Origin of the sequence: Mesorhizobium sp. M0663 (assembly GCF_040320585.1) — a bacterium.
In the GTDB taxonomy this organism is placed as follows: domain Bacteria; phylum Pseudomonadota; class Alphaproteobacteria; order Rhizobiales; family Rhizobiaceae; genus Mesorhizobium.
On record NZ_JAMYPX010000033.1, the window covers coordinates 1 to 48,475 of the forward strand.

The 48,475-nt window shown below is 61.1% G+C and carries 45 protein-coding genes and 3 pseudogenes; 27 read left to right on the forward strand and 21 right to left on the reverse strand.

All coding sequences use genetic code 11. The features are described from left to right. Positions 1 to 126: 126 nt before the first annotated feature. From NKI54_RS31025 to NKI54_RS31035, 3 genes are all read right to left on the reverse strand, one after another. The gene (locus tag NKI54_RS31025; protein WP_352693436.1) at positions 127 to 1,041 is read right to left on the reverse strand and encodes a sugar ABC transporter substrate-binding protein; all 915 of its coding nucleotides are present in this window, start codon (positions 1,039 to 1,041) and stop codon (positions 127 to 129) included. Between the two features lie 94 nt (positions 1,042 to 1,135). Beyond that, positions 1,136 to 1,921 (reverse strand): ATP-binding cassette domain-containing protein, encoded by a 786-nt coding sequence (locus tag NKI54_RS31030; RefSeq protein ID WP_352693438.1) that lies wholly within the window; start codon positions 1,919 to 1,921, stop codon positions 1,136 to 1,138. Next, positions 1,918 to 2,970, reverse strand: a complete 1,053-nt coding sequence (locus NKI54_RS31035) for an ABC transporter permease (protein ID WP_352693440.1) — start codon at positions 2,968 to 2,970, stop codon at positions 1,918 to 1,920. The genes NKI54_RS31030 and NKI54_RS31035 overlap by 4 nt, the downstream gene beginning before the upstream one ends. Before the next feature lie 167 nt (positions 2,971 to 3,137). Here NKI54_RS31035 and NKI54_RS31040 point away from each other — a divergent pair, with 167 nt between their 5' ends. Further along, the gene (locus tag NKI54_RS31040; protein WP_352693441.1) at positions 3,138 to 4,088 is read left to right on the forward strand and encodes a GntR family transcriptional regulator; all 951 of its coding nucleotides are present in this window, start codon (positions 3,138 to 3,140) and stop codon (positions 4,086 to 4,088) included. A 96-nt stretch (positions 4,089 to 4,184) separates the two neighbouring features. On the opposite strand, the gene NKI54_RS31045 is transcribed toward NKI54_RS31040, so the two are convergent. Continuing rightward, positions 4,185 to 4,778, reverse strand: coding sequence for a DJ-1/PfpI family protein (locus NKI54_RS31045; RefSeq protein ID WP_352493019.1), 594 nt, complete (start codon positions 4,776 to 4,778; stop codon positions 4,185 to 4,187). A gap of 151 nt (positions 4,779 to 4,929) precedes the next feature. Next, positions 4,930 to 5,631 carry a GntR family transcriptional regulator gene (locus NKI54_RS31050; RefSeq protein WP_352569970.1) on the reverse strand — a complete coding sequence of 234 codons (702 nt, stop codon included), beginning with the start codon at positions 5,629 to 5,631 and terminating at the stop codon, positions 4,930 to 4,932. Between the two features lie 323 nt (positions 5,632 to 5,954). On the opposite strand from NKI54_RS31050, the gene NKI54_RS31055 reads away from it, so the two are divergent. From NKI54_RS31055 to NKI54_RS31065, 3 genes are read left to right on the forward strand one after another with little or no spacing between them, the layout of a single operon-like run. After that, on the forward strand, positions 5,955 to 7,181 hold the full coding sequence (locus NKI54_RS31055) for an iron-containing alcohol dehydrogenase (RefSeq protein ID WP_352693443.1): 1,227 nt from the start codon (positions 5,955 to 5,957) through the stop codon (positions 7,179 to 7,181). Positions 7,182 to 7,199: 18 nt separating this feature from the next. Beyond that, on the forward strand, positions 7,200 to 8,687 hold the full coding sequence (locus tag NKI54_RS31060; RefSeq protein WP_352693445.1) for an NAD-dependent succinate-semialdehyde dehydrogenase: 1,488 nt from the start codon (positions 7,200 to 7,202) through the stop codon (positions 8,685 to 8,687). An 8-nt stretch (positions 8,688 to 8,695) separates the two neighbouring features. Continuing rightward, positions 8,696 to 9,517 (forward strand): alpha/beta hydrolase, encoded by an 822-nt coding sequence (locus NKI54_RS31065; protein ID WP_352693447.1) that lies wholly within the window; start codon positions 8,696 to 8,698, stop codon positions 9,515 to 9,517. Here the strand turns inward: NKI54_RS31065 and NKI54_RS31070 are convergent, their stop codons facing one another. The 6 genes from NKI54_RS31070 to NKI54_RS31095 form a co-directional block, all read right to left on the reverse strand. Next, entirely contained in the window at positions 9,518 to 10,267 is a 750-nt protein-coding gene (locus NKI54_RS31070) for a ribonuclease activity regulator RraA (protein WP_352693449.1), read from the reverse strand. 22 nt (positions 10,268 to 10,289) lie between these two features. Continuing rightward, positions 10,290 to 11,453: a mandelate racemase/muconate lactonizing enzyme family protein gene (locus NKI54_RS31075; RefSeq protein WP_352693451.1), complete on the reverse strand. Its 1,164-nt coding sequence runs from the start codon at positions 11,451 to 11,453 to the stop codon at positions 10,290 to 10,292. 33 nt (positions 11,454 to 11,486) lie between these two features. Then, entirely contained in the window at positions 11,487 to 12,584 is a 1,098-nt protein-coding gene (locus tag NKI54_RS31080; protein WP_352595570.1) for an ABC transporter ATP-binding protein, read from the reverse strand. Positions 12,585 to 12,594: 10 nt separating this feature from the next. Next, a complete protein-coding gene (locus NKI54_RS31085; RefSeq protein ID WP_023679256.1) occupies positions 12,595 to 13,485 on the reverse strand; it encodes a carbohydrate ABC transporter permease in 891 nt (296 codons plus the stop codon). Continuing rightward, on the reverse strand, positions 13,482 to 14,441 hold the full coding sequence (locus tag NKI54_RS31090; protein WP_352449170.1) for a carbohydrate ABC transporter permease: 960 nt from the start codon (positions 14,439 to 14,441) through the stop codon (positions 13,482 to 13,484). The genes NKI54_RS31085 and NKI54_RS31090 overlap by 4 nt, the downstream gene beginning before the upstream one ends. Before the next feature lie 75 nt (positions 14,442 to 14,516). After that, positions 14,517 to 15,995 (reverse strand): ABC transporter substrate-binding protein, encoded by a 1,479-nt coding sequence (locus NKI54_RS31095; RefSeq protein ID WP_352693453.1) that lies wholly within the window; start codon positions 15,993 to 15,995, stop codon positions 14,517 to 14,519. Positions 15,996 to 16,203: 208 nt separating this feature from the next. Here NKI54_RS31095 and NKI54_RS31100 point away from each other — a divergent pair, with 208 nt between their 5' ends. From NKI54_RS31100 to NKI54_RS31120, 5 genes and pseudogenes are all read left to right on the forward strand, one after another. Further along, positions 16,204 to 16,914, forward strand: a complete 711-nt coding sequence (locus NKI54_RS31100) for a GntR family transcriptional regulator (RefSeq protein WP_023679253.1) — start codon at positions 16,204 to 16,206, stop codon at positions 16,912 to 16,914. Positions 16,915 to 16,968: 54 nt separating this feature from the next. Next, positions 16,969 to 18,135: a mandelate racemase/muconate lactonizing enzyme family protein gene (locus NKI54_RS31105; RefSeq protein WP_352693455.1), complete on the forward strand. Its 1,167-nt coding sequence runs from the start codon at positions 16,969 to 16,971 to the stop codon at positions 18,133 to 18,135. A 56-nt stretch (positions 18,136 to 18,191) separates the two neighbouring features. Further along, positions 18,192 to 19,553 (forward strand): mandelate racemase/muconate lactonizing enzyme family protein, encoded by a 1,362-nt coding sequence (locus NKI54_RS31110; RefSeq protein ID WP_352693457.1) that lies wholly within the window; start codon positions 18,192 to 18,194, stop codon positions 19,551 to 19,553. Between the two features lie 17 nt (positions 19,554 to 19,570). Further along, positions 19,571 to 20,770 (forward strand): mandelate racemase/muconate lactonizing enzyme family protein, encoded by a 1,200-nt coding sequence (locus NKI54_RS31115; RefSeq protein ID WP_352693459.1) that lies wholly within the window; start codon positions 19,571 to 19,573, stop codon positions 20,768 to 20,770. 563 nt (positions 20,771 to 21,333) lie between these two features. Next, positions 21,334 to 21,459: pseudogene (locus tag NKI54_RS31120) on the forward strand (glutathione S-transferase family protein); the annotation flags it as partial. A 55-nt stretch (positions 21,460 to 21,514) separates the two neighbouring features. Here NKI54_RS31120 and NKI54_RS31125 read toward each other — a convergent pair. After that, on the reverse strand, positions 21,515 to 23,185 hold the full coding sequence (locus NKI54_RS31125; RefSeq protein ID WP_352693461.1) for an FAD-dependent oxidoreductase: 1,671 nt from the start codon (positions 23,183 to 23,185) through the stop codon (positions 21,515 to 21,517). A gap of 161 nt (positions 23,186 to 23,346) precedes the next feature. Here NKI54_RS31125 and NKI54_RS31130 point away from each other — a divergent pair. From NKI54_RS31130 to NKI54_RS31150, 5 genes and pseudogenes are all read left to right on the forward strand, one after another. Further along, positions 23,347 to 23,604: pseudogene (locus tag NKI54_RS31130) on the forward strand (SAM-dependent methyltransferase); the annotation flags it as partial. A 66-nt stretch (positions 23,605 to 23,670) separates the two neighbouring features. Beyond that, positions 23,671 to 23,967 carry a DUF718 domain-containing protein gene (locus NKI54_RS31135; protein WP_352693463.1) on the forward strand — a complete coding sequence of 99 codons (297 nt, stop codon included), beginning with the start codon at positions 23,671 to 23,673 and terminating at the stop codon, positions 23,965 to 23,967. A gap of 815 nt (positions 23,968 to 24,782) precedes the next feature. Next, a complete protein-coding gene (locus tag NKI54_RS31140; RefSeq protein WP_352693465.1) occupies positions 24,783 to 26,138 on the forward strand; it encodes a selenium-binding family protein in 1,356 nt (451 codons plus the stop codon). Further along, positions 26,135 to 26,506 carry a 2Fe-2S iron-sulfur cluster-binding protein gene (locus NKI54_RS31145; RefSeq protein ID WP_352449195.1) on the forward strand — a complete coding sequence of 124 codons (372 nt, stop codon included), beginning with the start codon at positions 26,135 to 26,137 and terminating at the stop codon, positions 26,504 to 26,506. The genes NKI54_RS31140 and NKI54_RS31145 overlap by 4 nt, the downstream gene beginning before the upstream one ends. Before the next feature lie 5 nt (positions 26,507 to 26,511). Beyond that, a complete protein-coding gene (locus tag NKI54_RS31150; RefSeq protein WP_352645845.1) occupies positions 26,512 to 26,961 on the forward strand; it encodes a CoA-binding protein in 450 nt (149 codons plus the stop codon). Positions 26,962 to 27,034: 73 nt separating this feature from the next. Here the strand turns inward: NKI54_RS31150 and NKI54_RS31155 are convergent, their stop codons facing one another. The 3 genes from NKI54_RS31155 to NKI54_RS31165 all read right to left on the reverse strand — a co-directional run bounded on the left by NKI54_RS31155 (position 27,035) and on the right by NKI54_RS31165 (position 30,075). Further along, entirely contained in the window at positions 27,035 to 28,264 is a 1,230-nt protein-coding gene (locus NKI54_RS31155) for an NAD(P)-binding domain-containing protein (RefSeq protein ID WP_352693467.1), read from the reverse strand. Positions 28,265 to 28,323: 59 nt separating this feature from the next. Beyond that, entirely contained in the window at positions 28,324 to 28,881 is a 558-nt protein-coding gene (locus NKI54_RS31160; RefSeq protein WP_023679231.1) for an OsmC family protein, read from the reverse strand. Between the two features lie 561 nt (positions 28,882 to 29,442). After that, the gene (locus NKI54_RS31165; RefSeq protein ID WP_352693492.1) at positions 29,443 to 30,075 is read right to left on the reverse strand and encodes a TetR/AcrR family transcriptional regulator; all 633 of its coding nucleotides are present in this window, start codon (positions 30,073 to 30,075) and stop codon (positions 29,443 to 29,445) included. 90 nt (positions 30,076 to 30,165) lie between these two features. On the opposite strand from NKI54_RS31165, the gene NKI54_RS31170 reads away from it, so the two are divergent. Next, positions 30,166 to 30,993 (forward strand): alpha/beta fold hydrolase, encoded by an 828-nt coding sequence (locus tag NKI54_RS31170; protein ID WP_352693469.1) that lies wholly within the window; start codon positions 30,166 to 30,168, stop codon positions 30,991 to 30,993. A 137-nt stretch (positions 30,994 to 31,130) separates the two neighbouring features. Here the strand turns inward: NKI54_RS31170 and NKI54_RS31175 are convergent, their stop codons facing one another. Next, positions 31,131 to 31,643, reverse strand: a complete 513-nt coding sequence (locus tag NKI54_RS31175; RefSeq protein WP_023679243.1) for an OmpA family protein — start codon at positions 31,641 to 31,643, stop codon at positions 31,131 to 31,133. 10 nt (positions 31,644 to 31,653) lie between these two features. Continuing rightward, positions 31,654 to 32,313, reverse strand: coding sequence for a L,D-transpeptidase (locus tag NKI54_RS31180; RefSeq protein ID WP_352693471.1), 660 nt, complete (start codon positions 32,311 to 32,313; stop codon positions 31,654 to 31,656). 42 nt (positions 32,314 to 32,355) lie between these two features. Here NKI54_RS31180 and NKI54_RS31185 point away from each other — a divergent pair, with 42 nt between their 5' ends. The 9 genes from NKI54_RS31185 (at position 32,356) to NKI54_RS31225 (ending at position 41,595) form a co-directional block, all read left to right on the forward strand. Then, entirely contained in the window at positions 32,356 to 32,991 is a 636-nt protein-coding gene (locus tag NKI54_RS31185; RefSeq protein ID WP_352693473.1) for an NAD-binding protein, read from the forward strand. A gap of 1,434 nt (positions 32,992 to 34,425) precedes the next feature. Continuing rightward, positions 34,426 to 35,037, forward strand: a complete 612-nt coding sequence (locus NKI54_RS31190) for a cupin domain-containing protein (RefSeq protein WP_023679230.1) — start codon at positions 34,426 to 34,428, stop codon at positions 35,035 to 35,037. A gap of 116 nt (positions 35,038 to 35,153) precedes the next feature. Then, the gene (locus NKI54_RS31195) at positions 35,154 to 36,092 is read left to right on the forward strand and encodes an ABC transporter substrate-binding protein (RefSeq protein WP_352449198.1); all 939 of its coding nucleotides are present in this window, start codon (positions 35,154 to 35,156) and stop codon (positions 36,090 to 36,092) included. A gap of 74 nt (positions 36,093 to 36,166) precedes the next feature. Continuing rightward, positions 36,167 to 36,964: an ATP-binding cassette domain-containing protein gene (locus NKI54_RS31200; RefSeq protein WP_352693476.1), complete on the forward strand. Its 798-nt coding sequence runs from the start codon at positions 36,167 to 36,169 to the stop codon at positions 36,962 to 36,964. After that, the gene (locus NKI54_RS31205; protein ID WP_352474303.1) at positions 36,961 to 37,965 is read left to right on the forward strand and encodes an ABC transporter permease; all 1,005 of its coding nucleotides are present in this window, start codon (positions 36,961 to 36,963) and stop codon (positions 37,963 to 37,965) included. The genes NKI54_RS31200 and NKI54_RS31205 overlap by 4 nt, the downstream gene beginning before the upstream one ends. Positions 37,966 to 37,969: 4 nt before the next feature. After that, entirely contained in the window at positions 37,970 to 39,058 is a 1,089-nt protein-coding gene (locus NKI54_RS31210; protein ID WP_352693478.1) for a phosphotriesterase family protein, read from the forward strand. Between the two features lie 27 nt (positions 39,059 to 39,085). Then, entirely contained in the window at positions 39,086 to 39,856 is a 771-nt protein-coding gene (locus NKI54_RS31215; protein WP_352685652.1) for a glutamine amidotransferase, read from the forward strand. Between the two features lie 3 nt (positions 39,857 to 39,859). Continuing rightward, positions 39,860 to 40,768 carry a ribokinase gene (locus NKI54_RS31220; protein WP_352693480.1) on the forward strand — a complete coding sequence of 303 codons (909 nt, stop codon included), beginning with the start codon at positions 39,860 to 39,862 and terminating at the stop codon, positions 40,766 to 40,768. Next, positions 40,765 to 41,595 carry a BtpA/SgcQ family protein gene (locus NKI54_RS31225; protein ID WP_352693482.1) on the forward strand — a complete coding sequence of 277 codons (831 nt, stop codon included), beginning with the start codon at positions 40,765 to 40,767 and terminating at the stop codon, positions 41,593 to 41,595. Before NKI54_RS31220 ends, NKI54_RS31225 begins: the two co-directional genes overlap by 4 nt. Positions 41,596 to 41,632: 37 nt before the next feature. Here the strand turns inward: NKI54_RS31225 and NKI54_RS31230 are convergent, their stop codons facing one another. Further along, positions 41,633 to 42,016 (reverse strand): type II toxin-antitoxin system VapC family toxin, encoded by a 384-nt coding sequence (locus NKI54_RS31230; RefSeq protein WP_352693484.1) that lies wholly within the window; start codon positions 42,014 to 42,016, stop codon positions 41,633 to 41,635. Next, complete coding sequence (locus NKI54_RS31235) at positions 42,013 to 42,258, reverse strand: type II toxin-antitoxin system Phd/YefM family antitoxin (protein ID WP_352621536.1); 246 nt, start codon at positions 42,256 to 42,258, stop codon at positions 42,013 to 42,015. The genes NKI54_RS31230 and NKI54_RS31235 overlap by 4 nt, the downstream gene beginning before the upstream one ends. Positions 42,259 to 42,460: 202 nt before the next feature. Between NKI54_RS31235 and NKI54_RS31240 the strand changes: the two genes are divergently transcribed. From NKI54_RS31240 to NKI54_RS31250, 3 genes are all read left to right on the forward strand, one after another. Continuing rightward, positions 42,461 to 42,685 carry a hypothetical protein gene (locus NKI54_RS31240; RefSeq protein ID WP_352693486.1) on the forward strand — a complete coding sequence of 75 codons (225 nt, stop codon included), beginning with the start codon at positions 42,461 to 42,463 and terminating at the stop codon, positions 42,683 to 42,685. 860 nt (positions 42,686 to 43,545) lie between these two features. Then, positions 43,546 to 44,685, forward strand: a complete 1,140-nt coding sequence (locus NKI54_RS31245) for an FIST N-terminal domain-containing protein (RefSeq protein WP_352693488.1) — start codon at positions 43,546 to 43,548, stop codon at positions 44,683 to 44,685. Between the two features lie 10 nt (positions 44,686 to 44,695). Next, the gene (locus NKI54_RS31250; RefSeq protein WP_352693490.1) at positions 44,696 to 46,036 is read left to right on the forward strand and encodes an ATP-binding response regulator; all 1,341 of its coding nucleotides are present in this window, start codon (positions 44,696 to 44,698) and stop codon (positions 46,034 to 46,036) included. Between the two features lie 713 nt (positions 46,037 to 46,749). Here NKI54_RS31250 and NKI54_RS31255 read toward each other — a convergent pair. After that, a complete protein-coding gene (locus NKI54_RS31255) occupies positions 46,750 to 47,433 on the reverse strand; it encodes a response regulator (RefSeq protein ID WP_023679211.1) in 684 nt (227 codons plus the stop codon). A gap of 728 nt (positions 47,434 to 48,161) precedes the next feature. Next, positions 48,162 to 48,475: pseudogene (locus tag NKI54_RS31260) on the reverse strand (S-(hydroxymethyl)glutathione synthase); the annotation flags it as partial.

Sequence of the window (48,475 nt, forward strand, 5' to 3'; positions counted from 1 at the left end):
CGGCGCGCCGGCCCCCCCACTCCCCAGGTTTTTCCTGGGGGCCCCCACCCCACCACCCCCCCCCTCCACCGGCCGCGCCCCGCCCGCCGGGCGCCCGGCCCCCCCCCCCCCCCCACCGCTGGTGGATCACTCGAAGTCCTTGACGTTCTGCAGCGTCACCAGTCCGGCGCCGGTATCCACATTGGCCTCGACGGGTTCCCCACGGATGGCCTTGACGACAGTGTCGATGCCAAGCTCACCCATTTTCGCTGGAAATTGAGCTACGCTGGCGTCCTCCGCCCCCGACTTGATCGCTTCGATCTCACCACAGCAGGCGTCAAAGCCGACCACTATGAGGTTGTCGTTGGCAATGCCGGAATTGCTGATCGACTTGACGGCTCCAGGGATCGGCGGGCCGCAGGCCGAGTAGATCGCCTTGAGATCGGGATTGGCGGTCAGGATGTCTTCGGTCACTGACGTGCCAAGTTCCAGCGTGCAGTTGGTTGCGCCCTTGCCGACGACATCGACCTTGACGTCGCCCAATCCCTCCATCATGCCCGTGACCCGGTCGTCCAGAGCCGGCACGCCGGGAACGCCTTGCAAGATACCGAACTTGTCACCGCTCTTGAGCACCGTTTTAAGATATTCTCCGGCGATCTTGCCACCGTTGAGGTTGTTGGTCGAGACCAATGCCGTCTGGCCTTTCCAGTTGGGAATGCTGTTGTCGACGAGAACCACCTTGATGCCGGCGGCGTCCGCCTTATCGAGCGCCGGCGCGACCGTCGGGTCGACCGGCGTGATTGCCAGCCCCTTGACGCCCTGCGTGATCATGGACTCGATCAGTGCGATCTGACCTTCGATGTCGGTAGCCGCCTGGCCCTGGCCGGTGACCAGTTCGATCTCCGGATGAGCGGCCGCGTATTTCTTGGCGGCGTCCTCCATGGTCGAGTAGAACGGCACTGGGAATTTCGTAATCAGGCCGACCTTGATCTTGTCCGCGGCCGAAGCCGGCACGGAAAACGCAACGGCGATCGCCAGCCCTGCGAACAATTTTCGGTTCATTGGCATTGTATTCCTCCCTTGGAATTGAAACGCCTCACGGCGGGAGACGCTTCATGCATTTGCGGACCGGAACGGTCCCCAAATTTCGAACGGGTCAGGCTCCAACGATCATGGAAACCAGTTCCTGTTTGTTGCCCTTGGTCGGCACCAGTTCGCCGACCCTGCGGCCCTGGCGAAGCACCACCGCGCGATCGGCGAGCTCGACGACGTGTTCCATGTTGTGAGTGATCAGGATGACGGCATTGCCCTGGTCGCGGAGCGCAGCGACCAGATTGAGCACCTGGCGTGATTCACGCAGGCCGAGTGCGGCGGTCGGCTCATCCAGAATGACAACCTTGCGGGCGAACACGGTCGAGCGGGCCACGGCAATGGCTTGTCTTTGTCCACCCGACATCATGGCGACGACGGCATCCAGCCGCGGCAACGTGACCTTGAGATTCACCAACAGAGCGCGGGTCTCGGCGTCCATCCGGCGCTGCTGCAGAAACCGCAGGCCGCGCGGAAGCCATTGCGGGCCAGCCAGTTCGCGACCGGCAAAGAAGTTCTGTCCCGGCGTCAGATTGTCGAACAGCGCCAAATCCTGATAGACGGTCTCGATGCCGGCGAAGCGCGCATCCGCAGGGGAGCGTATCTGCGTTGGCGCACCGTCCAAAAGGATCGCGCCGGCATCGAGTTGGTGCACCCCGCTGATGCATTTGGTCAGCGTCGACTTACCCGCGCCATTGTCACCGAGCAGGCCGACGATCTCGCCTCGCCGCACCTCGATGCTGACATCGTCCAGGGCCAGAACCGAACCGAAACGCTTGGTAGCACCGCGTACCGCCAGCACGGGATTGTCCGCCGTGACCGCGTGATCGACTTTGGCCGCAACGGCGCTCATGACTGCCTTCCGGCTTGCAGCACACGCACACGCCCTTCGAGGTAATTGCGCAGCACGTCGGACTCGACCGCGATCACGATGACCCCGCCGATGACGATGAGCTGGAAAAAGACATTGACGTTGAGCAGGTTGAGCGCGTTGCGGATAACGCCGATCATGATGGCGCCGATCAAGGCATGGCCGAGGTGGCCGCGACCGCCAAGAAAACTTGCGCCGCCAATGATCACCGCCGCGATCGTATCCAGTTCCAGCAGATTGCCGAACAACGGTGAGCCGGCGTCGGTGCGGCCGGCAAGGATGACGGAACCGATGCCGGCGCACAGCCCTGAGATGACATAGACCGAAACCAGGACCCGGGACACGGGAATACCCATGCGCAATGCGGCGTCGGGCCGGCCGCCGACGGCATAAATCCAGCGCCCCCAGACCATGGTTTTGGCCATGACGGAAAGGACCGCAGCAACGCCTGCAACGACGAAAACCGATCCAGGCAGGCCCCAAACCGCCTCGCGGCCAAGCGCATCGATCGAATCCGGCATGCCAGGGATGGCGCGGCCATCGGCCAGTTGCAGCGCCAATCCCTTGGCGATGCTCAATGTTGCCAGCGTGATGATGAAAGGATGCGGCAGTCGGCCGAAGACGTAGAAGAGCCCGTTGATGGCGCCGACCGTGGCGCCGCAGCCAACCATCACCGCGATCACAACGGTGGCGGGGGCGCCAGCATGAAAGCTCAGCGCGCCGACGACGGAAGCCAGCGCAAGGTTCGAGCCGACGGAGAGATCGATGCCGCGTGTCAGGATGACCAGATGCTGGCCCATCGCGACAACCGAGATGACGGCCGTCTGGGCGAGGATGTTGCTGAGATTGCGTCCCGTCAGGAAATAGGGTGACAGAAAGCTGAGGACGGCGATCAGCAGCACCAGGATGACGGCCGGACCAGCGCTCAGCAGCATCAGGCCAAGCGAAAGGCCGGGGACGGCTTCTGGCTTCCTGGATGCTGGCAACGCGGCCTCGCCGACAGTCGTGCCGGTGTTTCCCGTTTCAGGCAAATTCCCCTCCCCGCCGCGGCTTGTGCGAGCCGCGTCGTCAAAAACTCAATTCGTGTTCAGGTCCTCTTCTTATCGATAAAAAACAACCGACCGAGGCTGGTCAAGTTGTTTTTTATGGATAAAGTTCATGCTAAAAAGGACAAGGTATTATTCCCAAGGAAAATCCGATGAGAACCGACACCGTCTACAAGAAGGCCTTCAATCGAGCTGCAAATATGCTGCGCGACGGGCAACTGGCCGGTGAACTTCCTTCCGAAAATGAGCTTAGACGGCGAATGTGCGTCAGCCGCACAACCGTCAGAAAGGTTTTGCGGGAACTGGTTCACCGCGAACTTGTCACCGAACGCCACGGCCTCAGGTCGACGGGCCGCCCGGTCAGTGACAACGATTACTATCCGGACGCCGAAACTACCCCTCGCGCCAAGCATGTCGAACAGCAATTCATGGAGTGGATGCTACGGGGTGACACCAGGCCCGGCACCAGCATCAATGAACTCGAGCTTGCGCGCCAATTCGGCGTTGCGACCAATGGAATTCGCGAATTCCTGATCCGCTTCAGTCGGTTTGGACTGATCGAGAAAAGGCCGAATACAGGCTGGCTTTTCAAGGGTTTCACCGAAGACTTTGCACTTGAGCTCTTCGAGATCCGGGTGATGTTCGAACTGCGTTCGGCACAACTGTTTTCACTGCAGCCGGACAGTTCTCCGCTATGGTCGAAACTCGCCGCGCTCAAGATGGCGCATGCCGACCTGCTGGAGCGAATTGAAGGCCGTTTTCACGACTTCTCCGGCCTGGACAACCGGTTTCACCGGCTCATAAACGAGGCCTCACCGAACCGCTTCATCGATGATTTCTACGACATCATCACATTCATTTTTCACTATCACTATCAGTGGAACAAGCAGGACGAAAAGCAGCGCAACCTTGCCGCAATCCACGAACACATTGCCTATATCGATGCGCTTGAGAGCCGCAACTCCACACGGATTGAGGTGGCCTGCCGAGCGCATCTGGCTTCAGCGAGGGAAACACTTATGCGTTCGCTTACGGGATTTGATGAAAACGAGCATCAATGCATAACGAAAGACCTCCGCCCATGGGAGGCAAACTCAGCGTGATGCAGGCGTTTTATGATCCGGGCCGAACTGGCGGTGACAAGTTCCCCTTCCAGAAAGGGAACCGACGCACCCCTTTGAGATGCGTCGGAAGAAGGTCTAAGCGTGGCGGATTTCCGTTCCCAGCACCTTCAGGCATTCGCGGATGAACGCAGCAAGCGCCGTCCAGCCTTTTGCCGAAACCATCGTCCCATCCACATATGCCTCCGTTGGAGACAGGTCGATATAGGTGCCGCCCGCAAGCGTCACTTCGGGCTCGCACGCCGCCAGCGCGCCGACCTTCTTGCCACGCACGACCCCGTCTACCGCAATCAGGATCTGCACGCCGTGGCAGATCGTGAAAATCGGCTTCTTGGTTTCGTGGAAGTGGCGCACCATCGCCTGCACGCGCTTGTCGGTGCGGATGTATTCGGGGCCACGACCGCCCGCGCAGTAAACGGCGTGGTATTGCTCCAGCTGCTTCTCAGCGTCGGAGAAGGTCTTGTTGATCAGCGCATAGTGGCCGAGCTTTTCGGTGTAGGTTTGATCGCCCTCGAAATCGTGCAGCGATGTTTTGATCAGGTCTCCGGCGCTTTTGTCTGGGCACACGACGTGGACGGTGTGGCCCACCGCTTCCATCGCCTGCTGGTAGACGAAGATTTCGTATTCCTCGGTGAATTCACCGGTCAGCATCAGGATCTTTTTGCCTGGCATGGTACTTCCTTTCCTGTGACAACGGCCGGGCGAGACCTGTACTCGCCTGGTAGGTTTGAGTTTCTAGAAGGGTGAATCGGGGAAGTAGTCTTCGTTGGCACTGGCCTGCGTGATGACCGTCAACGGCGGGTACGGGGACATCGGGACAGTCTCAGTCGAACGCCAACAACAAACGGTCGCGGGAATGCTCGATATGGCGACGCATCGCCTGCTCGGCAGCGGCAGGGTCGGCCGCAGCGAAAGCGGCCAGGATGGCCTCATGCTCGTCAAGCGCCTCCTCGGTGACGCGCGAATGGAACATCAGGCGGAATATGTGGAAGTGGGTATGCTGGTGCGCCAGTGTCTCGCGCACGAGTTCGTTGTTGGCGAATTCCATGACCTTGTCATGGAAAATGGCATCCTGGCGGGCGAAGTTGGAATACCGCAGGCGCTCGTCCTTGCCCTCACGGCGCGCCATGACGCCGGCCGATGTCTGAAGCTGTGCGAGCTTTACCTCGTCCATGAGCACCGCTGCCTTGGCTGCACCATGAGGCTCGAGCAGCAGGCGAAGCTCGTAGAGTTCATCGAACCGTCGTTTCGTAATCTGCGGCGCAGCGCGGTAACCGATCAGATGCGTCTTCAGCACCAGGCCTTCGCCTTCGAGCCGGCCGAGCGCCTCGCGGATCGGCGTGTGGGATACGTTGAATTCCTTGACCAGGCTGTCGACGGTGATGCGCGAGCCCGGCGCAATCTTCAGGGACATGAGTTGCGCAAAAATCGCTTCGTAGACGTCCTCAACCAGGCTGCTGGAGCGCTGGATACGCCCGCCGGCGAGGTTCGCTTCGTCTAGACTGGGTAAGTTCATGGCCTGCATGTTTTGCCTCTTGACACATTGGGTTGCTAACACGATGCTCTGGCCAATGCAATCCTATATCCTATACGATTTTATAGAGGATACCATTTGGCGCAGCTAGGAGACAAAGCAATCGAATTTGCAGTGGCCCTGCTGGAACAGCGTGCCGCCCTGGCAGCCCGTGCTTCCTCACCTGCTGAACGGACCGCCAGCGTTGCGGGCGATGGTTCGGCACGTCGATACGCAACCGCGTTGCGAGACGCGTTTTACATCGAACCCGGCCTTTGGGCCGAGTTGAACGCCATCTCGCATTCCAATCCACTCATCATCACAGGATGCAGGTCATGAGCCTTTTCGCTGCCCTAAGGCTGCCGCGCGAAATCCTCTTCGGGACGGGCCAACGCCACGTCATTCCGGTTGTCGCGGCGAGGCTCGGGCGTCGCGCACTCGTCTGCACCGATGAACGTTTTGCCGCAACGGGCCCGTTCGCAGAGATTGTCACGGGGCTGCGAGCCGCCTCGATAGACGTACTGGTGCATGATCGTGTGCTGCCCGACGTTCCTCGGGACACCGTTGCCGTCTGCGTCGAGGAAGCACGGAAGTTCGCGCCCGACGTGGTGATCGGCATTGGCGGCGGCAGCTGTCTCGACATGGCGAAATGCGCCGCGTTGCTCATCAGTCACGGCGGTCAGCTCCAGGATTACTACGGCGAGTTCAAGGTGCCCGGCCCGACGCTGCCGCTGATCGCGGTGCCGACGACAGCCGGCACCGGCTCTGAAGTTACCCCGGTTGCCGTGATCTCCGATCCGGATCGCACGCTGAAGGTCGGCATCTCCAGCCCGTATCTGATCGCGGCCGCGGCTATCTGCGACCCTGAGCTGACGATGACATGCCCGCCGGGATTGACGGCAATGGCAGGCGCCGATGCGCTGACGCATGCAATCGAGGCCTTCACCGCCGCCAGGCGTGGGACCGATCCCGGCCTTCCGCAGAACCATGTCTTTATCGGCAAAACCGCTTTGACCGATCATTTCGCCCTGCTGGCGATCAAGCTGCTTGGCCGAAGCCTTGAAATGGCATACCGCCGGCCCTCCGACGAGGACGCCCGGGCCGACGTCATGATGGGTGCACTTGCAGCCGGCTGCGCGTTCGGAACGGCCGGCACGGCGGCAGCGCACGCCGTGCAATATCCGGTTGGCGCGATCACCCACACCCCTCACGGATTGGGTGTCGCCACCATGCTGCCATACGTCATGAAGTACAACAGAACAGCCGCAGCGACCGAGATGGCCGAGATCGCCAGCGCGCTCTGCCTCGATGGAAAAGGCCGGACGCCCGAAGAGTTGGCCGACGCGACCATTGGCGAGGTCACTCGGCTGTTTGGGGCAATCGGGATCATCCCCACGTTGGCCGAGCTGGGGCTGCCTGCCGACAAGCTCGATTGGACGGCGGAACAGGCGATCGGTATCGAGCGCCTCATCAAGAACAATCCGCGGCCATTCGATTTGAGGTCCATGCGACGTCTGGTCCAGGCCGCCTTTGATGGCGACCTCGCCAGCTGCGTCATGTAAACAATCGGGAATATCGAGATGAACACGTTTTCACAGGTTCTGTCGGATGATCAGGGCGTCAGCGACTTCCACACAATTTCGCACCGGCTGTATATTGGCGGCCAATGGCGGCAGTCCGCGGATGGCAGGGTAATTCCGGTCATTGATCCGTCGACGGAAGCCATCATCGCTGCCGTACCCGATGCGACCTTGGAGGACGCGGCCGCCGCCGTTGACGCCGCTGCCAAAGCAGCCCATGGCTGGCGGACAACGTCGCCGCGAAAGCGTTCCGAGATCCTCAGACGCTGCTTTGAGCTGATGACGGAACGATCGGAGGCACTGGCTACTCTCATCGCACTGGAAAACGGCAAGGCCCTGCGGGATGCCCGCGGCGAGATCGCTTATGCCGCGGAATTTTTCCGTTGGAATGCCGAGGAGGCGGTTCGCATTACCGGTGAATTCGGTACTGCGCCTTCCGGCACCAATCGCATTGTGGTCGACTACGAACCGATCGGCATATGCATCCTGATCACGCCCTGGAATTTTCCTGCCGCGATGGCGACGCGCAAGATCGCGCCGGCACTTGCCGCTGGATGCACGGTGATCCTGAAGCCGGCCAGTGAGACCCCGCTTACCGCCTACGCGCTGGCCGCGCTCTACCAGGACGCGGGCGTTCCACCAGGGGTGGTCAACGTCCTGACAACCTCCAGTCCCGGGTCTTTGACAGCCGCCATGCTGGCCGATCCGCGGGTGCGCAAACTCTCCTTCACCGGTTCGACGGGTGTGGGTCGCGCTCTGCTGGCAGAGGCTGCCAGGCATGTGATCTCGTGTTCCATGGAACTCGGCGGCAACGCACCGTTCATTGTATTCGACGACGCCGATCTCGAAGCGGCGCTCGATGGCGCAATGGTGGCCAAGATGCGCAACGCCGGCGAGGCCTGCACGGCCGCAAACCGCCTCTACGTCCAATCTGGCATCTACGAAGCCTTCTCCGAGGGCCTCGAGAAGCGGATGTCTTCGCTCAAGGTCGGCGCCGGCACCGACCCGGACACGGAATGCGGGCCCATGATCACGAAAAAGGCGGTCGAGAAGATAGACCGCCTTGTCGTCGACGCGGTCACACGCGGCGCGCGGGTCTTGTGCGGCGGCTCAGTCCTGTCCGGACGTGGTTTCTTCTACCCTCCGACAGTGCTTCGCGACGTGCCGGGCGACGCAAAGATGGCGCATGAGGAGATATTCGGGCCGGTGGCGCCAATCTCCAGCTTCGAAACGGAGGCCGAGGTCATCGCGCGCGCCAATGACACCGAATATGGGCTTGCTGCCTACATCTACACGCGCGATCTGGCGCGCGGCATGCGGGTGGCCTCCCGGATCGAGGCCGGGATGATTGCTCTCAACCGCGGGCTGATGTCCGATCCGGCAGCCCCCTTCGGCGGCGTCAAGCAGAGCGGGCTCGGCCGCGAGGGAGGGCAGCATCACGGCATTGCGGAATTCATGGAGGCGAAATACCTCGCCATCAGCATGTGAGCAGAAGAATGCAAGGCGATCCCTTTCGCATCCGCGACCACGTCGCGGATTTTGACGAAATCGTGCAGGACTTCATTGATCGCAGCGAGGTCGCCCGCGCCACCATTGCGATGACCGCTGACGTGGCCTACGGACCGGATCCGACCGAGACCATGGACCTGTTCTTTCCCGCGGGCAAAAGAACGGCGCTTCCGGTGCACATCTTTGTCCATGGCGGCTACTGGAGAATGTTCTCCAAGCGCGACTATTCATATATGGCGACGACGATTACCCAGGCCGGAGCCATTGCCGTCATCCTTGATTATGCTCTGATGCCCAAGGTCCGAATGGCGAGGATCGTCGACCAGGTGCGCCGGGCCAAGCAGTGGGTCCTGGCCAACATCGCCGATCATGGCGGAAGCCCGGCGGCCCTGACCGTCAGTGGTCATTCGGCTGGAGCCCATCTTGCAACGTTCCTGTTCGATGGGGCGCACACCCCCTCGAATGTAAGGGCAGCCCTTCTGTTGAGCGGGCTCTACGATTTGAAGCCGCTCCAGGATTCCTTTCTCGCCGACGAGATTGGAATCACCGACGAGGAAATCGCCATGTTTACGCCGCTCGCCTGTCGGCATGATCCTCAAGCCAGGGCGGCGGTTCTGGTCGGAGCCAATGAGACGCCACCCTTCCATCAGCAAGCCGATCGATTCATAGCGGGCTTGCTGCGGCAGGGATCGTTGGTAACATCGCTTGTGCTCACGAACCGCAACCATATGGACAGTGTCAGAGATCTTGGCGTGCCAGGGACGGACGCTGCTGATTGCCTTACAGAACTGATCGCCAAGGCCCGCTGACTAACTCGGGTTCTCCAGGCGATTTGTTTTGCGCCACTCCTCGTACTCCCCGCGGGCATCGTCATGCAGCGGATAGTAACGTTGCAACGGGCCGCCCTCCATGAGCTTCACTCGTGAGAATTCCTCCCAATAATGATGCTTTTGTGATTCTTCGATCACCTTCGGGGCCATCACGACGGGAAGCACCACCACCCCGTCGTCGTCGGCGACAATGATATCGCCGGGGATCACCGTGACACCGCCGCAGGCAATCGGAACGTTGACGGCATTGGGATAGATGCTGGTTTGCACATGATAGTTTGGCGTCCAGCCGCGCAGCCATAGGGGCAGGTCGAGCTTTTCGACATTGGGCCGGTCGCGCATGCACCCGTCGATGACGATACCCGCCCCGCCCCTGCCCTTGAAATACGTCGACATCATATCGCCGAAGACGCCCGAGCTCATATCGCCGCGCGCGTCGACCACGACCACATCGCCCTCCTGCGCGTGATAGAGCACGTGCCGGTGCAGCTGCGTCTCCGGATCGGCATATTCTCCTTCGGTGAAGAGGTCAGGCCGCTGCGGCAGGAACTGCAGCGTCAACGCCGGCCCGACGATCGACTTCCCGTGGTTTTGCGCCACCGGACCAACCATGTGCGGATTGCGGAAGCCCATGTGGCCAAGCGTGCCGGCTACCGTCGCGGCGCCGATCTCCCTTAGCGCGTCGATCAGGTCTTTAGGCGGCCGCATGATGTCGGAAGTATGCGTCATTGTGGACTCCGATTGAATGGAACTACCAGTTCGTAACAGAACCGTCGCGGCGCTTAAGGTGAGGCGCTTCCCAGAAACGCAAACTCTGCGCCTGGACCGCAACTTCGTTGACCTCGACGCCGAGCCCCGGCAGATCGCCAACCGGGTAATCGGTCCCGTCGAGCCGTGGTTGCACGGGGAAGAAGTCGGAATTGTCGAAGCCCAGCTTTGTTTCGGGTGCCCTGGTCTCGAGCCACGCGAAGTTGGGTACCGCGGCAGCGAGATGCACGGTCGCGGCCGTGCACACTGGACCAAGGGGATTGTGCGGCATCAGGTCCACATAATGCGCCTCGCTCCAGCCAGCGATTTTCATCGCCTCGGTGAGCCCGCCGACATTGCAAACATCGATCCGGTTGAACTGATGGATGCCGCGCTCGATGTAGGGCAGGAACTGCCACTTGCTGGCAAATTCCTCGCCTATGGCAAAGGGGATTTCGGTCATCGTGCGCAGCGATTCATAGGCCTCCGGCGTTTCGGCCCGTATCGGCTCCTCGAGGAAATCAAGCACGCCGCGACCGAGCTTGTTGCAGAAGCTCGCGGCCTCTGCCACCGACAGCCGATGATGATAGTCGAGGCCGAGGACCACGTCGTCGCCCAGCGCCTCGCGCGCCTTGTTCAGCATACTCGCGGTAGCGCCGATGGACTCGCGCGGCTCGAAGATGTCCTTGCTGTTTTGCCCGAAGGGGAAGAAGCGGATCGCCTGCCACCCCTGCGCGCGAAGTTCGCGGGCCCGTTCGATGGCAACGTCGCCCTCGGCCTCGTCGCCGGTCGAGGCAAAGGTGGGAATGCGGTCGCGCTGCTTGCCGCCCAGCAGCTCGTAGACCGGCACGCCCAGCGCCTTGCCCTTGATGTCGTGAAGGGCGATGTCGATGGCGGAAATCGCCGCCTGAAGGACTCGCCCGCCTTCGAAGTACTGGCTGCGGTAAATCTCCTGCCAGATCCGCCCGATCTGCATCGGGTGGCGGCCGATGAGAAACTCGCGATAGTGCTCGACCGCGCCGGCCACGGCCCTCTCGCGACCGCTCAAGCCGCTCTCGCCCCAGCCGAAGATGCCCTGGTCGGTCTCGAGCTTGACGAGCATCTGGTTGCGCGTTCCTACCCACACCGGATAGGGCTTGATCGCGGTGATCTTAAGCTTCTCAGTCATCCACGCCCACGTTTCACGCGCATTCGCCCTATCTCAGTTGGCCTTGAGGGCCATTTCAGTTTCGCCATCGAACAGATGCATCCGCTCCTGGTCGAACTCGAGCCAGATCTGCTCGTCGGGCGCGACGGCAATGTTCGGCGGCACGCTGACGTTGACGATGGCGCCGGACAAGAACGCCTGAACGAAGGTGACGTCGCCGGTCGGCTCCACCGTATAGGCCTTGGCCGGGACGCTGCCTGGCACCGCACTCTTGTGGAGCTTGATCGTCGAGTGACGTGCGCCGAGCACGACTTTCCTGGTCGTCGCTTTCGCCACCTTCTGGGCATTGCGCGGTGAGAGCTCAAGGCGCCAGCCCTCGGCGCCGGTCAACACCGTGTTGCCGTTTGCCGTCGAGGCCTCTAACGGAATAAGGCTCATCGCCGGGCTGCCGATGAAGCTGGCCACGAACATGTTCACCGGATGGGCAAAGACCTGCGCCGGTGAATCGTATTGCTGCAGGTAGCCGCCATTCATCACCGCCATCTTGTCAGCCATGGTCACGGCTTCGAGCTGGTCGTGCGTCACATAGATGATCGTCGCCTTGAGGTCCTGGTGGAAACGCTTGATCTCCGACCGCATCTGCACGCGCAGTTTGGCATCGAGGTTGGACAGTGGCTCGTCCATGAGGAACACGGCGGGGTCGCGAACGAGGGCACGGCCAAGGGCCACGCGCTGCTGCTGCCCGCCCGAAAGTTCGCGCGGCTTGCGCTCGAGCAGATGCGTCATGTCGAGCACTCGCGCCGCTTCCTTGACCTTCTTGTCGATCTCGTCCCTGGGGAGTTTGCGCATCTGAAGCGGGAACGCCAGGTTCTTGTAGACCGATTTCTGCGGGTAGAGCGCGTAGTTCTGGAACACCATTGCGATGTCCCGGTCCTTGGGGTCGAGGTCGTTGACCACGCGCTCGCCGATGATGATGTCGCCCGATGTGATCGGGGTCAGCCCAGCGACGAGATTGAGCGTGGTTGTCTTGCCGCAGCCTGAAGGCCCGACGAGCGCAACGAACTCGCCGTCATTGACCGTCAGCGAGACGTGGTTGACAGCTTTGAAGCTGCCATAGCTCTTGACGAGATCTTGGAGGACCACGTGGGCCATCGGCAACTCCCTAGTGCTTGACCGCGCCTTCTGTAAGGGCGCGTACGAAGTATCGTTGCAGGACCAGGAACAGCACCACGACGGGTACACTCATCATGAAGCTGGCCGCCATCAGGCCCGGAAAGTCCGTCGTATTTTCCGAGAAGAAGCGTTGGATGCCGACCGGCAGGGTCAACTGCTCGTTCTTGGAGAGGAAGGTGTAGGCGTAGATGTACTCGTTCCACGCGCCGATGAAGGAATAGATTGCGGTGGCGATGATCCCCGGCGTCGAGAGCGGCATCACGATCATGATGAAGGCCTGGAACCGTGTTGCGCCGTCGATGCGCGCCGCCTGCTCAAGCTGCACCGGGATATTGTCGTAAAAGCCCTTGAGCAGCCAGATCGCCAGCGGCAGGCCAAAGGTGAGATAGGTGAGTATCAGTGAGCCATGCGTGTTTATCAGACCGATGGCGCGCATCAGGATGAAGAGTGGCACGAGAAAGATCACCGCCGGGAACATATTGCGCAGCAGCACGGCAAAGAACAGGAAATTCCGGCCGGGGAAACTGAAGCGCGAAAACGCGTAGGCCGCTGGGACAGCCACGATCACCGAAAGGATTGTCGTGACGGTCGACACGAAAAGGCTGTTCCAGAAGAAGCGGAGGAAGTCCTGGCCGACGCTGTTCTGCGGATCGAGCAGTTTCTGATAGCTGGCGAGGGTAGGTTCGTCCGGCCACCATTGCGGCGGGAATTGCGTCGCCGCGAATCCGGACTTGATCGAGGTGATCAGCATCCAGATCATCGGCAACGCGGTATAAAGCAGCATGAACACGAGGAATATGCGCCCGGCCCACCGCCATCCGTCGACGCGCATGCGGCGACGGGTCTGGGCTCGAGGGGCTGTCTCGGCAATCGTGCTCATGCGCTCCCCTCTTTCCGCTCGTTGCCGCTTAACGCACGGACGTAGAAGTAGCCCAGCGTCATCAGCGTGAGGAACAGGAGCACCGAATAAGCCGATGCCACGCCCCAGCGTTGCCGTCCGAAGGCGAGCTCATAAATGTGGGTTATCCAGATATGCGATGCATTCGACGGCCCGCCGCCGGTCATGATCCAGGGGATGATGAAGGAATTGAAGTTGGCTACCGCGAGCAGCAGCATCGTCACCACCGAGACGTTGCGCAAGTGCGGGAAGGTGACGTGCCAAAAGCGCTGCCATGCATTGGCACCATCGACTTTTGCGGCGCGTAGCAATTGGTCGGGGACTGTCTGCAGGCCGGCCATCATCATGATCATGGCAAACGGAAACTCGCGCCAGATATTGACGACGATCAGGGAGGGCAGCACCGTGCTGACATTGTCGATGAAATTCGGCGGCTGGGCGGCCAATCCGAGGCCGACCAGCACCGCGCCGATGATCCCGAAGTCCGAATGGTAGATCCACTTCCAGATGTAGGAGGCGGCGACGGCGCTGATGACCCAAGGGATGATCAGGACGGCGCGCAGGACACCACGGCCGATGAAGTCGCGGTGGAGCGCCAGCGCTGTGGCAAACCCCAGGACAAAGGAGATGAAAGTTGACCCCAGAGTCCAGATCAGTGTGTTCCAGGTGACTTTCCAGAACACCTGACTGGTAAGGATGGTCGTGTAGTTGTCGAAGCCGATGAAGGTCTTGTCGCGGAGTTGCAGGCCAGGCGGTGTCTTAAAGAACGACAGCTCGACCGTGTAGTAGATCGGATAGGCGATGACGATGAGCATCACGGCGATCGCTGGGAGCACGTACGCGTAGTCCGCGCGATGCTCCCAGATCTTCCGCAGCGCGCCGGACCAACCGGGTTGCAATCTTCGGCGAGCCTCGGCCTTGCCGGTCACGATCGTCACTTGTGGCGTGCCCTTTTTCTTCGGACGAGGCGGCTGCGCCAGCGGCGCAGCCGTCAGTCGTAGGTCCGGCCTGGACTAGAGTCCGCCCATCAGGTCTTTTACCTTCTTGGCCGCGTCGTCCGCTGCCTCGTCGACGGTCATCGCTCCGGTCAGGGCATTCTGCAGCATGTCCGGGATGATGATGTTCATGATCTCGGGGGCCTGCGGCAGAGCTGGGAACGGGATGCCGTATGGCAGCATCGAGGTGGTGACGTCGAGGAACTTGATGTTGTCCAGACGTTCCTTCATCCACTTGGTCTTGAAGCCGTTGAGGTTGCCCGGGTTTGATCCGGCGTAGGCCATCTTCAGCGACCATTCAGGGCTCGTCCACATGCAGATGATAGCTTTCGCAGCCGGCTCGTCTACCTTGCCGCCCTCGACATATTCGGGTTTCAGGATGTGAATGTTCGAGCCGCCGAACACGACGGCGCGCTTGCCGTCGGGACCAGTCGGGATCAGGCCGTAGCGCATGTTGTCGATGACCGTCTGCGCCTTGTCCTTGTCGGTGCCCGTCGCCTTTTTCTGCAGGTCGAGCATGACGTTGTAATCGGACGGGTGCGAGATCATCATGCCGAGCTGGCCGGCGACGAACAGGGGCTGGTTATCGGCCTGCTGGTTGGTGAGTGCCGAAACCGGAACCGACTTGTCGCGAACATACATATCGTACGAGGCTTGCAGCGCTGCCTTGCTCTGCGGGCTATCGAGCTGGACCTGCTCATAGGTCGGGTTTGCCGTCGCTTCGTCGAAGACGCCTCCGCCATAGGCCCACAGCTGTGGCATGAAGCGGTACGGCGTATTGCCGGCATTCTTGCGAGCCACGAGGCCGTAGCCGGCAATGCCAAGCTTGTCGTGGATCTGCTTGGAATATTTGACGACATCGTCCCAGGTTGCCGGAGCCTTGTCTGGATCGAGGCCCGCACGCTTGAAGATGTCGGCGTTCCAGATGAACGCCATCGTCTCATTGTTGGTCGGAATGCCGTAGGTCACGCCCTCCCAGGTCACGGCCTTCATGGCGCCGGGCCAGAAATCCTCGGTCGAATACCCCACATCCTCTGGCTTGAGCGGCTGCAGATAGCCCTTTGAGGCGAACTCGGTACCACCCAGGATTTGCAGGCGGACCGCCATCGGCGCGGCATTGCCCAGGAGCGCGGTGCGGAACTTGTCGAGAAGGTCGTTATAGGTGAGGGCTTGTTCCTCGAGCTGGATGTTCGGATATGTCTTGCGGAAGGTCTCGAAGAATTCCTTGTAGTATTGGCGCAGGAGGTCGGGGTCGCCTTCGAACACGCCCTGATACCAGAAAGTCAGTCGCCCCTTGTAGTCGAGCGGGGTGACCTTGGCGCAATCGGCCGCCGTGTCAAAGTCCTGTGTGCCCGCAATCGAGCGCACATATTCCGGCGACCACTTGCTCAGGTCGACCGGCGGTGCACCCAGCGCCGATGTAGACGTCAGGGATGCCATCAAAGCAGTGGCGACAGTGCCGCGCAGGACGGCACTGCCGAGCGCAATTCTCGTCATAGGTATCCTCCCTGGTTCTCCCATGCCGCCCTAAAGCGGTCCTTGCTCGTTTCGATCGCGAGGATGCTTCTTTCAGCTCAGTGTATCCTCCCGATCGCTTGGTACGTTTTCAGATCATGGATTGCCTGTCAACGCGCAGAATCGTACATTGTTTGCGAAAGCCGTGTGTGATATCGGGCAAAGTATGTATTAAATTGGGGAGCCGGCCTTGGCCGAAATAAGCGATTTCAAAGCGATGCCACCGGTGGGGACCGATCCCATCGGGGCCTCCAGCGAGGGCGCCTCGCTTTATGAATTGATCAGGGAAGATATCATCGAGGGACGGCTCGCCGCCAACGAACGGCTTGTCGTCACCGATCTCGCCCGGCGTCACGGCACTTCGACCAATCCTGTGCGCGAGGCCCTGCAGTTGTTGCGCGGCGAAGGGTTTGTCACCTTTGTCGCCAACCGCGGGGCGCGCGTCCGACCCATTGATCAAGATTTTGTCCGAGATATCTACGAGATCGGTGTTCTGATCGAGCCAGCCCTGACACGATGGTTTGTAAATATGGCGACCGGCGAGGACATCGCCGAACTCGAACGTCTCCAAGGCCTGATCGAAGAGAACAATTTCGCCGACACATTCAGGCATAGTGAGCTGGATACCGCTTTCCACACCGTGATGTACCAGCGGCACTACAACCGCCACGCAGCCGAGCTTTGGTGGAAGCATCGCGAAGTGCTGCGAGCCGTGAGCCGTCGTTTCAATTTCACGCTGGCGCGACGTGCCGCGATCATGCGCGAGCACCGCGAACTCATCGCGCTTGTGAAGGCGGGAGAGGCCGACAAGGCGGCCGAACTCGTTTCCCGCCATGTCGAGGGTTCGGGCCGGCATATTCTCGAACAGATGCGAGCGCGCAACGCCGCTCGGGCCGGATAGAATGTCCAGTCCAGAACATCGTTAGCTGACCATTTTCAGGCAAAGGTAGTTGAGATGAAAATCACGAGCATTCGGCCGTGGCTGATCAAGTCCGATGCTTCCTACTGGGGAGAGTTCCTGTTCGTCGAAGTGACGACCGACGAGGGAGTGAGTGGCTGGGGAGAGATCACCACCACGACAAGGCTCGCCAACCGCGCTCTCTGCACGATCCTGCGGCAGATCGGCGTCGCCGTGACAGGCGAGGATCCGGCGCGTATCGAGCATCTCTGGCACAAGATCTTCCGCAGCTTCACCTACATGGGAAGCCGCGGCGCCGCCGTCGAATGCGTGAGCGCCATCGATATTGCCCTCTGGGACATCCGGGGCAAAGTCCTCGGCAAGCCGATTTACGAGCTGCTTGGCGGGCCGGTACGCGATGAAATCGCGCTCTACACCCATCCCAACCAGGCCAAATTCACCAGCAAGGAGGCTGTGGTCCGCGAAATTCTAGACATTGTCGCGTCCGGACACACTGCGCTCAAGTTCGATCCCTACCCCCACCAGGGCCGCAGCGCCGATGGCCTGCCCCGCGAACAGCGAGACGGCTACCTCGATGGCAGCATGACCCGCAAGGACGAGCGCGAAGCCGCCGAACTCACGGCTCTGATCCGCGAAACGGCAGGACCCGATGTCGACATTCTCATCGATGCGCACGGCCGCTTCGACGTCCCCACCGCCATTCGCCTCTGTCGGAGCCTCGAGGAGGCCGGCCAGATCGACTGGTTTGAGGAGCCCTGCCCGCCCGAGAGCCTTAACGCCCTCAAGCAGGTGCGTGAGAAGGTCAATACCGCCATCTCGTGGGGCGAGCGCGGCCACACGAAGTGGGATTTCGTGCCGGTACTCGAGAACAGGCTCGCCGACTACATCATGCCCGACGTTACCTGGACCGGCGGCATTACCGAACTCAAGAAGATTTCTGCGCTGTGCGAAGCCTACTACGTCCCGGTCTCGCCACATGACGCCGCGGGACCAATCAACGTGGTTGCGGGAGCGCAGGTGATGATGACCGTTCCCAACTTCTACAAACTTGAAACATCGGAGTGGAACCTGGGCAAATACGATCACCTGATCGACAGACCACTCGACATTTCGAACGGCAGCCTCAAGCTGTCGTCGAAGCCTGGTCTCGGTATTGAGATGGACCGCGACTACCTGCAGGCCCACGAGATTGAGCTGGGCTAGCAACACGCTGTGCCGGCCCAGGCTGCGGGACGACAAGCCGAAAACGAGGATAAGTCATGGCAAAGACAGGTGGCGCCGACGAAGCGCTCAATCGGGTGAACGCGAACTCCAAGCCATCCCAGCTTCGCATCACCGACATGCGGGTAGCCGAAATCGTCGGCGCGCCGTTCACCTCAACCCTGCTCAAGATTTACACCAACCAGGGCATCGTCGGGCTTGGCGAGGTGCGCGACGGCGCCAGTGCCACCTACGCGCTGATGCTGAAGAGCCGGCTGCTTGGCGAGAACCCTTGCGACATCGACCGCCTGTTTCGCCGGATCAAGCAGTTCGGTGGCCACGGCCGGCAAGGCGGCGGCGTCTCGGCGATCGAGATCGCGTTGTGGGATCTCGCCGGCAAGGCCTATGGCGTTCCCATCTACCAGATGCTCGGCGGCCGGTTTCGGGAGAAGGTGCGCGTCTATTGCGACACCGACGCTACCGTGCCGAGCGGCACCGAGACCGGCAAGCGCCTCAAGCAGCGCATGGCGCTCGGCTTCACCTTCCTCAAGATGGATCTGGGGCTGATGCAGATCGCGGATGTACCCGGTGCGGTCGTCTCCCCTGCCGGTTCACTTGAAGGGTACCGCATCCATCCCGGCCGCGGCCTGGTCAAGACCATGGAGGAGCGGCGCGCCCGCAATGCCGCTTACGATTTGCATAACGTCCCCCATCCGTTTACCGGCCTCCACTTTTCCGACAAGGGCCTCGACCTGCTTGAACAGTACATTGCCGAGGTTCGCGATGTTATCGGCATGGATATTCCGCTCGCCATTGACCATGTCGGCCACATCTCGCTGCAGAACGGCATTCGGCTCGCCAGGCGGATTGAAAAATACGTGCCGGCCTGGCTCGAGGATGTGATCCCATGGCAGTACACCGAGCAGTTCCGGCAACTGCAGGCCGCCACTACGGTGCCGATCTGCACCGGCGAGGACATCTACCTTAAGGAAGGCTTCGAGCCTCTGCTCAAGAGCGGCGGCCTCTCCATTATCCACCCGGACCTGCTCACCAGCGGGGGCATCCTCGAGACCAAGAAGATCGGCGACATGGCCCAGGACCACGGCGTCGCAATGGCCATCCATATGGCCGAAAGTCCAATCGCCGCAATGGCCGCGGCACATGTCGCGACCGCGACCGAAAACTTCATGGCGCTCGAATACCACTCTGCCGATGTCGACTGGTGGGACGATATCGTCACCGGCGTTCCCAAGCCGCTCGTGAAGGACGGCTTTATCACTGTTCCGGACAAACCTGGCCTGGGAATTGACGACGTCGTCGACGAGGTGATCTCGCAGCATCTGCAGCCGGGTGTCACCGGCATCTGGCAGCCCACGGATCACTGGGACAACGAGTATTCCTGGGACCGTATCTGGAGCTGAGGCGAAAAGAACCGAAGATGAAGATCACCGATCTCCGCTGCGCCGTCATCGGCAAACATCCCATCGTCCGCATCGTTACCGACGAGGGCCTCTATGGCCTTGGCGAAGTCGAGTTCACCAAGACCTATCTCAAGCCCTGGGTGCTGCATTTCCGTGAGGCGCTGATCGGCGAGGACCCTACCGACGTCGAGCGGGTGATGCTGAAGATCCGCCAACGCGGCTCTTTCAAGCCCTATGGCGCTGCGGTAAGCGCTATCGAGCATGCGCTGTGGGACATAGCCGGCAAGGCCGCAGGCGTGCCGGCCTACAAACTGCTCGGCGGCAAGGTGCGCGACAAGGTGCGCGTCTATAACGGCTCGATCCGCCAGAAGCGAACGGGGGACCGGCCGGAGGATTACGCCGCTGACGTGAAATGGATGATGGAGCAGCCGCAGAATTTCTTCATGATCAAGCAAGGGATCTCGTTCCACTCCAACATGAAGGACACCATCGAGGACTTCCATTACGGCGTGAAGCAGAATAAGGCTGGCTACCACGGTGCCATGGATCAGGGCGTCATCAGCGAGCGCGGTTTCAACCACATGCTCGACTGCGTGATCGCGATGAAGGAAGTGCTGGGCGACAAGGTCAGCCTGGCGCTCGACTGCGGCCCGGGCTGGATGCTGCCCGATGCGATCAAGTTCGCTCGCGCGGTCGAGAAGTACAATTTGATGTGGCTCGAGGACATGCTGACCGGCGACTATGTGCCGTGGGTCAATCCGCAGGCCTATCGGGAGCTGACCACCGCCACCTCGACGCCAATTCATACCGGCGAGCAGATATACCTGCGGCACAATTTCAAGGAGCTGATCGAAACGCAGGCGGTGCGCGTCATCGGCCCCGATCCGGCCGATATTGGCGGCATTGCCGAGCTCAAATGGGTCGCCGAGCACGCCTGTATGCACTCGATCCTGATGGCACCGCACGGCACCGCGAACGGCCTTCTCGGCCTCGGCGCGCTGATCAATGTCTGCGCCACCCTGCCCGCCAACTTCATTGCCTTCGAATACCCGAGCGCCTCCGACCCCTGGTGGGAGGACCTCGTAATCGGCCTGCCGTCGCAGATCGTGAAGGACAGCATGGTGGACCTGCTGGAAGCGCCGGGGCTGGGCCTCGACATCGACGCCGAAGCAGCCAGGAAGTATCTCCGGGAAGAGGATGCAGGCTTCTTCGGCTGAACCATCCTTCTTGCGCTACCCAGCACCACGCGGACCGCTTCACGCAACCTGTCATCCGGAATGATCGTTTCGGGGCCGGAAGCAGATTGTCGGCTATGGGAGAATCCGCCCGACTCCTTCCGATAGACGAAAGTCCGCTCTGGAAAAGCAGCGGGGGTCTTGAAATGGCACGACCGAGCCGACGGGCGCATCGGCTCGGACTATACCGCGTGGGAGCGCTCTACGTTTCGATCGGGCGGAAAGTGGTCGCGCACGGGAGCGGCCTAAGTAGGCTCATCTGCGCCAACAGGCGACTCCCAAAACAAGATCCACACCAGCAAACCCCCTTTGACGGAACGAAACAAAACTTGCCGTCGCCGGAGTCGCCCCCAAGCGAACGCCCCACCTCGCGCAGGCCGATGTCTGCCGCGGAAAAGCGAAGGAGGGGTAAGGTTATCGCGCCAAGCTGATCGCCGCTCGGCAAAGGTCTGTTTCTGGGCCGGAAGCAGACGGTCCGGTTCTCGAACGACCTAGTCAGAAAACTGCCCTTCCGCTGACGACCCGCGACGAGACCTGGCATAACCCTTCTGTTGGTGGCGGTGCTGCGCAGGTTGAACGGATCGGGTATACTGGACGAATATCCGAACCTCTCCGCTTATGTAGCCCGCGGCGAAGTGCGGCCAGCCTTCAAGCGTGCTTTCGATGCTTAATTGGCGGTTTTCACGCCGCATCGACCGGCTGATGACATTCTGGTTACTTGACCCTCTAGCTTTGGTTGCGGTCTACTTTCTCTTCATTGGCCAGATACTGGTGGACGAAGGCGATGGCCATGCTGCCCTCGCCGACCGCCGAGGCAACGCGTTTGACCGGGCTCAGGCGTACGTCGCCGCAGGCGAAGATGCCGGGCGCGCTGGTCTCGAGCAGGTAGGGGTCGCGGCCATGCGACCAGAGCCCGGCCTTCTTCACGTCGTCGCCGGTCAGCACATAACCGCGTGCATCGCGCGCTACGTCGGCCGGCAGCCACTCGGTCTCGGCGTTGGCGCCGATGAACACGAACAGCCCGCCGCATTCGTGCCGGCTCACCTCGTTGCCGGTCTTGTCGAGAATGTCGATCGCCGTCAGGTGCGTCTCGCCGTGCACGGCCTGGACTTCGGAGCGAAGCTGGACCTTTACGTTGGATTTCGCCCTGAGCTGCTCGATCAGATAGTGGGACATGCTGTCGGCAAGCGAGGGGCCGCGCACCAGCAGCGTCACGCTGCGCGCATGGCCGGAAAAATGCATCGCCGCCTGGCCGGCCGAATTGCCGGCGCCGATCAGGTAGACATCCTGCCCATGCGTGCTGCTCGCCTCGCTGCGCGCGGCGCCATAATAAACGCCTTTGACGATCAACCGGTCGAACCCGTCGATGGCAAGACGGCGCCAGGCGACGCCGGTTGCCAGGATGAGGCTGCGGGCGCGCACGACATCGGTGCCGTCGAGCACCACCTCGTGCGTCGTCGGGTCGATGCCGGCGACCGAACGGGTGACCAGGATTTCGGCGCCGAGCCGCTTTGCCTGCTGCAGCGCGCGGCTGGCAAGCTCGTCGCCGGAAATGCCGCTTGGAAAGCCGAGATAGTTCTCGATGCGCGAGGATGTTCCCGCCTGCCCGCCGGGCGCCTCGCGTTCGACGACGATGGTGCGCAGCCCCTCGGAGGCGCCATAGACCGCAGCCGCAAGACCGGCCGGTCCGCCGCCGATGATCGCGACGTCGTACTCGGCGCCGCGCGGGCGCGTCTGCAGCCCGAGGCGAATGGCAAGATCGCGCACGGCGGGTGCTTCGATAATCTCCCCGTCCGCCAGCCGGGCAACGGGACCATCGAGAGCCGGCCTGCCGAGGGCAGACCAGAAAGCCTCGGCATCCGACGTGTCGGGCAACAGCCAGGTGAACGAAATCTGGTTGCGGGCCAGAAACCGGCGCAGTTCGCCGCACGCCGTGTCCCAGCGATGGCCGACCAATGTGACGCGCGGCCTCTGCGGCTCGGCAGTGACGCTTTGCAGCCCGCCCATCCGCTCGCGGGCAAGCGCGCTGACCTTTTGGGCCACGTCCTTTGAAACCGCGGCGATGGAATAATACTGCTGAACCTCGATGCGCATGACGCGGGAAGATTCGGCGGCGCGATAGCCACCGGGAAAACCCGAGCCAAGCGCAATCGGCACCTCGCCGAAGATCGTTCCCGGCAGACGCCAACCCAGCGTTCGCTCGATGCCGTCGAAGGTCTTTAGGACTTCGATCTTGCCGGCGAGAACCGCAAACAGCGCGGCCTCTCCACCCTCGTGAATCGCGAACTCTCCGGGGCTGAGGTGAAGATCGGCCGCTGTCCGCGCCATCCGCTCCAGCTCTGCCGCCGGCAAACCCGAAAACAACGGGATCGCTCCCACTTCATCACTTGTCAGCATGGCCCCTCGCGGGAGCCAGTTAGCGTTGTTTTTTTGTCGTGATCAATAAAAAAGCGAGGCGGAGCCGCGTTTTGGCAGAGAGCGCAACCTCCCCGTTGTTGTACCGTTGTTGTGGGGGAGATCGGCAGCCTCGACGCCATGCCACGCATGCTCGTAGCTCGCTCAAGCCGGACGGCACGTGGATGATCGTCGAGCCGTTCGCGCACGATCATCTGGCTGTTAACCCCGTCGGGCGCGCCTATTATGCCGCCTCCGCCTTTGTGTGCACGCCCGCGTCGCTGGCGCAGGATGTCGGGCTCCGGGGCTGGCGCCCAGGCCGGAGAGGCAAGGCTGAGGGAGGTCGTCACCAGCGGTGGCTTCACCGCTTCCGCCGCACCGCGGAGACGCCGTCCAACATGGTGCTGGAGGCCCCCCCGTAGTAGGATGGCTGCCGCAGGAAGATTGCTGCTCAAAAAGGTTGCTGCTCCAATCGATCGGAGGAAGCTATGACCGCCTACAATGTAGTCCGCTTTCGCACAAAGCCAAGCATAGAAAAGGTCTTCGTCGAAGCGCACAAGACTATCGCGCTCAACGCGACAGGCTTTCGCAAGGGCGCCCTGATCAAGACTGGCGAGCCCACATTCTGCTTTGTCGGCGAGTGGCAGGACATGGACAGCCTCGCCGCCGCGCGGCCGTCGATGATCGGTATTCTCGACACGTTCCGCGATATGCTCGAAGACCTCGGCGGCGACCTCGGCCTTACCGACCCGGTCTCGGGGACAGTCGTTGCTGAGGTAAGCTGAGGCAGGCTCGAGTTCGCGAAGGCCGGCCGAACTCCCAGGCGATCAACCAAAAAGGCAGAGCAGGTTTTGGCGGATGTAGCCAAGCGACAGAGGTTCGTGCCGTAATTGGTCGGGCGTCTGACGGGCTGTAGCGGCTGAGCCGGAGGCTTGGATGGCCTCAGCCCGCTGCGTGAGGATTCACCGCGCGCTACGGTTTTTCTCTGCTTCGGATGATCCAAGCGGACAACGGTCCGACGAAGACACTGTCGGCGAGTGCTCGTTCCTCCGCACTCAAAGAACCAGGCATCGTGCACGCAGTGCTGGGTTCGCTCAGCAGCGTCGAGGTAGCGATTGCAAGGAGACTTGCTCTCATTTTGCACACCCGCTCAGACCCAACACGCATTGCGCCGATGGTAGCTCAACCTGATAGGATGACCATGCGCGATTGCGATTGAGGATCAGGTAATGGCCGGAAGCGGTCCGATCGATTGCGGTAAGAACGCGCGAGAATGCAGACATCCAATCCGGGGTTCGAAGTCTCGAACTGACCCAACCCAGACGTTCCCGACCGCTGGAATACTGTCTTGAAACCGTGGAAAGAAGCCGGGGGCTTTCACTTGGGCTTGGTCCAGGCATTGCTCTCCGATCACTCCGCCAACGTTCCCTCGGGATAAGAAGCTGGCGTTGGGTGGTCCCACGGGGGCTCTGTCGCCAAGTTGTACGTCACGTGCGCACTTCACAAGCCACCCCGGCCATAGCGCCAATGCCAAGCATGCACTAACATTCCAGCTTGCCCCTTTGGGGCTGGCCAGTGATCTGTTCAAAGGGAAGTACCCATGACCAATCATTGCTGTGGACCGGGCTATGCTTCTCCAGCCGAGGCGATGACGGCACCTCGCGAAAAGCTGCTCTATACGATTGCCATCTACACCGGCACGGGCATTCAGAGGCCGGACTATCTGTGCACCATTGATGTCGACCCGGAGAGTTCGACCTACAGCCAGGTGATTTCGCGTTTGCAAATGCCGGGTATTGGCGATGAGCTTCATCACTCGGGCTGGAATGCCTGTTCGTCGTGCCACGGCGATGCGAGCATGGAGCGGAAATATCTGATCGTGCCGGGTGTGCGCTCGTCAAATCTGCATATTGTCGATTGCGGTACCGATCCCCGCAATCCGACACTGTTCAAGGTGATAGAGGGCGCCGAAATCAAAGCCAGAACCAACCTGTCGGCACCGCACACAGTGCATTGCCTTGGTTCGGAGATCATCATCTCAATGCTTGGCGACGCTCAAGGCAATGCCCCCGGCGGCTATTTGCAACTCAGTAAGGAGTTCGAGATTGTCGGCCGCTGGGAAAACTCCATGGGCAGGATCAAGTTTGGTTATGATTTCTGGTACCAGCCGCGACACAACGTAATGGTCAGCTCGGAGTGGGCCGCGCCCAACACTTTCATGCCTGGTTTCGACCTGGAAGAGGTTGGCCACCTGAAATATGGCCGGGAGATCCATTTCTGGGATTTTGAAAAGAAGGAACCAAAGCAAACATTCTATCTCGGTGAAGATGGCTTGATCCCACTGGAAGTGCGATTCCATCATGACCCCGACAGCAGTCACGGCTTTGTTGGCGCGGCCCTTTCCGCAAACATTATCCATTGGTGGAAGGACGCGGCGGGTGACTGGCAATGGGAAAAAATTGTCGATGTCGGCAATGAGCCGCATCCCGAATGGCCGATACCAATACCGGGCGTGATCTCGGTCATTCTGCTCAGCATGGACGATCAATACCTCTATCTGTGCAACTGGTTGCATGGCGACATTCGTCAGTACGACATCTCGGACCCTCACAACGCCAAGCTTACCGGACAAGTGTGGATGGGCGGACTTCTCGGCCGTGCGCCTGAGGTCAATGGCGTGAAAGTGACTGGCGGGCCGCAGATGATACAGCTCAGCCTCGACGGCAAGCGCCTTTATGTGACGACCTCACTCTTCTCGACGTGGGATAATCAGTTCTATCCGGAAATCCGCACCAATGGCGGATGCATGCTGATGGTCAATTGCGATACGGAAAACGGCGGCATGGAAATCGATCCGCTATTCGTTGTTGATTTTGGTAAGGAACCAAATGGACCAAGCCGCTGCCACGAAACCCGTTATCCCGGGGGTGATTGCACGAGTGACATCTGGGTATGACCTGCTTCACCATCATTCTCGCCAATCAAGGCGGTGCGGCCTTTGACGTCGATCACCGCAAACCCCTCTTGCAAAGCTTGCGCGAGCAGGGCGTGGATCTGCCGTATGGGTGCAAGTATGGCGGCTGCATAACCTGTGCGGCCAAAATAATCAGCGGCAAAGTCGATCAAAAAGCGCAGCGGGCGCTGAACAACCGCCAGATCAACAATGGCTATATAATCCTCTGCGTCGCCCGCCCTATGAGCGACTGCACGCTGGAGGTCGGCGTTGAGAGCCACGACAAGCTCTATCGCAACCCCTTCCTTGACCCGCTGGCCGCTCATGAATTGAAAGCCGATATTGCGACCCCGTTGGAAGCAAAGAAATGACCCATATGAATCATGATGAGCCCTATTCGGAGGCTTATCTGCAAGACATTCTGAAATCGGTCAAAACCATCGCGATGGTTGGGGCCAGCCCCGATAAAACTAAATTTTCCTATGGGGTACTCAGGGTGCTGCACGAAATCGGCTACGACATGATCCCGGTCAACCCCAGTCCCGGTCTGGCTGAGATTCGAGGGCTTAAGGTGTACGCGTCACTAGCGGCCATCGACCGGCCTGTGGATATGGTTGAGGTTTTTCGCCGCTCCGAAGATCTGTTGGAAGTTGCACAGGAGGCCATCGCAATCAATGCCAAGGTTCTGTGGGGTCAGATTGGGGTGCGCGATGACGCTGCCGCCCAGTTGGCGGAGGAAGCGGGCTTGAAAGTGGTGATGAACCGCTGTCCCAAGATTGAGTTGTTCCGCCCCTTCTGGAAGCCAAAGCTGCACTTGGGAATATGACTGCAGGGGCGCAGAATTCGGGGTTGTCGCGGCAACCAACCTGTTCCCTCTGGAGTCTCAGACGTTGATTCTGCTAACAGATTGAATTTTGCCCGAGGTACGATGCCAGATGATCGCTGAGATCACGCGCGTCGTCGCCAGCGCCGTCGATCAGAGCAGACTTGCGGCGGCGCAGAAACTGCGTCCCCATCAGGTACAGGCCCGGATGTTCCGCTACACCGCCGTCGTGACGGACGTGGCCCTTGCGGTCGAGGACCGGCAGTTCCAGCCAGGAGTAGTCCGGCCGGTAGCCGGTGGCCCAGATGATCGTCCTGATAGCGCCTCCGGCAAGATCGAGGCCGAGCGGCGGGTTGTCCTCGACACGGGTCGGCGGCGGACGATCCGGCGGCCCGGCCGTAGCGTCCAGGCCGTTGGCGCGCGCCCATTCGTCGATGAGGTCGAGCAGCCGTGCCATCTTGAGATCGGAAAGCGCGCACATGTTGCGCAACGACCCCGCAAACTGGGCCTTGCCGTCTTCGGTGATGCCGGCAAGACGACCGATGAGCCCGACGCCGAGGTCGTCGAGCGCATTGAGGTCGAGGGTGATGCGGTTGGGCGTGCCGGCAAGCTGTAGCGAAGGAACCCGTCGCGCCCGCCTGATGTCGTCCACCTCGTCGTAACGCTCGTCGAGCACGCCGGCGGCGTCCATCCACCATTCCAGGTCCTTGCCGCGATAGACGCGGGGCGCCCGGATGTGCTCGCCCACCGACAGGGTCACTTGACGCCCCGAACGCTGCAGCTCCTGTGCGATCTGGGTGCCGCTCGACGACGCGCCCACCACCATCACGCCACCGTCGGCGACCTGACCCGGATTGCGGTAGGACTGTGCCGTCAGCATGGCGACCGACGGCGGCACGCGGCTGGCGACGTCGGGCAGGCGCGCGATGTTGCACGCGCCCGACGCCAGCACGACGGTCCGACACCGCCACTCGCCGCGGTCCGTGCGCACAAGATATCCCGCCCCGTCGCTGCGAACCGAGGTAACGGTCGTGTGGGTTCTGACCGGAGCCGAGATCGCCTTGGCATAGTTCCCGAGGAAGTCGATCACCTCAGGCATCGTCCGGTAGCCGTCGGGATCGTCGCCGTCATAGCGGAAGCCCGGCAGCCGGCTCTGCCAGTTCGGGGTGAGCAGCCGCAGTGAATCCCATCGCTCGGTGCGCCAGGTATGGGCGATCTCGCCGCGCTCCAGCAGCACATGGTCGATAGAGCGCTCTGCGAGGCAGCGGCTCATCGCGAGCCCCGCGTGCCCCGCGCCGACGATCACTGTGGTGACGGAACTAATCGCACCCTCTCATCAGGAGAGTCTACGGTTCGAAGCGCCTTTCAATTCACCACGACCGTGACGTTCGTCGGATTGGTGACAATGTCATAGACGGCCGACCGCTTCTGCGACTGAGCGACGATAGCCTCGATGTCCTCGCGCTTGGCGTCGGCGTCGATGTTGTATTTCACCGTGATGCCGCTGAAGCCGTTGCGCACGTCGCTGTCGATGCCGAGTATTCCGGCGAGATCCATGTCGCCTTCGATGGTCGCCTTCACCGACTTCAACTGGATGTTCCGGTTCTGGGCAACCGCGGCGATGCCGGCGGTCAGGCAACTCGCCAGTCCGACCAGCACGTATTCGACGGGCGTGGCGCCCTTGTCCTGGGAAGCGAAGACCTCCGGATGGTCTGCGTCGAATGTGAAGGTGGTCTTGCGATGCTGATCCTCGCCGAGACCGTAGAAGCTCTCGACCGACGAGTGGCTGTGGGTGCCATCCTTCCATTCGCAGGCCGCGCGCCACTTGAACTGCGCTGCCTCCGGGGCGTTGGTAAGCGCTTCGCGTGCGCCGAGCAGCGCCTCTACGTTAACGCCGTTGTTTGCCTGTACTTCGGAAGCCATAATTATTATCCTCCCTACCTTGCACTGGCTCAAAAACCCGACCGATCTCACTGACCTCCCGATCAGATTTCACCATGGCGCGGCATGCTATGGGTCGCGAAGCATTTCTTCAAGTTGTTTCCGCAGCGGAATGTTCGCCCTCGTGTGCCGAGTTGTGCCTTGGCAGGCTCTGGCGCGACCACGACCTTCAGCGTGGTCAATTGCAGTGTCTGCTTCCGGGCGGAGGCAAAGTTCGCCTCTATGGCCGACATCAGGCGCGAAGCTGCCGGATCGAAATACGAAGCGATGAGCAACCCGCGCGACGCCGTCCTCATTCAGATTTCAATTCGTTCGGCCAGCGCGGACCGCGGAAGTAGCTCCTCCCGTGCCTGGTCAGACAGGCTGTCGTCCCCCATTCTTTGCACAGCGCCTCAATGAACGGATTATCCTTTAGCTGCCAGATTGCGGTCTTAGGGCGGTACGGACCTATGGGTTGACGGCGTTTGGAGTCGTATCGGGCTGCACGCGGTGGATCCTAGAGGCGGCAGAACATGCGTTTGATGGAGTTTCGGTCGATCTCGCTCACGCCATGTCTTCGGCAACACGAAAAAGGAGGCGGATATACCGCTCCAGATGGGCGAGGCTTTCGCGCGCCAGCTCCGCATCATTCCCTGCTTTCGCGAGAACAAATCCTCCTTGTATGACAGTCTGCGTGTATCGAGCCAGACTTTCGGCGGTCCAATCATCCGTGATGCCGCGCTCACGGCGAGCCAGTTCAATGTCGGCTTCTAGCGTGGACGCATGACCGAATATGCTAGCTCCACAGGCATCGCGGATGCTGGGAAAACTCGAGAAGGTCTCTTGGGCCATCGTTCCGACCAGACAGCTGGAACCTGCCAGATCGTCGGTGATGATCGCTTTGCGAAAAGCGACATACGCAAGCACCCTCTCCAACGCATCGAGAGGGCGATGATAGGGAGCAGCGGCGAAAAAGTCCGAGGTGGTTTTAGCCCAAAATTCCGCAGCTGCAATTCCCAGGGCTTCCTTGCTACCGAAGCTGTGGAAGAATGCCCCCTTAGTTACCGCAGCCGCCTTGCACAGATCATCAACGCTGGCTGAGGCGAAGCCTTTGGCGCGGATAGTGTCCCTTGCAGCTTCCAGGAGCCGGGTTCGGGCATCACCGCGCTCGGGAGCATGTTTGGTTGGCCTAGACATGCGAATATTCATACCTTACGATCGGTATGTGTCAATAGTGAAGCCCCCATTCGCCAAGGGTGCATAGGTCTCGAAAACACGGAACGTGATATGAATTTATATGACGACGATCTTACCCGGTTTGCTGAGCATGGGGCCGCCCTTCTCCCTGCCACAGATGGCGAGGATCGAGTAGAGCATGACGGAGCCCTGATCTGGTACGCATCATTTGGTAGCGGTCCTCCCGTCATCCTCTTGCATGGCGGACTCGGCCACAGCGGCAACTGGGGATATCAGGTTTCGGCCTTGGCGGCGGCGGGCCACCGCGTGGTGACGATCGACAGTCGCGGACACGGCCGCAGCACCCGCGATAACAGGCCATATTCCTATGAACTCATGGCTTCTGACGTCGTGGCTGTGATGGACCACCTTTCCCTTGACAAGGCTACCTTCGTCGGCTGGAGTGACGGCGCCTGCGTCGCTCTGGTACTTGCCTCCAAGGCACCAGCACGCGTGGCAGGCGTCTTCTTTTTTGCCTGCAACATGGATCCTGGTGGCACAAAGCAGATCGAACCGAGTCCGCTTCTCGATCGCTGCTTCAGTCGCCACAGGAAAGACTACGCCATGCTCTCCGCCACGCCAGGCGACTTCGACCAGTTCGTCGGCGCCGTGGGGCTGATGATGCGAACCCAGCCGAACTATACCAAAGAGGACCTTGGCGCCATCAAAGTGCCTGTGGTCATCGCACTCGGCGAGCATGACGAATTTATCAAGCGAGAGCATGCCAACTACCTGGCTGACGCTATTCCGGGGGCCGAATTGATCATTTTGCACGGCGTTAGTCACTTCGCGCCATTACAGCGTCCGGACGCATTCAACGCGACGGCCCTCGCCTTCATAGCCAAGTATCGATCTCGGGTTCGGACCGATAACCAGTAGCTGGCGGTCGCGGCGAGGCAGCCGGCTGCGAGGAGAACGGCGTTGAGTCGTATTGGATTGCGACGCGGCGGAAAGGCAGCAGAACCTGCGCTCGCCTGTGAGACTCTGCTTCGGGTCACAAGCAGAACAGCAGCCCCCTACGGCTCGTCCCTCTCATCGCGCAAATTAGACACAACGCGGCGGTTCTGCGACCTGCAGGCGGTGTCGGGGCACTCGCGGACGAGCCTGTCCTTGCCGTAGCCCTTGGCCCACATGCGGTTGCGGTCTATGCCGCCGGCGGCGAGGTAGTCCATCACCGCATCGGCGCGCTGCTGCGACAGCGCCATTTCACTTGCGCCGGGATCGTCGGCGAAACCCTGCAGCTTGAGCAGCCAGCGCGGATGCTTTGCTAGCCAGGCGATCTGGGTGTCGAGGGTGGCCTTGGCGACAGAATCGAGCGCGGCCGAACCTTGCGTGAAATAGGTGCGGCGGCCGACATTGAGGATAAAATCCTCCTCGCTGCCCGGCTGCACGTTCTGGAAGCCGGCAACCTCGGTGTTGGTGACGTCGGGCGTGGAAGGGGCCAGCGTGTTGCTGGTCGAGCAGGATGCGGCCAGCACCAGCAGGCCCGCGGCGAGCAGCCGGCGCGTGTTTTCAATCATGCGGTTCATGAGGCGCCAATCATTCGACAGTGGTGGAAGCGGGCGCCTGGTCGGCGATGTGCGGCAAGACCTGCACCGCGGTGCCGATCGGGCAGCGCTGGTAGAGGTCGATGATGTCTTCCGGGAACATGCGGATGCAGCCGCTGGAAGCGTCGGTGCCGATGCTCCACGGCTCCAGCGTGCCATGCAGGCGGTAGCCGGTGTCGGCGCCGTTGCGGTGCAGATAGAGCGCGCGCGGCCCGAGCGGATTGTTGGACGCGCCGCCTGCGACCATGGGCGGTAGGTCCGGCTTGCGCTTACGCATTTCGGGGGGCGGGACCCATTGCGGCCACAGTGCGCGGCGGTCGATCGTCGCGCGGCCGTACCATTTGAAGCCGTCCTTGCCGACGCCGACGCCGTAGCGGATGGCGGTCTTGTTTTCCATGATGACGTAGAGGAAGTGGTGGCGGGTATCGACCACGACGGTGCCGACCGGCTCGCTGCTGAAATACTTAACGATCTGGCGATGCCATCTCTTGTCGATCTTGGCGAAGTTGGTCTTGCGATACACAAAATTGTTGTCGCTGGCGGTACCGGCGAAAAAGGATTTTGCCGCCGCTGCTTGAGCAATATTGCTGGTTGCACCCACCGCGACCAGTGCCAGGCCGCCGAGCACGACATCCCTGCGTGATAAAACCATCGGCAATATTCCCCCCCATGCCAAAAGCCTGGTGGACCATAGTTGAGAATTACTTCGCCTCAAAGTGGAAAATGCTGCGTTGCTTCAGTCCGCCGTGTCCGGACATTCGTCATTGCCGGGTTCGGGCGGGTAGACCGGATGATCGGCAGATTGCTCGACGAGCGTGGATACAGGTGGGTTGCAGTCGACCTCGACGCCAAAAATGTAGAGCGGTCCCGGAAAGAACGTCTACCGATCTTTTTCGGCAACGCTTCGAAGGAGGAGATGGTGGCCGCCGCGAAAATTGACAGCGCAAAGGCCCTAGTGATCACTCTGGACGACCCCGAGGCAGCCAAATCGGTTCTTGCGGCGCTGAGACGCAAACTGCCCGACCTCCCGGTGATTGTCCGGGCGCGTCACCACATGCATGTGCAAGAGCTGCTTGAGAAAGGCGCGACAACCGTAATGCCCGAAACGACGGAATCCAGCCTTCTCCTGGGTGCAGCTGTCCTTCAAGAACTCGGGGACAGCAAAACGGATGTGGATGCGGCCGTCAGGACCGTCCGCAGGCGTTCTTACCCACGTCCCCAAGCGGGTCCGGCCTTCTCTGAGCCTGTGTGCGTGGCATTTACCGCTCGCGGTGATCGTACCCGCCCCATGCAATCGGGAACTCCACCGCTCTCGGCGGCTGGCGGATGAGCCGAATAGCTAACGCCTCCGGAGTGCACTCCTCGTAAGCCGCTGACCTGCCGTTTCCTTCGACGGCCATGGTGCTGGCATTCTACGAAACGTCGATATCCCGGAGCGGAGACTCGCGGGATCGGCGATGGCCGCCAGCAAAGAAGCGTTTGAAAAGGCCAAACGGTGACGCCGTCGCAGGAACGAAAGTGGGAAAAGAAAGCAGAACTTTCGTGTGCAGGCTTTGCATGCGCGCGCCCATAACTCCTTGATTTTGTTTCTGTCCGATCCATCACACGCTGACTGTCATCACGGCAGCCGGTGTCCGCTTATGGGATGTCGCAATGGCCCGCTCTACGTCTGAGTTTAGGCGCAGAGCAGACGGTCGGGTTTCCAACCCGGAGCGACAAGAGCGGACCTTTGGTCGGCGAAAGTGTCGTCCTGACGTGTCCCAATGCGGTCTTCCGTTGCGAGCGTCGCTTGCTGGAGCTGCGTTAAGTCGGTCGGAGGCCAATGGTATTTTCAATGGAACGCTAATATACATGGAAACCCCAACGAGCAGCGCCTGCCAGATACTTGAGGAATGCCATGCGAAGGCTCATCTTCACGGCGATGTGTATCGCCGCCGCAACAGCCGCTAACGCCCATGATTGGTACGAAGATAAGATTGACCCACAGACCAAATTCAAGTGCTGCGGCGGTTCAGATTGCCGCGCCATACCTCGGTCTTCGGTGCGGTCCAGGGTAGACGGCGGGTACACTTATTTGCCGCATAATTTCACCATCCCACGGGACCGTGTACAGGAATCCCCGGACGGGCAATACCATATCTGCGAAAATAAATATGTTGTAACCAACCAGCTGTATTGGCGTTGCTTCTTCGCACCTCGTGTCGATGTGTCTATACTTCTAAAGCATTAACCGCGCGTCGCTTCCGCAACTTACATCAGCAAGGTGCTAGTCCATTAATTCTGTTGGACTTTCTTCAAAAATTGCCGAAGCTCAAGCGGTGCGCGACTGCCCCAGGGATTTCAATGGATACGCCGCGGCTATCGAGAGCCTGCGCGCCCTGGGCGTAACTCCATGGGGCGCTGCCACGGGTGACTTCTGGGCGCGCTCCGCAATTCGGTGACAGTCCAGATTTTATCGTGTCGGCGCGGCCGTGGTTGTGTAGATTGGCTGCGTGGCCCGCCTTGCCCGCATTGTCGTTCCAAGTCCACTCGCCACGTGACGCAAACGCGGTAACGGCTGGCGATTTCGACCACGATGGACAGCCAAGCGATAGGGGATAACTGGCGCGGGATCATCAGCACGGTTCATGCGGGAGCGGCATTCGCCGGATGAGATAGCTGCGGCTGCAGTCTCGAATTTGACGCATCAGCACTTGCAAATCGTCAGCCGAGGTCTTTTGCTCGCGCGATAGTTGCCCTTGACCGTTGAATGGTTGGCGAACAGATGAACAAAATCGATCGACGGCGGCCAGAATCAGAAACGGACGCAACCGTAAATGCCGCAAGACTTGGAACTCGGCTGCGCCTCGCCCGCCAGACACGCGGCATGACGCTGAAGACGCTGGCCGCGGCTGCGAATTGCTCGGAAAGCCTGCTGTCCAAGATCGAGAACGGCAAGGCTTCGCCGTCCCTGCCCATGCTTCACCGTCTGGTCGAGGTTCTCGACACCAACATCGGCTGGATGTTCGAGCAAGTCGACGACGACGAGGCGATCGTATTCCGGGCGGGCGCAAGGCCTTTGATCGCGCTCGACGCGCTACGGCGTGGCGAAGGAATTTCGCTCGAACGCATCATCCCGTATTCGCCTGGTCACCTCTTACAATGCAACATCCATCACATCGAGGCAGAGGGCTCGAGCGAAGGTCCGATCCAGCATGCCGGCGAGGAAGTCGGCTACGTGCTCGCCGGGCGGATCGAACTGATCGTCGACGGCAAGAGCCATGCTCTCGCCACGGGTGATGCCTTCGTGTTCAGGTCGGAGCTGCCGCATCATTACCGCAACATCGGCGAGGAACGCGCTAGCATTTTCTGGGTCAACACGCCGGCGACTTTCTGAGCAACGCTCTGCGTTCATTTGGATTGACAAATATTCAAGTCTCTTGAATGCTTGCCTCGTGCCTGTAGCACCAACGGGACCAGCCGAGGTCTGGTCCGCAAGCAAGGGGAACCGAAATGCGTCTGTTCAAACTTCTCGCCGGCTGTGCCGCCGCCATTGCCATGGGCTCGGCAGCCATGGGATCGGCGCTTGCCGATACGTTCGCTCTCGTCAACATCAACCAGCAGGCCCTGTTCTTCAACCAGATCAACGAGGGCGCGCAAAAGGCAGCCGACGCCGCTGGCGCCAAGCTGGTCATTTTCAACGCCAACAATGTGCCGAGCGCGCAGAACGACGCGATCGAGAACTACATCACGCAGAAAGTCGACGGCATCATTCTGGTCGCCATCGACGTCAACGGCGTCAAGCCTGCGATCACTGCAGCCAAGGCGGCCGGCATTCCCGTCATAGCCATCGACGCGCAGATACCCGACGGCGACAATATTTCGTTCATCGGCGTCGACAACACCAAGGCCGGCGAGGACATCGGCAAATTCTACGCCGACTATGTGAAGACCGATATGGCCGGCAAGGCCAAGATCGGTATCGTCGGCGCACTCAATTCATTCATCCAGAACCAGCGCCTCGACGGCTTCAAGAAGGCGGTGACCGAAAGCGGCCAGGCCGTCACCTTCCTCGACACAGTCGACGGCCAGAACGTTCAGGAGACCGCGTTGAGCGCTTCGGAAAACCTGATGACGGCCAATCCGGACATGAACTCGCTCTATGCGACCGGCGAACCGGCCTTGCTCGGCGCCGTTTCGGCTGTGACCAGCCAGGGCCGCACCGGCGACGTCAAGGTGTTCGGCTGGGATCTGACCAAGCAGGCCGTTCAGGGCATCGATGACGGCTGGGTGGTGGCGGTCGTGCAGCAGGATCCGGCCGGCGAAGGCAAGGCTGCGGTCGAAGCGCTGGGCAAGATCAAGAAGGGCGAGAAAATCGACCCGATCATCAATATCCCGGTAACGATCGTGACCAAGAAGAATGTCGACCAATATCGCGCGATGTTCAAGTAAACTGCGTCGGCGACCGAGCCGCGGCGCCGCCCGAGGCTGCGCCGCGGATCCCTTGCAATCGCGTGGAATTCCAGATGAGCAGTGGCCAGACCTATCGGGTGCGGATGAGCGGCATCTCAAAGCGCTACAACGCCATCCAGACGCTCGATGACGTGTCGCTGACGCTGAAGCCGGGCGAGGTGCTGGGGCTGGTCGGCGACAATGGCGCCGGCAAGTCGACATTGAGCAAGGTGCTGTCGGGGGCGGTGGTTCCCGACGCCGGCACCATCGAAATCGACGGCAAGCCGGTGATCTTCAGCTCGCCGGCGGACGCACGTGCGGCGCGCGTCGAGATGGTCTACCAGGACCTGTCGCTCTGCGATACGGTCGATGTCGCCGGCAATCTGTTTCTCGGCCGCGAGCCGCGCCGCCGCATCGCAGGCATTTCCTTTCTCGACAAGAAGCGCATGCATGACGAGACGCGCGAGATGCTCGATCGGCTCGGCATCGTCATTGCCGACACGCGGCTCAAGGTTGAAAACCTCTCAGGCGGGCAGCGCCAGTCGATCGCGATCGGCCGCGCCGCCTCGTTCGAGCCGGCGGTGCTGATCATGGACGAGCCGACGGCAGCGCTTGCCGTGGCCGAAGTCGAGGCGGTGCTCGAACTGATCCGCGCGGTCAGTGCGCGCGGTGTCAGCGTCATTCTGATCACCCACCGGCTGCAGGATCTCTTCCTCGTCTGCGATCGCATTCAGGTCATGTATGAAGGGCGCAATGTCGCCGAGCGGCTGATCGGCGACACTAATATCGAAGACGTGGTCAATCTGATCGTCGGCCGCAAGTTCAGTGCGCGTTCCGCCACCAATGGCTATCGCGGTGGAGCCCCGGCATGAGTGACGCGATCCACACCGCCCAGCCCTCACGAGTACGCAGGGGCACCTGGCGCGATGCGCTGCTCGCCAACGGCAGCGTCGTCTCGATCGCGCTGTTCTTTCTGGTCGTCTGCATCATCTTCTCGGTTGCGACCGACGCGTTTCTGACATCGCCCAATCTGTTGAACATCCTGCGGCAGTCGGCGCCGCTGCTGATCGTCGCCGCGGCAATGACTTTCGTCATCACCACTGGCGGCATCGATCTTTCGGTCGGCTCCGTGCTGGCGCTGGTGGCGACGCTGTCGGCGACGCTTTTGCAGTTTGGCCTGCCGTGGCCAGTCGTTATCCTTGCCATGTTGGCGCTCGGTGCTCTGCTTGGGGCGGTACAGGGCTATTTCATTGCCTATGAGGGCATCCCGTCCTTCATCGTCACGCTTGCCGGGCTTTCGGTGATCCGTGGCGTGGCGCTGCTGATCACCGGCGGCTATTCCATCCCGATCGAGCCAGGAAGCGCTTTCACCGTGCTGGGCCGCGCCTGGTTCCTTGGCGTGCCGGTGCCGGCGCTGATCGCGCTGGCGATCCTGGCCATCGCCTATCTCGCCTTCAACGAGACGCCATTCGGCCGCTATGTCACCGGCATTGGCGCCAACGCTGAGGCGGTGCGGCGCGCCGGCGTCAACACGCGGCAGACGACGCTCTTCGTCTATGTGATTTCCGCCACCGCGGCCGCCCTCGCCGGAATCATCATTGCCGCCCGGCTTGGATCGGGATCTTCGAATGCCGGCCAGGGTTTCGAGCTGGAAGTCATCGCCGCCGTCGTGCTCGGCGGCACCAGCCTGTTCGGCGGCCGCGGAACGATCATCGGCACGGTGCTCGGCGCGCTGACCGTGGCCGTCATCGGCAACGGCCTGATCCTGGCGCATCTGTCGCCTTTCCTGACGCCGATAGTCACTGGAACGATCATCCTGATCGCCATCTGGCTGAACTTCCGCCTGTTTCGCGGCGCCGTGCGGAGCCGTTGAGCCGATGAGCGATCTGTTCGATGACGCGGTGCCCAGGCGGCGGCTGCCAATCGGGGTCGAAACCGGCCATGTGATGACCGTGCTCGGCCCGGTTCCGGTCGAGGAGATGGGCATTACGCTGATGCACGAGCACATCTTGCTCGACGGCGCGCGCAGCTGGAAATGCCCCTGCCATCCCGATGACATGGCGATCGCCGAGCAGCCGGTGAACATCGAGATCATCGGCGAGTTGCGCATGAACCCTTACGTCAACCGCGACAACGTTTCGCTCGACGACGCCGACCTGGCGCTGTCTGAGCTGCAGCGCTATCGCGCGCTGGGCGGCCACACCGTCGTCGATGCCACCAATATCGGCATCGGCCGCGCCCCCGAAAAGCTCGCTCGCATCAGCCGCATGTCCGGCCTGAAGATCGTCATGGGCACCGGCTTCTATCTCGAGCACACCCATCCCGAATGGCTGAAGGCGATGGATGTGGACGCCGTGACCGAGTTCATCGTCAACGATGTCGGCGGCGGCGAGACGCAGCCGCCGATCATGGCCGGGCTGATCGGCGAGGTCGGCGTCAGCAAGGATTTCACCGCCGAGGAACGCAAGTCGCTGCGGGCTTCGGCGCGCGCCTCGCGCATCACCGGCGTGCCGCTGTCGATCCATCTGCCTGGCTGGGAGCGGCTGGCGCACGACGTGCTCGATATCGTCGAGGCCGAGGGCGCCGATCTTCGCCATACCGTGCTCTGCCACATGAACCCGAGCCACGACGATCCCGACTACCAGAAAAGCCTCGCTCGGCGCGGCGCGTTCCTCGAATACGACATGATCGGCATGGACTATTATTACGCCGACCAGGACGCGCAATCGCCCTCCGACGAGGAGAATGCACGCGCCATCGCCGCCCTTGTCGAGGCGGGCTTCGGCGACCGCCTGCTGTTGTCGCAGGATGTGTTCCTCAAGATCATGCTGACGCGCTTCGGCGGCTTCGGCTATGGCTATATCCTGAAGCATTTCATACCGCGCCTAAAACGCCACGGCGTCGAGCAGCCGGCCATCGACCGCATGCTGATCGCCAATCCGAAAAGCGTATTCGCGCGGCTCTAAGCGGCCTGGAATTACACTGGAGTTCAAATGTCCAAGAAGAAGATCCTGCTTGCCGGCGAATCCTGGGTGTCGACCGCGACCCATATCAAGGGTTTCGACCAGTTTCCGACCGTTACCTACCACACCGGCGCAGACGAGTTGCTGGGCGCGCTGAAGGCGACCGACTTCGACGTCACGTTCATGCCGGCGCATGAGGCGCAGCGCGGCTTTCCACAGACCATGGAGGCGCTGTCGGCCTATGACGCGGTCGTGCTCTCCGACATCGGCGCCAACACGCTGCTGCTGCATCCCGACACCTGGGTCCACTCCAAGCCGACGCCGAACCGCCTGCGCCTGCTCCGCGATTACGTCAGCGGCGGCGGCGGTCTATTGATGTTCGGCGGTTACTACAGCTTCCAAGGCATCAATGGCGGCGCGCGCTACCGCAAGACGCCGGTCGAGGACGTGCTGCCGGTGAATTGCCTGGCCTACGACGACCGCGTCGAGGTTCCCGAAGGCTTTGCGCCGGTGCCGAAACCAGGGTCGAGCCATCCCATCCTCAGGGGCCTCGGCTCGGACTGGCCGATCCTGCTCGGTTTTAACGAGGTGACGCTGAAGGATGGGGCCGAGGTCCTGGCCAGCGTGTCGTCGGACTATGGCTCGCTGCCGCTGCTTGTCACCGGCCGTTACGGCAAGGGCCGCACCGTGGCCTGGACATCCGATGTCGGGCCACATTGGCTGCCGCCGCAATTCATCGCCTGGCCAGGCTACAAGACCCTGTTCGAACAGATGCTGGGCTGGGCGACCGGTGAGAGCTGAGCCATGCATGTCCACGTCGTCGGCAATGCCTGCGTCGATACCGTGTTTCGCGTCGGCCGCTTCCCTGCCGCGGGCGAGACTTTGAATGCCGTGAGCTATGCCGACGGGCTCGGCGGCAAGGGCGCCAACCAGGCGGTCGCAGCAGCACGGACTGGTGCAGAGGTGACGTTCTGGACGGCGCTCGGCAAGGACCCCGCTGGCGCGTGGATGAGGAGCCGCCTCGACAGCGAGCTGTCAGACCTTGAGGTGAGCGAATTCGAGCTGCCGAGCGACCGCTCGACCATCGTCGTCGATAAAGGCGGAGAGAATTTCATCGTCAGCGGCGTCGCCTGCAGCGAAGCCTTCGATCCGGTGGCGCAAACAGCACTTGTCCGCTGGATCGCTCCCGGCGACATCCTCGTCTGCCAGGGAAATTTGCGGACTGCCGTGACCAATGCCTGCCTCAGAGCAGCTAAGGAAAACGGTGCGCGCACCGTTCTCAACGCCAGCCCGATCGACACGGCCTCGCTGCCCGATCTCGGCCTGGCGGAGGTTTTGGTGGTCAACCAATCCGAAGCGCAAATCTTGACCGGCCGGGATGACATGACAGCAGCCGCTGGCGCGCTGGTGGCCAAAGGCGCAGGCGCCGTCGTCATCACCCTCGGTGCCGCAGGCTGTATCGTGCTTGGCACGGACCGGACGGAACCGCTTCGCTTGCCGGGGCAGCGAGTCGAAGCGCTCGACACCAGCGGCGCGGGCGATGTGTTCTGCGGCTGTCTGGCCGGTGGGCTTGCCCGGGGCATGCCGGTCATCTCGGCGCTGAAGCTGGCGCTCGCCGCCGCCGCAATCGCCGTGACACGGCCGGGCACGCTGGCATCCTGTCCTTCCGCCTCCGAGATGGCGGCGCTCATCGATCAAATGGAGCTCTCATGACCCACCTCGGCCAATCTGGCGGCGACGCGCTCGTGGACCTTTTCGGCCGCACAAAGGTGGTGATCGGCGTCGTTCATCTGGCGCCGCTGCCCGGCGCGCCGCGCTATGACGGCGAGGCTATCGAGGCGATCTACCAGCGCGGGCTCGACGACGCCAAGGCCTATCTCGACGGCGGCTGCGACGGCGTCATCGTCGAGAACCATGGCGACATCCCCTTCGCCAAGCCTGATGATATCGGCCCGGAGACGGCGGCCTATATGGCGGTCGTTTCCGACCGCATCCGCCGCGAACTCGGCAGGCCGATCGGCATCAATGTGCTGGCCAATGCCGCGATCCCGGCCTTGGCGATCGCCAGCGCAGCCGGCGCCGGCTTCGTCCGAGTCAATCAATGGGCGAATGCCTATGTCGCCAATGAGGGTTTTGTCGAAGGCGAGTCGGGCCGCGCGGCGCGCTACCGCGCCAGGCTGCGCGCCAACGGCATCCGCATTTTCGCCGATGCCCACGTCAAGCACGGCGCACACGCCATCGTCGCCGACCGCCCGGTGGAGGAACTGGTCAAGGACCTGGTCTTCTTCGACGCCGACGCCATCATCGCCACTGGCCAGCGCACCGGTCACGCCGCGGATTTGGGCTACATAAGTATGATCAAGCAGGCCGCCGGCCTGCCGACGCTGGTCGGCAGCGGTGTCACCCCGGATAACGCCAAGGATATCCTTGCCATTGTCGACGGGGTCATCATCGCCAGCGCGCTGAAGCACGACGGTGTCTGGTGGAACCAAGTCGACTCTGCTCGAGTAAAGGCTTTCATGGGTGGTCTGAAGCGATAGCTGACTACCCTACCAAGGGGCTTGCGGTCCAGCTTGATCAGAGACGACGGACGAGCGCAGGATACCGCGCGACCCGATCGTCGACGGTCAAAGTAATGCCTTCCACAATCGATTGAGCAATGAGGATCCGATCGAAGGGGTCCTTGTGGATGGGTGGAAGCCCCTCCACCGCAATGGCATGCTCGCCGGTGATTGGCAGCTTATCATAGCCATTGTCGATCAGGCCCCGACGGAAAGACGCGCATCGACCCTTCAAGTCAGGGCGGCCCAGACCGCGTTTAAAGGCAATCTCCCAGAGACTTGCGGCGCTGAACGTCAAGTGGTTATCGGCATTCTCGATCTCAGCGAGGGCTGCGGGCGGGAGCTTTTCGGGCTCGCCCGCCGCCCAGAGCAGAAGATGGGTATCGAGAAGAAGTTTCATGCATCGCCGCCAAACAGCTTCTCGATTTCGTCATCTGCCATCCGATCAAAATCGTCCGGAACTGAAAACTGCCCGGCCATAAACCCCACCCGACGCATTTCGCCGGCCGCAGGTGCGTCTATGGCAACGACCTTGACCATCGGCTTGCCGGATTTGGCAATAATGAAAGATTCGCCTTTGGCCGCCCTGTCGACAAGACGAGACAGATGCGTCTTGGCCTCGTGGATATTGACGGTGCGCATTGCGGGCCTCATGACTTAGTCCATGCAACTTAGTCTACATGGGGCCCCCGATTTTCAAGCGTATTTCAGTCAGTGAAGGATGCTGGAGTTGGCCGACCCTCTCGGATCGGCCGCATGGCACGACTTCAACAAAGACGCGTAATCGATTGTCTGAACTGCATGTTTGTTGGAACTACGCCTCACCTGATGTTGGCCGAACCTGTTGGTCCGCCATGCGACGTCGGAGTTCACAGGAGCGATTTTTGCCGAGCAAATGCTCTACGATGCGCTAGGGGCCGAAAGCGAAACGTCCGCTTTTAGGGCGCTGCACCACGGCGGCGACGAGCCCGACACTGTACCGAAGGCGATCGACGCGACGGGCGCCAAGGGCCTTACCGGACTCTATGTTCCCTTCACGATTCTCGGTTTAGTCGGTCGGCGGGATTGAGCCGCGCTCTCGAGGGCCAAGGCCAACCGCTTCTCGTCTTCGATGGCGCGATCGACTGCCTCAATTTCCTCTTGGAGCACCTTCAGCTCGGCTCCGTAGCTGGATCCGTCGCTGTCCCCGATCTGAAAGCCACTTGCCCGCATTGCGTCGCGAGTATGGTGCACGTTACGGACTCCTTCGCGTCGAGTCGCGACCAAGATTTCCCTAAACTCTCCAAGACGTTCAACGTGATTGCGAGCCATTGCGTTCTCCTATTTCGTCGTCATCGTCGCCGACGGCGATTCAGAACGGCTAAAACCTACGGAGATACTCTCGACAAAGCATGAGTGCGGAAGCTCAAATTTGAATGTCTTGCAATAGCGTGAAGCGCGGTAGGCGGAAATTGGCTTCGACCCGATCGGGTGCAGCTTTGACTTCGTCTCTCGGGCCTTCCTCGGTACCGCTCGCGCTACTTTCGACAACGAGAGGCGGTGGTGACAAATATCCCCTGCTCGGCACTCGCGAAGACCTTGCTCCTACGAAGTTTCGCACCTCTTTGACGGATTCAGCATCAGTCGTGATGTGGCGCTTTACTTGCACTGCCCGCTGGATGACCCAGTTGTCACGCAAAGGCAGGAAACGGCGTAACGAAGCGAACGCGATGGCGATGCGATGCGGCCTTCCGTCTGTGAGCGGCTGCGCGGACGCCGTCAAACGGCAGAAACTTCAAATCCATCATGTTGGCTCATTGCCAAAGCACCGCTTCAAGACAACAATGACCTCGACGCCGGCGCGCCAGACGCGCACAAAAAAAGCGTCGGAGGAAATGGAGGAGGAAGCCGCTGGCCAAGTCACGGACGCGCTATGCATGCGGCCTTTCGGTGCTCACCACCGACGAATCTGACGCGGATGCGTTCGCCCGGGCGGTGGCAGCGGAAGCAGCGGCCATTGACGCCGGGTTTGCCCTCCTGTTTTTCTCGCAGAGCCTCATAGAGGCCGTCGCCCTGTCGGAAGCGCTGAAGACCCACGCGCCGGCGCTCCACTATGCCGGCTGCTCGACGGCCGGTGAGATAACGCCCAAAGGGCTGGAGGAAGGCCAGATCCTGGCTATGCTGCTTCCCTCCGCATCGTTTTCGGCAGCCAGCACCATGGTCGAAAATCTGTCCTCATCGGGCATGGACGGGATTACCGGCGAAGTCGAGGCGCTGAGGCGTTCGTTACACGAGCGCCTCGGGCACGAGCGAGCCGACACCACTTTCGCGCTCTGCTTGATCGACGGCCTGTCTTATGCCGAAGAAGCGGTGACCTCCGCCATCCATTGGGGGCTCGACGACATCCCACTGATCGGCGGGTCGGCTGGCGATGATTTGAAATTCGAGACAACGCGGCTGATCTCGAACGGCAAAGTGACCTCCGACAGCGCCATCATCGTGCTGATCACCACGGAAATTCCTTTCCACGTGTTCAAGACCGACAATTTCGTTCCCACCGACGAGAAGCTGGTGGTGACGGCATCCGATCCCGACCACCGCATCGTGCGCGAATTCAACGCCACCATTGCCGCCGAGGAATATGCCGCCTCGGTCGGCGTCGTCGCGCAGATGCTGACGCCACTGAGTTTTGCCTCGCACCCGGTGGTGGTGAAAGTCGGCGGCGAATTTTACTGCCGTTCAATCCAGAAGATGCATGCGGACGGCTCGCTGTCGTTCTTCTGCGCCATCGACGATGGTGTCGTGCTTGCCGTCGCCCAGCCTAAGGACATGGTCGAGGCGACCCGCGCCGCTCTCAGCGACGTCAGCAAAAGGCTTGGCGGCATCGACCTGATCCTCGGTTTCGACTGCGTGCTGCGCCGGCTCGACGCGCGCAACCGCCAAGTCTATCGCGAGATTTCGGAACTCTACAAGGTCAACAACGTCCTCGGCTTCGGCACCTATGGCGAACAGTACCGTTCGATGCATCTGAACCAGACCTTCACCGGCATCGCCTTCGGTGAACGCAATGCGGCCGAAGCGGCGGAGTAGGAAATCCGGGATGCCGCTCAGGAACATCGACGACGTGGAAAGGCTGAAGAAGATCAACGCCGCGCTGATCAGCCGCGTCGAGCGTTCCATGGACCAGCAAGGCAATGCCTTTTCGCTGTTCCAGACCGCCATTTCGCTCGAGAGCCGGGTGCGCAGCCGCACCGAAGAGCTGCATTCGACCTTGCGCCGGCTGGAGCAGTCGAACATCGACTTGAACGCAGCCAAGGAAAACGCCGAGCTGGCGAACCTGTCCAAGACCAGGTTCCTGGCGGCCGCCAGCCATGACGTGCTGCAGCCGCTGAACGCCGCGCATCTGTCGGTCTCGGCGCTTGCCGAAGTACAGACCAGCGAGGAAGGCAGAAAGCTGGTCCGCCAGGTCGAGCGATCGCTGGAGACGATGGAGGACCTGCTCCGCACCTTGCTTGACATTTCCAAGCTCGATGCCGGCGTCGTGCAGCCCGACATCACCGATGTCAGCCTGGAGACGCTGTTTTCGTCTCTGCGCTCGGATTTTCAGCCGGTTGCGGAGATGAAGGGGCTGACGCTGAAGTTCCGGCCGGTCAATGCGCTCGTTCGTTCGGACCGAACCTTGCTGCGCCGCATCCTGCAGAACATCCTGTCCAATGCACTGCGCTATACCCGCTCGGGCGGCGTGTTGGTCGGCACCAGGCATCGCGGCGACACGATCCGCATCGACGTCGCCGATACCGGCTGCGGCATCCCCGACGACCAGCGCGAGGCGGTGTTCGAGGAATTCCATCGCGGCGTGATCCCGACGGATGCCGGGCTTGCCGCCGGCGGGCTGGGTTTGGGGCTGGCCATCGTGCGCCGCATCGCCGCGGCCCTCGGCCATCCCGTCACGTTTTCGTCGAAGGTCGGACATGGCACGATTTTCCATATCGACGTTCCGGTCGGGATCGGCGACACGGCCGATCCAATCGCCAGCACCGTCGACATGGAGCGGCCGCGCGGCTACGGTCTGTTCGGCACAAGGGTGCTGCTGGTCGAGAACGACATCGACGTGCTGCAGGCGATGACCTCCCTGCTCGAACGCTGGCAATGCCTGGTGCGCCCCGCCACCTCGACCGGTGACGCGCTCGACTTGCTTGGCGATACCGACTGGTTGCCAGATATTGTCATAGCCGACCAGCATCTCGACGGCGGCGACCTCGGCACCACCACAATCGCCGAGGTCCGTGATTATCTCGGCCGCGCCGTGCCGGCGCTCATCGTCACCGCCGACGGCTCGGAAAGTGTCGCCAAGGCCGCCCGCGCCGCCGGCATCGAGCTGATGCGCAAGCCGCTGAAGCCGGCCCAACTGAGGGCGTTGCTGGCACATCTGCTGGCTTGAACGGTCGTATCTTCCCAGCACACGGGTCACCGTATTCCAGCCATTACTTGTGCCTAGGCGGTAATTCATATGAAGCAGATTCACTTCTTCGCGCTAAAGGACGATCTTCTTCCCGTATTGGAGGCAGTAGAACGTGAAATTTCGATAAAATACATCCTCATGGGTCATTTTCCCAAGATGGAATTCGATTCTTTTAGCAATAGAATGCAAATTCCAACTCTTGGGCAATCAACCACTGAATCGGCTTCTAGCGGTCGATCATTTCTTGTCACTGGCCACGCTGTGCCCATTGAGGTGAGGCCGATAAAAACACCTTTCGGCATCCGGTATTCGCTAGATCAGCTTAGCAATCCGGACACAGTAACTTTTTCCCCTGGTGGGCGATAGGCTGAAGATGTTGTGATAAATGGCCGCGTGGCTACGGTCTCCGATACGCCGCTCGCTCAGGAGCTAATGAAGACTTTTAATAGAGCATTCAAAAAGCAATTTAGTAAAATTAAAGCATTCTACGTTGGACCGGGGGCCGCCATTTTACTAGACGCGGGAAAGCGGCTAACTGCTGCAGAGCAATCGCCGCGTGAATTTGATCTGACTAGAGAGGCGCGGGTTGCTTAGCTGGTGTCGGGAACGTGAGAGCCGTGGCTAGTCTAGTCCGATTGCGGTGACACGAGTGCGGTCGACTACGGTGACAGTGCGCTTTTTAGCGAGCCCTCTCAAAACCCCGCCGGATCGCGAAAAAGCTCGGCATTGTCGAGCTTCGAGACCTCGATCACCGCCTGTGTGCGGCTGTAGACGTTGAGCTTGCGCAGGATTTCGGAGACATGCGCCTTGACTGTGGTCTCGCCGACCTGCAGTTCATAGGCGATCTGCTTGTTGAGCAGGCCCTGGCGCAGCATCTGCAGCACTTTGAGCTGCTGCGGCGTCAGCGTAGCCAGGCGCTGCACCATCTCGGCGCGGTCGGTGCTGTCGGCGTCGCGCGGCCGGCCTTCATAAGTCTCGGGAACATAGATCGCGCCTTCCATCACCGAGCGAATGGCGGCCGCAAGGTCGCTCTTGCGCGCCGATTTCGGGATGAAGCCGGCCGCACCGTACGACAGCGCCTCTGAAATGATCTTCGGTTCCTCATAGCCGGAGACGATGACCACCGGCAGGCGCGGATAACGCGTCCTGAGCTGCAGCAGCCCGTCAAACCCATGCACGTCGGGCATACTGAGATCGAGCAGCGCCAGGTCGAACGGCTTGGCATCCGTCAGAAGCTCGAGCGCCTCGGCAATCGAGCGTGCCTCGACCGTGTCGACTTCCGGATAGGCCATCTGCACGGCACTATGCAGCGCCTCGCGAAACAGCGGATGGTCGTCAATGATCAGGAACCTGGCGCGATCGGTCATCAGCTTCATTTCGGTTTGGTCTGGCCTAGAATAGTCCTGCAACCATGGCCAGCTTATTGGCAAATAGTACATTGCCATCTTGGCCGGCTAAAGCAGAATGTGCCCATGATTTCCGCGGCGCCACGCGGCAGATGTGGCCGTTCTGAAATGCAATGCCTTGCCCGGTGGCCCAAATCGGCCGAATGTGCCGGCGACAGATCCATTGAAACAGAGACAGGTCGTGACCGACTTCCGGCTTCGCGTGACAGCCAGTGACCGCCGGCTTTCGCACTGTTGCCGGCCGCCACACGACGCTTCCCCGACGCCCGCCTTGTTCGCGGCCGCACCGATGGTATCGGCTGGTCTGGGGTCGCGCTGGTATAGGGGCTGGTTTCCTGGACAAAACGCAGCAAGCTGATGGTGCTGCCGTTCAAGCCCCGCTAGGCGCTCGATATCGTACTGGTAAGGAGCACCACCTTGCCGCCATCGCGCTTTGGGCGCGACTTTGCCCGCGATCCAAGCTGTAGTCCACGATCTGGGCCGCGCCAAGCCAGAACCAACTGATCGCAGTCGCTGATCTTGAAGCTATACGATCCGGTTGGACCAATTTTCAGCATATTCCCGTTGAGCCCAACGCCCCGAGGCTGACAGCACGTCGGCAATGACTTACGAATCGTCTACGCGCTCGCCTGCGTTCGTTCCAACGCGTGGGACCGGGCGATTTCGTCCGGCCCCCAAGGATAGTGTCTGATCAGTCGTTAGGCCGGCAACGCGCCGGACCTCTTGGCCGTCCAGGTGGCGATATAGTCCATCAGCCCGGGATTGAGGCAATCATAAGGTTCGAGCCCGATCGACTTCAGCTGTGACCTTATGCCGTCCATGCGGCTCGGATCGACACCGGACTCGATGATTGAAGAGACAAAGGCGGTGAAGCCCGGCGGCGACCAGCCGTCTTCCTGGAAGCGCTCGGGATGGATGAAGGACAGCCCCTTGAAAGCGTGGTCGCGCTCGACCGGGCCGTGCATGTGGACGCCGCAGCCGGTGCAGGCATGGCGCAGGATCAGCGCGCCCG

Coding starts and splice junctions, on each gene's coding strand:
- NKI54_RS31105 (WP_352693455.1), top strand. CDS start 16,969: ATGAAAATCACGAGCATTCGGCCGTGGCTGATCAAGTCCGATGCTTCC.
- NKI54_RS31180 (WP_352693471.1), bottom strand. CDS start 32,313: ATGGTTTTATCACGCAGGGATGTCGTGCTCGGCGGCCTGGCACTGGTC.
- NKI54_RS31175 (WP_023679243.1), bottom strand. CDS start 31,643: ATGAACCGCATGATTGAAAACACGCGCCGGCTGCTCGCCGCGGGCCTG.
- NKI54_RS31055 (WP_352693443.1), top strand. CDS start 5,955: ATGAGCCTTTTCGCTGCCCTAAGGCTGCCGCGCGAAATCCTCTTCGGG.
- NKI54_RS31195 (WP_352449198.1), top strand. CDS start 35,154: ATGCGTCTGTTCAAACTTCTCGCCGGCTGTGCCGCCGCCATTGCCATG.
- NKI54_RS31025 (WP_352693436.1), bottom strand. CDS start 1,041: ATGAACCGAAAATTGTTCGCAGGGCTGGCGATCGCCGTTGCGTTTTCC.
- NKI54_RS31125 (WP_352693461.1), bottom strand. CDS start 23,185: ATGCTGACAAGTGATGAAGTGGGAGCGATCCCGTTGTTTTCGGGTTTG.
- NKI54_RS31250 (WP_352693490.1), top strand. CDS start 44,696: ATGCCGCTCAGGAACATCGACGACGTGGAAAGGCTGAAGAAGATCAAC.
- NKI54_RS31205 (WP_352474303.1), top strand. CDS start 36,961: ATGAGTGACGCGATCCACACCGCCCAGCCCTCACGAGTACGCAGGGGC.
- NKI54_RS31030 (WP_352693438.1), bottom strand. CDS start 1,921: ATGAGCGCCGTTGCGGCCAAAGTCGATCACGCGGTCACGGCGGACAAT.
- NKI54_RS31210 (WP_352693478.1), top strand. CDS start 37,970: ATGAGCGATCTGTTCGATGACGCGGTGCCCAGGCGGCGGCTGCCAATC.
- NKI54_RS31190 (WP_023679230.1), top strand. CDS start 34,426: ATGAACAAAATCGATCGACGGCGGCCAGAATCAGAAACGGACGCAACC.
- NKI54_RS31040 (WP_352693441.1), top strand. CDS start 3,138: ATGAGAACCGACACCGTCTACAAGAAGGCCTTCAATCGAGCTGCAAAT.
- NKI54_RS31165 (WP_352693492.1), bottom strand. CDS start 30,075: ATGTCTAGGCCAACCAAACATGCTCCCGAGCGCGGTGATGCCCGAACC.
- NKI54_RS31110 (WP_352693457.1), top strand. CDS start 18,192: ATGGCAAAGACAGGTGGCGCCGACGAAGCGCTCAATCGGGTGAACGCG.
- NKI54_RS31215 (WP_352685652.1), top strand. CDS start 39,086: ATGTCCAAGAAGAAGATCCTGCTTGCCGGCGAATCCTGGGTGTCGACC.
- NKI54_RS31140 (WP_352693465.1), top strand. CDS start 24,783: ATGACCAATCATTGCTGTGGACCGGGCTATGCTTCTCCAGCCGAGGCG.
- NKI54_RS31065 (WP_352693447.1), top strand. CDS start 8,696: ATGCAAGGCGATCCCTTTCGCATCCGCGACCACGTCGCGGATTTTGAC.
- NKI54_RS31255 (WP_023679211.1), bottom strand. CDS start 47,433: ATGAAGCTGATGACCGATCGCGCCAGGTTCCTGATCATTGACGACCAT.
- NKI54_RS31235 (WP_352621536.1), bottom strand. CDS start 42,258: ATGCGCACCGTCAATATCCACGAGGCCAAGACGCATCTGTCTCGTCTT.
- NKI54_RS31200 (WP_352693476.1), top strand. CDS start 36,167: ATGAGCAGTGGCCAGACCTATCGGGTGCGGATGAGCGGCATCTCAAAG.
- NKI54_RS31060 (WP_352693445.1), top strand. CDS start 7,200: ATGAACACGTTTTCACAGGTTCTGTCGGATGATCAGGGCGTCAGCGAC.
- NKI54_RS31095 (WP_352693453.1), bottom strand. CDS start 15,995: ATGACGAGAATTGCGCTCGGCAGTGCCGTCCTGCGCGGCACTGTCGCC.
- NKI54_RS31135 (WP_352693463.1), top strand. CDS start 23,671: ATGACCGCCTACAATGTAGTCCGCTTTCGCACAAAGCCAAGCATAGAA.
- NKI54_RS31225 (WP_352693482.1), top strand. CDS start 40,765: ATGACCCACCTCGGCCAATCTGGCGGCGACGCGCTCGTGGACCTTTTC.
- NKI54_RS31170 (WP_352693469.1), top strand. CDS start 30,166: ATGAATTTATATGACGACGATCTTACCCGGTTTGCTGAGCATGGGGCC.
- NKI54_RS31160 (WP_023679231.1), bottom strand. CDS start 28,881: ATGGCTTCCGAAGTACAGGCAAACAACGGCGTTAACGTAGAGGCGCTG.
- NKI54_RS31050 (WP_352569970.1), bottom strand. CDS start 5,631: ATGCAGGCCATGAACTTACCCAGTCTAGACGAAGCGAACCTCGCCGGC.
- NKI54_RS31145 (WP_352449195.1), top strand. CDS start 26,135: ATGACCTGCTTCACCATCATTCTCGCCAATCAAGGCGGTGCGGCCTTT.
- NKI54_RS31150 (WP_352645845.1), top strand. CDS start 26,512: ATGAATCATGATGAGCCCTATTCGGAGGCTTATCTGCAAGACATTCTG.
- NKI54_RS31080 (WP_352595570.1), bottom strand. CDS start 12,584: ATGGCCCACGTGGTCCTCCAAGATCTCGTCAAGAGCTATGGCAGCTTC.
- NKI54_RS31220 (WP_352693480.1), top strand. CDS start 39,860: ATGCATGTCCACGTCGTCGGCAATGCCTGCGTCGATACCGTGTTTCGC.
- NKI54_RS31075 (WP_352693451.1), bottom strand. CDS start 11,453: ATGACTGAGAAGCTTAAGATCACCGCGATCAAGCCCTATCCGGTGTGG.
- NKI54_RS31230 (WP_352693484.1), bottom strand. CDS start 42,016: ATGAAACTTCTTCTCGATACCCATCTTCTGCTCTGGGCGGCGGGCGAG.
- NKI54_RS31115 (WP_352693459.1), top strand. CDS start 19,571: ATGAAGATCACCGATCTCCGCTGCGCCGTCATCGGCAAACATCCCATC.
- NKI54_RS31070 (WP_352693449.1), bottom strand. CDS start 10,267: ATGACGCATACTTCCGACATCATGCGGCCGCCTAAAGACCTGATCGAC.
- NKI54_RS31045 (WP_352493019.1), bottom strand. CDS start 4,778: ATGCCAGGCAAAAAGATCCTGATGCTGACCGGTGAATTCACCGAGGAA.
- NKI54_RS31085 (WP_023679256.1), bottom strand. CDS start 13,485: ATGAGCACGATTGCCGAGACAGCCCCTCGAGCCCAGACCCGTCGCCGC.